General features: G+C 70.1%; 39 protein-coding genes (1 of these 39 running past the window's edge). 3 read left to right on the forward strand and 36 right to left on the reverse strand.

Annotation, left to right across the window (positions count from 1 at the left end):
- The 23 genes from atpD to ABTZ59_RS18400 all read right to left on the reverse strand — a co-directional run.
- Positions 1-1,210: the 5' portion of a F0F1 ATP synthase subunit beta gene (gene atpD / locus ABTZ59_RS18290; RefSeq protein ID WP_351399769.1), read on the reverse strand. It extends 245 nt beyond the left edge of the window; only the first 1,210 of its 1,455 coding nucleotides appear in the window; the start codon lies at positions 1,208-1,210; its stop codon lies beyond the left edge, outside the window.
- The gene (locus ABTZ59_RS18295; RefSeq protein ID WP_351399785.1) at positions 1,210-2,163 is read right to left on the reverse strand and encodes a F0F1 ATP synthase subunit gamma; all 954 of its coding nucleotides are present in this window, start codon (positions 2,161-2,163) and stop codon (positions 1,210-1,212) included. The genes atpD and ABTZ59_RS18295 overlap by 1 nt, the downstream gene beginning before the upstream one ends.
- A 20-nt stretch (positions 2,164-2,183) precedes the next feature.
- Entirely contained in the window at positions 2,184-3,779 is a 1,596-nt protein-coding gene (gene atpA, locus ABTZ59_RS18300) for a F0F1 ATP synthase subunit alpha (protein ID WP_030351995.1), read from the reverse strand.
- A gap of 177 nt (positions 3,780-3,956) precedes the next feature.
- Positions 3,957-4,772, reverse strand: a complete 816-nt coding sequence (locus tag ABTZ59_RS18305; protein WP_351399811.1) for a F0F1 ATP synthase subunit delta — start codon at positions 4,770-4,772, stop codon at positions 3,957-3,959.
- On the reverse strand, positions 4,769-5,323 hold the full coding sequence (locus tag ABTZ59_RS18310; protein ID WP_351399824.1) for a F0F1 ATP synthase subunit B: 555 nt from the start codon (positions 5,321-5,323) through the stop codon (positions 4,769-4,771). The genes ABTZ59_RS18305 and ABTZ59_RS18310 overlap by 4 nt, the downstream gene beginning before the upstream one ends.
- 41 nt (positions 5,324-5,364) lie before the next feature.
- On the reverse strand, positions 5,365-5,610 hold the full coding sequence (atpE, locus tag ABTZ59_RS18315; RefSeq protein ID WP_129771293.1) for an ATP synthase F0 subunit C: 246 nt from the start codon (positions 5,608-5,610) through the stop codon (positions 5,365-5,367).
- 73 nt (positions 5,611-5,683) lie between these two features.
- On the reverse strand, positions 5,684-6,502 hold the full coding sequence (gene atpB / locus ABTZ59_RS18320) for a F0F1 ATP synthase subunit A (protein WP_503003074.1): 819 nt from the start codon (positions 6,500-6,502) through the stop codon (positions 5,684-5,686).
- Positions 6,503-6,730: 228 nt separating this feature from the next.
- Positions 6,731-7,168, reverse strand: coding sequence for a Cg1360 family ATP-synthase-associated protein (locus ABTZ59_RS18325; protein WP_351399838.1), 438 nt, complete (start codon positions 7,166-7,168; stop codon positions 6,731-6,733).
- A 274-nt stretch (positions 7,169-7,442) separates the two neighbouring features.
- Positions 7,443-8,795, reverse strand: a complete 1,353-nt coding sequence (locus ABTZ59_RS18330) for an MraY family glycosyltransferase (RefSeq protein WP_351399859.1) — start codon at positions 8,793-8,795, stop codon at positions 7,443-7,445.
- A gap of 145 nt (positions 8,796-8,940) precedes the next feature.
- A complete protein-coding gene (glyA, locus tag ABTZ59_RS18335) occupies positions 8,941-10,197 on the reverse strand; it encodes a serine hydroxymethyltransferase (protein WP_351399877.1) in 1,257 nt (418 codons plus the stop codon).
- 320 nt (positions 10,198-10,517) lie between these two features.
- Positions 10,518-11,177: an arsenate reductase/protein-tyrosine-phosphatase family protein gene (locus ABTZ59_RS18340; RefSeq protein WP_351399891.1), complete on the reverse strand. Its 660-nt coding sequence runs from the start codon at positions 11,175-11,177 to the stop codon at positions 10,518-10,520.
- The gene (locus ABTZ59_RS18345; protein WP_351399911.1) at positions 11,174-11,821 is read right to left on the reverse strand and encodes an L-threonylcarbamoyladenylate synthase; all 648 of its coding nucleotides are present in this window, start codon (positions 11,819-11,821) and stop codon (positions 11,174-11,176) included. The genes ABTZ59_RS18340 and ABTZ59_RS18345 overlap by 4 nt, the downstream gene beginning before the upstream one ends.
- Before the next feature lie 104 nt (positions 11,822-11,925).
- Entirely contained in the window at positions 11,926-12,765 is an 840-nt protein-coding gene (gene prmC / locus ABTZ59_RS18350; RefSeq protein ID WP_351400288.1) for a peptide chain release factor N(5)-glutamine methyltransferase, read from the reverse strand.
- A gap of 96 nt (positions 12,766-12,861) precedes the next feature.
- The gene (gene prfA / locus ABTZ59_RS18355) at positions 12,862-13,941 is read right to left on the reverse strand and encodes a peptide chain release factor 1 (RefSeq protein ID WP_351399928.1); all 1,080 of its coding nucleotides are present in this window, start codon (positions 13,939-13,941) and stop codon (positions 12,862-12,864) included.
- A gap of 100 nt (positions 13,942-14,041) precedes the next feature.
- On the reverse strand, positions 14,042-14,266 hold the full coding sequence (gene rpmE / locus ABTZ59_RS18360) for a 50S ribosomal protein L31 (RefSeq protein WP_351399950.1): 225 nt from the start codon (positions 14,264-14,266) through the stop codon (positions 14,042-14,044).
- Between the two features lie 255 nt (positions 14,267-14,521).
- Positions 14,522-15,622, reverse strand: coding sequence for an LCP family protein (locus tag ABTZ59_RS18365; protein WP_351399971.1), 1,101 nt, complete (start codon positions 15,620-15,622; stop codon positions 14,522-14,524).
- A 209-nt stretch (positions 15,623-15,831) separates the two neighbouring features.
- Positions 15,832-17,907 (reverse strand): transcription termination factor Rho, encoded by a 2,076-nt coding sequence (gene rho / locus ABTZ59_RS18370; protein WP_351399988.1) that lies wholly within the window; start codon positions 17,905-17,907, stop codon positions 15,832-15,834.
- Positions 17,908-18,301: 394 nt separating this feature from the next.
- On the reverse strand, positions 18,302-19,219 hold the full coding sequence (gene thrB / locus ABTZ59_RS18375; RefSeq protein WP_351400000.1) for a homoserine kinase: 918 nt from the start codon (positions 19,217-19,219) through the stop codon (positions 18,302-18,304).
- Positions 19,220-19,516: 297 nt separating this feature from the next.
- Positions 19,517-20,599, reverse strand: a complete 1,083-nt coding sequence (gene thrC / locus ABTZ59_RS18380; RefSeq protein ID WP_351400015.1) for a threonine synthase — start codon at positions 20,597-20,599, stop codon at positions 19,517-19,519.
- A gap of 7 nt (positions 20,600-20,606) precedes the next feature.
- Entirely contained in the window at positions 20,607-21,908 is a 1,302-nt protein-coding gene (locus ABTZ59_RS18385; protein ID WP_351400036.1) for a homoserine dehydrogenase, read from the reverse strand.
- A gap of 108 nt (positions 21,909-22,016) precedes the next feature.
- A complete protein-coding gene (gene lysA, locus ABTZ59_RS18390) occupies positions 22,017-23,411 on the reverse strand; it encodes a diaminopimelate decarboxylase (protein ID WP_351400052.1) in 1,395 nt (464 codons plus the stop codon).
- A 23-nt stretch (positions 23,412-23,434) separates the two neighbouring features.
- Positions 23,435-24,607, reverse strand: coding sequence for an ArgS-related anticodon-binding protein NrtL (gene nrtL, locus ABTZ59_RS18395; RefSeq protein ID WP_351400065.1), 1,173 nt, complete (start codon positions 24,605-24,607; stop codon positions 23,435-23,437).
- A 55-nt stretch (positions 24,608-24,662) separates the two neighbouring features.
- Positions 24,663-25,145: a response regulator gene (locus ABTZ59_RS18400; protein WP_351400095.1), complete on the reverse strand. Its 483-nt coding sequence runs from the start codon at positions 25,143-25,145 to the stop codon at positions 24,663-24,665.
- 134 nt (positions 25,146-25,279) lie between these two features.
- Between ABTZ59_RS18400 and ABTZ59_RS18405 the strand changes: the two genes are divergently transcribed.
- Positions 25,280-25,714 carry a hypothetical protein gene (locus ABTZ59_RS18405; protein WP_351400100.1) on the forward strand — a complete coding sequence of 145 codons (435 nt, stop codon included), beginning with the start codon at positions 25,280-25,282 and terminating at the stop codon, positions 25,712-25,714.
- 144 nt (positions 25,715-25,858) lie between these two features.
- Positions 25,859-26,515 (forward strand): DNA-binding response regulator, encoded by a 657-nt coding sequence (locus tag ABTZ59_RS18410; protein WP_351400109.1) that lies wholly within the window; start codon positions 25,859-25,861, stop codon positions 26,513-26,515.
- 31 nt (positions 26,516-26,546) lie between these two features.
- Here the strand turns inward: ABTZ59_RS18410 and ABTZ59_RS18415 are convergent, their stop codons facing one another.
- From ABTZ59_RS18415 to ABTZ59_RS18465, 11 genes are all read right to left on the reverse strand, one after another.
- Complete coding sequence (locus ABTZ59_RS18415; RefSeq protein WP_351400114.1) at positions 26,547-27,713, reverse strand: hypothetical protein; 1,167 nt, start codon at positions 27,711-27,713, stop codon at positions 26,547-26,549.
- 193 nt (positions 27,714-27,906) lie between these two features.
- Positions 27,907-29,100, reverse strand: coding sequence for a sensor histidine kinase (locus ABTZ59_RS18420; protein WP_351400122.1), 1,194 nt, complete (start codon positions 29,098-29,100; stop codon positions 27,907-27,909).
- 217 nt (positions 29,101-29,317) lie between these two features.
- A complete protein-coding gene (locus ABTZ59_RS18425) occupies positions 29,318-31,357 on the reverse strand; it encodes an AfsR/SARP family transcriptional regulator (protein WP_351400132.1) in 2,040 nt (679 codons plus the stop codon).
- Between the two features lie 429 nt (positions 31,358-31,786).
- A complete protein-coding gene (locus tag ABTZ59_RS18430; protein WP_351400140.1) occupies positions 31,787-33,601 on the reverse strand; it encodes an ABC transporter ATP-binding protein in 1,815 nt (604 codons plus the stop codon).
- Complete coding sequence (locus ABTZ59_RS18435) at positions 33,601-35,484, reverse strand: ABC transporter ATP-binding protein (protein ID WP_351400146.1); 1,884 nt, start codon at positions 35,482-35,484, stop codon at positions 33,601-33,603. Before ABTZ59_RS18435 ends, ABTZ59_RS18430 begins: the two co-directional genes overlap by 1 nt.
- 112 nt (positions 35,485-35,596) lie before the next feature.
- Complete coding sequence (locus ABTZ59_RS18440) at positions 35,597-35,719, reverse strand: keywimysin-related RiPP (protein ID WP_249953513.1); 123 nt, start codon at positions 35,717-35,719, stop codon at positions 35,597-35,599.
- 43 nt (positions 35,720-35,762) lie between these two features.
- Entirely contained in the window at positions 35,763-35,891 is a 129-nt protein-coding gene (locus ABTZ59_RS18445) for a lasso RiPP family leader peptide-containing protein (RefSeq protein ID WP_249953553.1), read from the reverse strand.
- Positions 35,830-36,363, reverse strand: a complete 534-nt coding sequence (locus tag ABTZ59_RS18450; protein WP_351400163.1) for a lasso peptide biosynthesis B2 protein — start codon at positions 36,361-36,363, stop codon at positions 35,830-35,832. The genes ABTZ59_RS18445 and ABTZ59_RS18450 overlap by 62 nt, the downstream gene beginning before the upstream one ends.
- The gene (locus tag ABTZ59_RS18455; protein ID WP_351400179.1) at positions 36,360-36,617 is read right to left on the reverse strand and encodes a lasso peptide biosynthesis PqqD family chaperone; all 258 of its coding nucleotides are present in this window, start codon (positions 36,615-36,617) and stop codon (positions 36,360-36,362) included. Before ABTZ59_RS18455 ends, ABTZ59_RS18450 begins: the two co-directional genes overlap by 4 nt.
- On the reverse strand, positions 36,598-38,448 hold the full coding sequence (locus tag ABTZ59_RS18460; RefSeq protein WP_351400185.1) for an asparagine synthase-related protein: 1,851 nt from the start codon (positions 38,446-38,448) through the stop codon (positions 36,598-36,600). Before ABTZ59_RS18460 ends, ABTZ59_RS18455 begins: the two co-directional genes overlap by 20 nt.
- A 180-nt stretch (positions 38,449-38,628) precedes the next feature.
- Positions 38,629-39,258: a TetR/AcrR family transcriptional regulator gene (locus ABTZ59_RS18465; RefSeq protein WP_351400191.1), complete on the reverse strand. Its 630-nt coding sequence runs from the start codon at positions 39,256-39,258 to the stop codon at positions 38,629-38,631.
- Between the two features lie 121 nt (positions 39,259-39,379).
- Here ABTZ59_RS18465 and ABTZ59_RS18470 point away from each other — a divergent pair, with 121 nt between their 5' ends.
- On the forward strand, positions 39,380-40,126 hold the full coding sequence (locus tag ABTZ59_RS18470; protein WP_351400201.1) for an SDR family NAD(P)-dependent oxidoreductase: 747 nt from the start codon (positions 39,380-39,382) through the stop codon (positions 40,124-40,126).
- 173 nt (positions 40,127-40,299) lie between these two features.
- On the opposite strand, the gene ABTZ59_RS18475 is transcribed toward ABTZ59_RS18470, so the two are convergent.
- Together ABTZ59_RS18475 and ABTZ59_RS18480 are read right to left on the reverse strand one after the other, a co-directional pair.
- The gene (locus ABTZ59_RS18475; RefSeq protein ID WP_351400210.1) at positions 40,300-41,154 is read right to left on the reverse strand and encodes a polysaccharide lyase family protein; all 855 of its coding nucleotides are present in this window, start codon (positions 41,152-41,154) and stop codon (positions 40,300-40,302) included.
- A gap of 5 nt (positions 41,155-41,159) precedes the next feature.
- On the reverse strand, positions 41,160-42,737 hold the full coding sequence (locus tag ABTZ59_RS18480) for an alkaline phosphatase D family protein (protein WP_351400214.1): 1,578 nt from the start codon (positions 42,735-42,737) through the stop codon (positions 41,160-41,162).
- Positions 42,738-43,027 lie beyond the last annotated feature (290 nt).

The raw sequence follows: 43,027 nt of genomic DNA on the forward strand, positions 1-43,027 counted from the left end.
GCTCGTCGATACCGAGGATCGCGATGATGTCCTGGAGGTCCTTGTACTTCTGCAGGATTCCCTTGACGCGGCTGGCCGCGTCGTAGTGCGCCTGCGAGATGTAGCGCGGGTCCAGGATGCGGGACGTCGAGTCCAGCGGGTCCACCGCCGGGTAGATGCCCTTCTCCGAGATCGGACGCGACAGCACGGTCGTCGCGTCGAGGTGCGCGAAGGTCGTGGCGGGCGCCGGGTCGGTCAGGTCGTCCGCGGGGACGTAGATCGCCTGCATCGAGGTGATCGAGTGACCGCGGGTCGAGGTGATGCGCTCCTGGAGCACACCCATCTCGTCCGCCAGCGTCGGCTGGTAACCCACCGCGGACGGCATACGGCCGAGCAGCGTGGAGACCTCGGAACCGGCCTGCGTGAAGCGGAAGATGTTGTCGATGAAGAGCAGCACGTCCTGCTTCTGCACATCGCGGAAGTACTCCGCCATGGTCAGCGCGGAGAGCGCCACACGCAGACGCGTGCCCGGCGGCTCGTCCATCTGGCCGAAGACCAGCGCGGTCTTGTCCAGCACGCCCGACTCGGTCATCTCGTCGATGAGGTCGTTGCCCTCACGGGTGCGCTCACCGACACCGGCGAACACGGAAACACCGTCGTGCAGCTTGGCCACACGCATGATCATTTCCTGGATGAGGACGGTCTTGCCGACGCCCGCACCACCGAACAGACCGATCTTGCCGCCCTTGACGTACGGGGTCAGCAGGTCGACGACCTTCAGGCCGGTCTCGAACATCTCGGTCTTCGACTCAAGCTGGTCGAAGGCCGGAGCCTTGCGGTGGATCGGCCAGCGCTCGGTGATCTGCGACTCGGCCTCGGGCTCGTTCAGGATCTGACCGAGGGTGTTGAACACCTTGCCCTTGGTCACATCGCCGACCGGCACGGTGATGCCGTCGCCCGTGTCGGTCACCGGGGCCTGGCGCACCAGACCGTCGGTGGGCTGCATCGAGACCGCGCGGACCAGACCGTCGCCCAGGTGCTGGGCGACTTCGAGGGTCAGCGTCTTGAGCTTGCCCTCCTCGGCCGGGTCGGCGACCTCGACATGCAGCGCGTTGTAGATGTCCGGCATCGCGTCGACGGGGAACTCCACGTCGACGACCGGGCCGATGACCCGGGCGACGCGGCCCGTGGCCGTGCTTCCCGGGGTGGCCGCCTCAACTGTGGTCGTCATTAATTTTCACTCCCCGCGGTCGCGTCGGCCAGGGCGCTGGCGCCACCGACGATCTCGCTGATTTCCTGGGTGATTTCGGCCTGGCGGGCCGCGTTGGCAAGCCGGGACAGGCTCTTGATGAGGTCCCCGGCGTTGTCGGTCGCCGACTTCATCGCGCGGCGGGTGGCAGCGTGCTTGGAAGCCGCGGCCTGGAGCAGCGCGTTGTAGATACGGCTCTCGACGTAGCGCGGCAGCAGGGCGTCGAGGACGTCCTCCGCCGACGGCTCGAAGTCGAAGAGCGGAAGGATCTCGCTCTTCCCCGTGGCGGCAGCCGCTGATGTTCCGGTCGACTCCTCGGCCGCCCCCGCTGACGCCGGCGTCAGGCTGAGCGGCAGCAGCCGGTGCTGCACCGGCGTCTGCGTCAGCATCGACACGAACTCGGTGAAGACGATGTGGAGCTCGTCCACGCCGCCCTCGGCCGTGTCCTGCTGGACGGCCGCGATCAGCGGCGCCGCGACCTGCTTGGCGTCCGCGTACGTCGGGCTGTCGGTGAAGCCGCTCCACGAGTCCGTGACCTTGCGCTCACGGAAACCGTAGTAGGCGACACCCTTGCGGCCGACGATGTACGTGTCGACCTCCTTGCCCTCACCGCGAAGCCGCTCGGTGAGCCGCTCCGCCGCCTTGATGGCGTTCGAGGAGTAGCCGCCGGCCAGACCGCGGTCGCTCGTCACGAGCAGGACCGCGGCACGGGTCGGCGTCTCCGCCTCGGTGGTCAGGGGGTGCTTGGTCGTCGACCCCGTCGCCACCGCGGTGACCGCGCGGGTCAGCTCGGTCGCGTACGGAGTGGAGGCCGCCACCTGGCGCTGCGCCTTGACGATGCGCGAGGCGGCGATCATCTCCATCGCCTTGGTGATCTTCTTGGTCGCGGTGACGGATTTGATGCGACGCTTGTAGACCCGGAGCTGGGCTCCCATGAGTCAGGTCCCTTCCGTCGTCACTTGGAGACGCTGACGGCCGGCGCGTCGTCGCCGAGGAGCTTGCCGTCCGAGGTCTCGAACTGCCGCTTGAAGGCGGTGATGGCGTCCGCGATCGACTGGATCGTGTCGTCGGACATCTTGGCGCCCTCGGCGATGCTGGTCAGCAGGTCCTTGCGCTCGCGGCGCAGGTACTCCAGCAGCTCGCTCTCGAAGCGACGGATGTCGGCGACCGGTACGTCGTCCATCTTGCCGTTGGTGCCGGCCCAGACGGAGACGACCTGCTCCTCCACCGGGAACGGCGCGTACTGCGGCTGCTTCAGCAGCTCGACCATGCGCTTACCGCGCTCCAGGGACGCCTTGGAGGCCGCGTCCAGGTCGGAACCGAAGGACGCGAACGCCTCCAGCTCACGGTACTGGGCGAGGTCCACCCGCAGTCGGCCGGAGACCTGCCGCATCGCCTTGTGCTGGGCGGAGCCACCGACTCGGGAGACCGAGATACCGACGTTCAGCGCGGGCCGCTGGCCGGCGTTGAACAGGTCGGACTCCAGGAAGCACTGTCCGTCGGTGATGGAGATGACGTTGGTCGGAATGAACGCCGACACGTCGTTGGCCTTCGTCTCGACGATCGGGAGACCCGTCATCGAACCGGCGCCCATGTCGTCGGAGAGCTTGGCGCAGCGCTCCAGCAGACGCGAGTGCAGGTAGAAGACGTCGCCCGGGTAGGCCTCACGGCCCGGCGGACGGCGCAGCAGCAGGGACACGGCGCGGTAGGCGTCGGCCTGCTTCGAAAGGTCGTCGAAGATGATCAGGACGTGCTTGCCCTGGTACATCCAGTGCTGGCCGATGGCCGAGCCGGTGTACGGCGCCAGGTACTTGAAGCCGGCCGGGTCGGACGCGGGGGCGGCGACGATCGTCGTGTACTCAAGCGCGCCCGCCTCCTCCAGCGCACCGCGGACACCCGCGATGGTGGAGCCCTTCTGGCCAATGGCGACGTAGATGCAGCGGACCTGCTTGTTGGTGTCGCCCGAGCGCCAGTTGTCGCGCTGGTTGATGATCGTGTCGACGGCCAGAGCGGTCTTGCCGGTCTGCCGGTCGCCGATGATCAGCTGACGCTGGCCACGGCCGATCGGCACCATGGCGTCGACAGCCTTGTAGCCGGTCTGCATCGGCTCGTGGACCGACTTGCGGACCATGACGCCCGGGGCCTGCAGCTCCAGGGCGCGGCGGCCTTCGGTCTCGATCTCGCCGAGGCCGTCGATCGGGTTGCCGAGCGGGTCGACCACGCGACCCAGGTAGCCCTCGCCGACAGCGACGGAGAGGACCTCGCCGGTACGGGTGACCGACTGACCCTCCTCGATACCGCTGAACTCGCCGAGGATGATCGACCCGATCTCGCGCTCCTCAAGGTTGAGGGCGAGGCCAAGGGTGCCGTCCTCGAACTTCAGCAGCTCGTTCGCCATGGCCGAGGGCAGACCCTCGACCTTCGCGATGCCGTCACCGGCCACGCTGACCGTACCGACCTCCTCGCGCGAGGCCGCGTCCGGCTTGTACGACTGGACAAAGTTCTCCAGCGCGTCCCGGATCTCCTCCGGCCGGATCGTGAGCTCCGCCATCTGGGTTCCCTGCTCTCCTTGTTGGGCCCGAAGTTTCTTTGGGGGTCTGCGGGTCTGGGGGCGACCCCCAGGAATCTTCTGCAATTTCTGCACGGCCCAACCGGGCCGCTGGTGTTGCTCTGTTCTGTTGCCTGCGTCGGTGTCGCCTGCGTCGACGGACGGCCGCGCCGCCCGCCGTCAGCCCGCGAGTCGCCGTTCCGCCTCTTCGAGACGGTTCGCGACGGTGCCGTTGATGACCTCGTCGCCCACCCGCACCGAGATCCCGCCGAGGACCTCGGGGTCCACGTCCAGGTTCAGATGCATCGGGTGGCCGTACAGTCCGGCCAGAGCGGCGCCGAGACGCTGCTTCTGCCCGTCACTGAGCGGCACGGCCGAGGTGACGATGGCGACCATCCGGTCCCGGCGCGCCGCGGCGAGCCGGGACAGGGTCTGGAGACCCGCTTCCAGGCTACGTCCCCGCGGCCGGGTGACGAGACGCACTACCAGACGCTCGGTGGCCGGATTGGCCCGGCCGCCCAGCAGACTGTTGAGAAGGCCGGTCCTGGCGGTGGTCGTCGCCGACCGGTCGGTCAGCGCGGCCCGCAGCGCGGGGCTGGACTCGACGATCCGGCCGAACCGGAACAGCTCGTCCTCCACGTCGTCCAGCGAACCCGCCTGCTGAGCGGAGGTGAGCTCGGCGGTCGCCGAAAGCTCCTCCACCGAGTCCACCAGGTCACGCGGCTGCGACCAGCGGGAGCGGACCATACCGGCGACCAGATCGGCGGCCGGACCGCCCACCTGTCCGCTCAGCAGCCGTCCGGCCAGCTCCGCCTTGGCCTCGCCTGCCTGCGCCGGGTCGGTCAGGACCCGACGCAGCGAGACCTCACGGTCGAGCAGCGCGGTCACGGCGGCCAGCTCCTCGGCGAGCTTCGCCGCGTCGACCGACGTGGAGTCGGTCAGCGCGTCAAGACGCTCACGCGCGGCGGCCAGCGCCTCGCGGCTCGCTCCGTTCATCGCGTGGCCTCGGCCTTCGAAGCGCCGTCCTCAAGCTCGTCGAGGAAGCGGTCGATGGTGCGGCTCTGCCGGGCGTGGTCCTCAAGGGACTCCCCGACCAGCTTGCCGGCCAGTTCGGTGGCGAGCTTGCCCACGTCCTGACGCAGCGCGCTGGCCGCGGACTTGCGGTCGGCCTCGATCTGGGCGTGACCGGCGGCGACGATCTCTTCACGCTGCCGCTGACCTTCCGCCCTCATCTCCTGGATGATGACGGTGCCCTGCTCAGTCGCCTCCTGGCGGAGACGGGCGGCCTCGTGCCGGGCCTCGGCGAGCTGAGCCTTGTACTGCTCCAGGACGCTTTGCGCCTCGGTCTTGGCCTCCTCCGCCTTCTCGATGCCACCCTCGATGGCCTCGCGGCGCTCTTCCAGAACCTTGTTGATGTTCGGGAGGAGCTTCTTGGCGAGGAAGAAGAAGACGATGGCGAAGGCGATCAGCCCGACGAGGAGCTCCGGTCCGGGCGGGATGAGCGGGTTCTGCTGCTCCTCCGCCGCCAGGGATACCAGCGCGTTCACATCAGTGCCTTTCGTCGTAATGGGCTATTCGTCCCAGAACGTCAGCTGCCGTAGACGAACGGCATGACGATGCCGATCAGGGCGAGCGCCTCACAGAAGGCGAAACCGAGGATCTGGTTGGTACGGATCAGGCCGGCGGCCTCGGGCTGACGGGCCAGCGCCTGGGTGCCGTTACCGAAGATGATGCCGACGCCGACGCCGGGGCCGATGGCCGAGAGACCGTAACCGATGGAGCCGAGGGCCTTGAGGTCACCGGTGACGGCGGCGAGGTTCGAGAGAGCGGACATGCCGGTTCTTCCTTCTCTTTCACGGACCGGTGGGGGTTGGCCACCGGACGACAGGGGTGAGTGTGGAGCGGGCTCAGTGGCTCTCGGCGACTGCGCCCTGCAGGTAGGTGCAGGCCAGGAGTACGAACACGTAGGCCTGGATGGCCTGGACGAACAGCTCGAAGACGATCATGCCCATGGTCATCACGAACGAGACGCCGGCGGCCGGGATCAGGAAGCCGTTCAGCAGGTACCAGCTGGCGACGGTGAACATCACGAGCAGCAGGTGACCGGCGAACATGTTGGCGAAGAGCCGGACCATGTGCGTGAACGGCCGGACGAGGACGTTCGAGAAGAACTCGATGAGCACGACGAGCGGCAGGACCGGGCCGAGCGACTTGTCGTAGCCGGTGACGTTCTTCAGTCCGCCGACGAATCCATGGCGCTTGAACGTCACGGACATCCACATCAGGTACACGATGATCGCGAGACCCGCGGGGTAGGCGATGACGGAGGCGACCGGGAACTGGGCGAGCGGGACGACCGACCAGATGTTCATGATCCAGACGAAGAAGAACAGCGAGACCATGAACGGTACGTACTTCTCGCCCTCGCGCTTGCCCAGCGTCTCGTAGACGATGCCGCGGCGGACGAAGTCGTAACCGGCCTCACCGATCATCTGGACCTTGCCGGGGATCAGCTTCGGCTTGTTGAAAGCCATCCAGAAGAAGCCGACCACGATCACCGAGGCGAGCAGCGCCAGCAGCATCGTCTTGTTGAAGTAGAAGCCGCCGACCTCGACGATCGGCTTGAAGAGGAAGGAGTGCAGGCCCGGAGCCGGAAAGCCGCAGCCGTTGTCGGCCAAAATGCGGCAACTCCAGTCGAAGGCGAGCGTCGTCTGGTCAGCACTCACCGCGGGCTCCTTCAGAGTGGCGCATAGGTACGGCAACCTCGTTGTGTCGGTGCGGCGCAGGGCCGCGGTTCGGCACCGGACAGGTCTTACAGGTGTGGGAGCGGCAGCTCTCGGGCTTCAAGCCTCGCGTGAGAACAGGCGTCAGCTCGGATGCCCGCGCCCGCAATGCCGCAGTTGGCACCGGACGATAGCAGGGTTCCGAACGGGTACTTATCCCGGCCCTACTCCTCACGCCGACGACCCCGTCTTCTCGGCCTTACCGGCGGTCGAAGACTCGGGTTCGACGTAGAGGATCTTGGCCTTCATGTGTGCGCGCGCCTGAGCGGAAACCCAAGCGACGGTCGCCACGATCAATGTGATGGCGAACGCCTTCGGGTGGAACAGGGTGGTGTCCTTGAACAGGGCCACGAAGAGGAACAGCAACAGCAGCTGGGCCGTGTAGAGCATCAGCCCCATCGCCTGGAACAACTGCGGGAGCGACGCGGCCGTCCGCTGGAGGACCACCAGCCCGATCCCCATGAAGAGAATGACCACCAGCGTGCCGACGGCGGCTCCCAGAGCCCCCTTGCCGCCCGCGACCACACCGCTGACCACAGCGGCGACAACGCCGACGGCAGCAGTGGGCACGGCGGTGTGAAGGAGGTTCCGGACGTCGTTGGACGGCATGGCGGCAGCTCCGCTGAATGGGTGGGGCAGATGGTGTCGTCATGGACGAGCGTAGGCCCGGTCCGAGAGAGGGTTTCTCGGGCCAACGGACCGTCGCACTACGGTCCTTCGGCTCTGTCGCCGGGTCTCGTGAACAGTATCACAAACTATTTGATGAGGTCTTTACCATGGTGGTGTGCTGACTGTCACACATGAGAGTTAACCCGCGCGTGTGCGCACGACAGCGGTGTGTTGTGTCTGGTATTGGGCACCGACGAGCGTAATGGCCCCAGGGTCAGCGCCTGGAATCGGCCTTTCTTCTGTCGGAAAAACGCGATCGGGCGCCGAGGGCGGTCGCCCCGTTGACGCCGGCGGGAACAGGCGTACGCTCCGCCGCGATCTCCTGCGCCCCCAGCGGCTCGGGGACCGGCTCGGGAACGATCTCCTCGTGCGATCCGTCCGGCTCGGCGGCGGCCCGCTTGCGGCGCCGGTAGCGCGGCGGTACGAAGGCCTGCGCCCAGAGCGGGGCCCGCGGCGTGAAGCGCGGCAGCAGCAGGAGCACCAGCCCCACCGCGCTCAGGACGACGACGACCGGCAGGATCCACATCGACGCCGAGTGCACCGAGTACAGAACCACACCGAACGCGATCAGCGCCGACCAGAAGTACATGATCAGGACGGACCTGCTGTGCGAGTGACCGATCTCCAGCAGTCGGTGATGGAGATGCCCACGGTCCGCGGCGAACGGTGACTGACCGTTCCAGGCACGGCGTACGACCGCCAGCACCAAGTCCGCGAACGGGATCGCGATGATCGTCAGCGGCAGCAGCAGGGGGATGAAGACCGGCAGTGCCGCGTGGGTGGCCGCGCGTCCCGAACCCTCGAAGACCTTCAGGACATCCAGGTCGACCTGGCCCGTCACGGAGATCGCGCCCGCCGAGAGCACCAGCCCGATGAGCATCGAACCCGAGTCGCCCATGAAGATGCGGGCCGGATGCATGTTGTGGGGCAGGAAGCCCACGCACATGCCCATCAGGATGACGGCGAAGAGCGTGGCGGGGGCGGCGGCCTCGATGCCGTACCCGTACCAGAGCCGGTAGGTGTACAGGAAGAAGGCGGTGGCGGCGATACAGACCATGCCGGCCGCGAGCCCGTCGAGCCCGTCCACGAAGTTGACCGCGTTGATGGTGATCACCACCAGCGCGACGGTGAGCAGCGTGCCCTGCCAGGAGGTCAGCGAGACCATGCCGATACCGGGCACCGGGATCCACAGGATCGTCAGACCCTGCATCACCATCACACCGGCGGCGATCATCTGGGCACCCAGCTTGATCAGCGCGTCGATCTCGAACTTGTCGTCGAGGACACCGATCAGCCAGATCAGGGCGGCGCCGGAGAGCAGCGCGCGCGGTTCGTTGGAGAGCTCGAAGACCCCGTTGAGGTTCTGCAGGTTGTCGGCGACGAGCAGTCCGGCGCACAGGCCGAAGAACATGGCGATGCCGCCGAGCCTCGGCGTCGGTTCGCGGTGCACGTCGCGGGCGCGGATCTCCGGCATCGCGCCGGTCGCGATGGCGAACTTCCGCACCGGGCCGGTCAGCAGATAGGTCACCGCAGCCGTCACACAGAGCGTCAGCAGGTAATCACGCACGGGCTGCCCCACAGGAATCGCTGGCCATCTCAGCCCCACACACTAGCCCGCTCCGGATCCACCGATGGAAACCGAGTCGCCTTATGAGCAAGGACAACGCACCGGGCGAGATGGTTGCACGGCTTCCCGCCCCCGGATGTTCCATTCAGGAAAGGGTCCCATACGGCGGAAAACGCCCGGTCAGGCTCCGTACTTCACCGCGGATCCCCCGCGCCTTCGCGACATCCTCACGCAGCGCCGCGGCGAACAGGGCCGCGATCCGGCGCATTTCCGCCTCTCCCATGCCCTGTGTGGTCACGGCGGCGGTACCCAGCCGGAGACCGCGTCCGTCCGGGTGGGGCAGCGCGCAGGTGTCCAGCACCACCCCGGCGGCGGCCAGCCGGCCGCGGGCCGTCCTGCCCTCCACCCCCAGGGGCGACGGGTCGGCGGTGATCAGATGCGTATCGGTACCACCCGTGGTGATGAGCAGACCCTCCGCGGCCAACGCCTCGGCCAGCGCGCGGGCGTTGGCGACGACCCGGTGCGCGTACGCCGTGAACGCCGGGGTCGCCGCCTCCCCGAAGGCGACCCCCTTGGCCGCGATCGTATGCATCTGCGCGCCGCCCTGTGTGAACGGGAACACCGCCCGGTCGACACGCTCCGCGTACTCCTCGTCGCACAGGATCATCCCGCCGCGCGGTCCGCGCAGCACCTTGTGTGTCGTCGCGCACACGACATCGGCGTACGGGACGGGATTGGGCGCCGCTCCCCCGGCGACCAGCCCGATCGGATGCGCGGCGTCCGCGATCAGATACGCGCCGACGTCGTCGGCGATCTCCCGGAACGTCTCGTAGTCGATGTGCCGGGGATAGGAGATCGAACCGCAGACGATCGCTTTGGGCCGGTGCGTCCGCGCCAGCTGGTGCACCTGCGCGTAGTCGATGATCCCGCTCTCCGCGTCGACCCCGTACCCGACGAAGTCGAACCAGCGCCCCGAGAAGTTGACAGGCGCGCCATGGGTGAGATGCCCGCCATACGGCAGCCCCATGGCCAGCACGGTGTCTCCCGGCCGCAGCAGGGCGGCGTACGTGGCCAGGACGGCGGAGGAGCCGGAGTGCGGCTGTACGTTGGCGTGCTCGGCCCCGAACAGCGCCTTCGCCCGCGCGATCGCGATCCGCTCGGCCGCGTCGACCAGCTCGCAGCCGCCGTGGTGGCGGGCGCCGGGATAGCCCTCGGCGTACTTGTTGGCGAGCGGGGAACCGAGCGCGGCGAGGACGGCGGGCGACGTGAAGTTCTCGGCGGCGATCAGTTGAAGACTGTCCGCCTGCCGACGTGCCTCTCCGAGGATGACCTCGGCCATCTCGGGATCCTGCCGCCGCAGGGCGTCCGACGCTGTCGTATGGGGTGCGGTGACAACGGACATGGCGGACTCCGGACCTCGGAGGGGTGCGTGCCTTCCAATGTAGGCGGGCGGGCACGCCGGTGCGCGATGGACGACATGGGTTTCCCGGGCGCCCGGACGTTCCGGGTGCCCACGACCGCCGGCGAGTGAGCCGAAGGGCGCGCCGCTGTCGAAAGGGAGAGCGCGCGGAGGTTCCCGAGGTACGAGGGAATCGAGCACGGTCGACCGTCGACAGTGGCATAAGGCGCCCGGAGGCGAACCGAGCCCTCAAAAGGAGGGGCCGCGCGGCGGTGCGGAAACGCAGGCGCTCACGTCTGTCTGTGCCCCGATCCCCGGCCCGTCTAAGGCAACCCCGGCCGCGCCGGGACACCCGTCAGCGCCGTGACGACCGGGTCCAGCGCCTGGTGGATCTCCTCGCCGATGGAGCGGAAGAACGTGATGGGCGCCCCGTACGGGTCGTAGACCTCGTCCGCGTCCGCCGTGGGCGCCAGCAACCAGCCGCGGAGCGCCGCCGCCGCGCGGACCAGGGCGCGGGCGCGCTCGACCACGCCCTCGTCGAGGGGGTCGGGCAGCGTCGCCGGGTCTATGGCGCGCACCAGCCGGGTGAACTCCTTGAGCGTGAAGGTACGCAGCCCCGCCGAGTGGCCCATGGAGATCACCTGGGCGCGGTGGTCGCGGGTCGCGGTGAGGACCAGGTCGGCACGGATGACATGTTCGTCGAGCAGCTCACGGCCGACGAAGCCGGAGGCGTCCGCGCCGAAGTCGGCCAGCACGGCTTCGGCGTTGGCCTCCATGGCGGCGCCCTCGTGCCCCCAGGTGCCCGCGCTCTCCACGATCAGGCCGCCGGTGAGCCGCTCGCCGAGGCGGACGGTCAGGGCATGCCGGTTCAGCCGCTCGGTGATGGGCGAGCGGCACACGTTGCCGGTGCTGACGTGGAGGATGCGGAAGGTGTTGCCGGTGAATACGTTCTCCGCTATGCCACGCCCCTCAGGGGCGGTCAATTGGCCACCTCAAGGTCGGGTACCACCTTGCGGAGCTCGTCCGCGTCCAGGGCGCCGGCCCGCAGCAGCACCGGGACCCCGCCGGTGACGTCGACGATCGAGGAGGGGACGATCCCGGGCGTCGGGCCGCCGTCCAGATAGACGGAGACGGCGTCCCCGAGCATCTCCTGCGCGGCATCGCAGTCCTCGGGGGCCGGGTGTCCCGTGAGATTGGCGCTGGAGACGGCCATCGGGCCGACCTCGGTGAGCAGTTCGATGGCGACGGGGTGCAGCGGCATCCGGATGGCGACGGTGCCGCGGGTGTCCCCGAGGTCCCACTGGAGGGACGGCTGGTGCTTGGCGACGAGGGTGAGGGCGCCGGGCCAGAACGCGTCGACCAGTTCCCAGGCCTGCTCGGAGAAGTCGGTGACAAGGCCGTGCAGGGTGTTCGGGGAACCGATCAGGACAGGGGTGGGCATATTGCGGCCACGCCCCTTGGCCGCCAGCAGATCGGAGACGGCCTCGGAGCTGAAGGCGTCCGCACCGATCCCGTAGACGGTGTCGGTGGGCAGCACGACCAGCTCACTACGGCGGACGGCCGACGCGGCCTCGCGCAGACCCGTCGTACGGTCGGTCGCGTCGTTGCAGTCGTATCGCCGTGCCATTTAGCCGGCCCTCCTGTGGTGTGATGCCCGGTTCGCCGCCGGTGCGGCTGTCTGTGCGGCGCTCGAAACGGCGCCCGGTGCTGCGCTCCGTGCGGCCGGCGCGGTCACGGCATGGCCTTACGGGCTGTCGCGAAGCGCGGTCGCTTGTTCAGGTCGGGGTGGTCGGCGGCGTCGGCCCAGCCGGATTCCTCGCTGAAGATCCATGGCACCTGGCCGCCCTGGGTGTCCGCGTGCTCGACGACGACCAGACCGCCGGGCCGCAGCAGCCGGTGCGCGGTGCGTTCGATGCCACGGATCGTGTCGAGGCCGTCCTCGCCGGAGAAGAGGGCCATCTCCGGATCGTGGTCACGGGCCTCGGGCGCGACGTACTCCCACTCGGTCAGCGGGATGTACGGCGGATTGGAGATGACCAGGTCGACCTGGCCGTCGAGCTCCGTGAGGGCGCTCAGGGCGTCTCCCTGGTGGACGGTGACCCTGGACCCCTCCGCGTTCTTCCGCGTCCAGGCGAGGGCCTGCTCGGACAGCTCCACGGCGTGTACGCGCGAGCGCGGCACCTCCTGTGCCATCGCGAGCGCGATCGCGCCGGAGCCCGCGCACAGGTCGACGATCAGCGGCTCCACGACGTCCATGGCGCGTACGGCGTCTATCGCCCAGCCGACGACCGACTCGGTCTCCGGGCGCGGCACGAACACGCCGGGGCCCACCTGGAGTTCCAGATAGCGGAAGAAGGCACGTCCGGTGATGTGCTGGAGCGGCTCGCGGGCCTCGCGGCGGGCCACGGCCTCCCAGTAGCGGGCGTCGAAGTCCGCGTCCTTGACGTTGTGCAGCTCTCCCCGCTTGACCCCGTGCACATACGCGGCGAGCTCCTCCGCGTCGAAGCGCGGCGAGGGCACGCCCGCGTCCGCCAGCCGCTGAGTGGCCTGGGCCACCTCGGCGAGCAGCAGGCTGCCGCGGCCGGCGGGCCCGCGACGGAGCCGCTGAGGGTCGCTGTGCCCACCGGGAAGTGGCTGCACGCTGGTTCCTCCGGACTGCGAGAGTGGTTACTGGGCGGCGGCGAGCTTCGCCGCGGAGTCGGCGTCGACGCAGGCCTGGATGACCGCGTCCAGCTCTCCGTCGAGCACCTGGTCCAAGTTGTACGCCTTGAAGCCGACGCGGTGGTCGGAGATCCGGTTTTCCGGGAAGTTGTACGTCCGGATCTTCTCGGACCTGTCGACCGTCCGCACCTGGCTGCGCCGGGCGTCCGCGGCGTTCTTCTCCGCCTCCTCCTGCGCCGCCGCGAGAAGCCGCGAGCGAAGGATACGCATGGCCTGCTCCTTGTTCTGGAGCTGGCTCTTCTCGTTCTGGCAGGAGGCGACGACGCCGGTCGGCAGATGGGTGATGCGGACAGCGGAGTCGGTGGTGTTGACGGACTGGCCGCCGGGTCCCGAGGAGCGGTAGACGTCGATCCGCAGATCGTTCGCGTGGATCTCGACGTCGACCTCCTCCGCCTCGGGCGTGACGAGCACACCGGCGGCGGAGGTGTGGATACGGCCCTGCGACTCGGTGGACGGCACGCGCTGTACGCGGTGCACCCCGCCCTCGTACTTCAGCCGGGCCCAGACGCCCTGTCCTGGCTCGGTGGCGCCGTTGCCGCCCTTGGTCTTCACGGCGACCTGGACGTCCTTGTAGCCGCCCAGCTCGGATTCGGTGGCGTCGATGATCTCGGTCTTCCAGCCGACGCGCTCCGCATACCGCAGATACATGCGCAGCAGGTCGCCCGCGAAGAGCGCCGACTCGTCGCCGCCCGCGCCGGCCTTGACCTCCAGGATGACGTCCTTGTCGTCGCTGGGGTCGCGCGGTACGAGCAGCAGGCGGAGCTTCTCGGTCAGCTCCTCGCGCCGCTTCTCCAGTTCCTTGACCTCGGCGGCGAAATCGGGATCGTCGGCCGCGAACTCGCGGGCGGTGACGATGTCCTCACCGGTCTGCTTCCAGGAGCGGTAGGTGCCGATGATCGGGGTGAGTTCGGCGTAACGCTTGTTGAGCTTGCGCGCGTGTCCCTGGTCCGCGTGGACCGACGGGTCGGCGAGCTTCTTCTCCAGATCGGCGTGCTCGCCGATCAGTTCCTCGACCGCCTCGAACATCGGGGGCTCCTGGTTTCCGTACGAAAGGTGCTTCGGGACGCCAAAGCGCCGGTCTCGGCGCCCCGGTCAACGGGGCACCGAGAACCGGCGCGGTTGCTCGCTACTTGTTGGCGGAGGCGGCGGCCTTGCCGAAGCGGGCCTCGAAGCGGGCCACGCGGCCACCGGTGTCGAGGATCTTCTGCTTGCCCGTGTAGAACGGGTGGCACTCGGAGCAGAGGTCGGCACGGATGGTGCCGGACTCGATGGTGCTCCGGGTGGTGAACGACGCACCGCAGGTGCAGCTGACCTGGGTCTCGACGTACGCGGGGTGGATGTCGCGCTTCAAGGGGTTCTCCTAGGGAACTTCCCCGCGCGGAGGCGGGGAGGGTGCCGGGTCGCACGTGCGGAGTGCGCGTGCGTGAACCGGGACCGACGTACCAGTCTGCCAGGACCGGCCGTATCTCCCAAAACCGGGGTGCGGCGGAAAGTATTCCGGATTCCGCCCCACAACCCATGGAAAGCCGGTGCCTCGGCGGGCGGATCGCGGGGGCGGGCGGGCGAGGTACGGGGGACGGCGCGCGGATCGCGGGGTGCGGGCCGGTCAGCCGCCCTCCACCACGCCATTCGCGTCGCCCTGGTCGCCCGCGGAGTCCCTGGTCGCGGAGGCGGGGATGGGCCTGTCCTGCCTGAGAGCCGTCCAGACCTGCTCGGATTCGGCCTGGAGGGGCAGCACGCGGTTCCGGTCGGCGGGGTCGTACCGGACCGGGAGCGTGATCATCTGGACGTCCTTGGCCCCGAGGTTCTTGAGGCTGTCGGCGAATCCGACCAGTTCGGGGATCGAATCGAGCTCGGAGTCGGGGGTGATCGCGCGGGTGGCGGTGTCGGCGAGGTCGTACAGCTTCTTCGGGCTGCTGAACAGGCCAATGCTCCTGACCTGGTCGATCAGCGCCTTGACGAAGGCCTGCTGGAGCTCTATCCGGCCCAGGTCGCTGCCGTCGCCGACGCTGTGGCGGGTGCGTACGAGACCGAGGGACTGCTCACCGTCGAGCGTGTGGGTGCCGGGCGCGAGCCTCAGATGGCTCTTGGGGTCGTCGATGGCCCGCGTGGTGGTGATCCGGACGCCGCCGAGCTGGTCGACGAGCTTCTTGAAGCCGGTGAAATCGACCTCGATGTAGTGATCCATGCGGACACCGGACATCGTCTCGACGGTCTTCACGGCGCAGGCGGCGCCACCGACCTCGTACGCCGTGTTGAACATGGCGAGCCGCGCGCCGGGCACGGTGGCGCCCTTGGAGTCGGTGCACTCGGGACGGTCGATCAGGGTGTCCCGGGGTATCGAGACGACGCTGGCCGTCTTGTGGCCCTTGTGGACATGGACGACCATCGCGGTGTCGGAGCGGGCGCCGCCGCCGTCCTGGCCGTACACGGCGTTCGCGCCGGACCTGGAGTCGGAGCCGAGGACGAGGATGTCCTCGGAGCCGTTGTCGGCGTCGGGCGGGCGGTCGCGGCCCAGCAGGGCGTTGATGTCGATGCCCGAGAGATTGCCGTCGAGCTTGACATAGACGTAACCGAGCCCGGAGCCGCCGAGGAGCACCAGAGCCGCGGCGAACCACGCCAGGAAGGTGGTCGCGCGCCGGCGCTTGCCCGAGGTCTTGCGGCGCCTGTCGCCGCCACGTATTCGGCTGTCGCTCCGGTCGGTCATGGTCTCCCTCATCCGTCGCGCCGGTTCCGCTGCCTCCCGCCGGGTGATGTGGGGCGTTCTGTCGCCACTCGTCCCCACAGTGAAGCACCGAGAAGGGTGGGACGGCACGCTGTGGCAGGTCCGCGGGCGCGGGCCCGGAGACGGAAAACCGCCCCCTCGCCGGAGCGAGAAGGCGGATGTCCGTGAGCGTCGGACCTGGTCAGTCCCGGTCAGTCGGTGCCGTTGCCGTTGCCGGGGCCGGGCGTCGTCTTCTGGATCTGGAGCAGGAACTCCGCGTTCGACTTCGTCTGCTTCATCTTGTCCAGCAGCAGCTCGATCGCCTGCTGCTGGTCGAGGGCGTGCAGCACGCGGCGCAGCTTCCAGACGACAGCGAGCTCGTCGCTGCCGAGCAGGATCTCTTCCTTACGGGTGCTGGACGCGTCCACGTCCACCGCCGGGAAGATGCGCTTGTCGGAGAGCTTCCGGTCGAGCTTGAGCTCCATGTTGCCGGTGCCCTTGAACTCCTCGAAGATCACCTCGTCCATCCGCGAGCCGGTCTCGACCAGCGCGGTGGCCAGGATGGTCAGCGAGCCGCCGTCCTCGATGTTGCGCGCCGCGCCGAAGAAGCGCTTCGGCGGGTAGAGCGCGGTCGAGTCGACACCACCGGACAGGATGCGCCCGGAGGCGGGAGCCGCGAGGTTGTACGCACGGCCCAGACGGGTGATGGAGTCCAGCAGGACGACCACGTCGTGACCCAGCTCCACCAGGCGCTTGGCGCGCTCGATGGCCAGTTCGGCGACGGTGGTGTGGTCCTCGGCCGGGCGGTCGAAGGTCGAGGAGATGACCTCGCCCTTGACCGACCGCTGCATGTCGGTGACCTCTTCCGGGCGCTCGTCGACGAGGACGACCATCAGATGGCACTCGGGGCTGTTGACCGTGATCGCGTTGGCGATGGCCTGGAGGATCATGGTCTTACCGGTCTTCGGCGGGGCCACGATCAGACCGCGCTGGCCCTTGCCGATGGGGGCGACCAGGTCGATGATCCGCGTCGTCAGCACACCCGGGTCGGTCTCCAGCCGGAGCCGGTCCTGCGGGTAGAGCGGCGTCAACTTCTGGAACTCCGGTCGGCCGCGGCCGGTTTCGGGCGCCATGCCGTTGACGGAGTCGAGGCGGACCAGCGCGTTGAACTTCTCGCGGCGCTCGCCTTCCTTGGGCTGGCGGACCGCGCCGGTGACATGGTCACCCTTGCGCAGGCCGTTCTTGCGGACCTGGGCGAGCGAGACGTACACGTCGTTGGGCCCCGGCAGGTAGCCGGACGTCCTGATGAACGCGTAGTTGTCGAGGATGTCGAGGATGCCCGCGACGGGGATCAGCACATCGTCGTCGGCGACCTGCGGCTCGCCGGGCCCGAACTCGTCACGGCCGCGGCGGCCACGGCGGTCGCGGTAGCGCCCGCGCCGGCCGCGCCGGCCGCCCGCCTCGTCGTCGAAGTCGTCCTGCGGGCCGGTGTTCTGGCCGCCGCCCTGGCCCTGGCCCTGGCCGCCGCCGCGGTTGTCGCGCTGCTGGCGGCTGCCGCCGCCCTGCTGCTGACCGCCCTGGCCGCCCTGCTGCTCCTCGCCCTTGCCCCGGCGGTCGCGCTGGCGGTCACGGCGGTCGCCGCGCTCGCCGCGGTCACGGTCGCCGCGCTGACCGCGGTCCTGGCGCTCGCCGCGCCGGCCGTCGGCCTCGGCCTGCGCCGAGCCGTTGGCGGACGCGGAGACGGCCGCCTCGGCCTTGGCGTCGGGCTGAGCCTCGACCTTGACATCGGCCGGGGCTTCGGCCCTGGCGTCCGCGGCGGTCTCGGGGCTGCCCGCCTGCGCGGTGGCCCTGCGACGGCGGCGCTCGCCCGTGGGCTGATCGTCACTGGCGGGCTGGCCGGGGATGTCGATCTGCTGCTGGGCCACGGCCGTCTCGGCCTTGCCGGACGTGTCCTCGGCGGCATCGCCCGTGCGTGCCTTGGAGGTCGCGCGCCGCTTCGGCTTGGTCTCGGCGTCGGCGCTGCCGGAGTCGGCGCTCTTGGCGGCGGACGAACCCCCGGCCTGCGCCTCCTTGATGACCTCGATCAGCTGGCTCTTGCGCATCCGCGCGGTGCCCCTGATGCCGAGGCCTGACGCGACCTGCTGCAGCTCGGCCAGGACCATGCCGTCGAGGCCGGTGCCGGAGCGGCGGCGCCGTGCGGTGGTGCCAGTGGCAGCACCTTCGGCGGGCGCGGTCGTGTCGACAGTGCTGTCGGCAGTCACGCCCATCAGATCGGTGGTGTCGCTCACGAAGGGTCCTTCCCTGGAGCGGACGTCGGCCTTCTGGCTCGGCGACCGGTTGTGCTGTCCGACTGCGGTCCTGTCTTGTGGACCGTGCCGGGGCGGTGGTCCCGCCGGGTATGGCGGAGAAATCTGCAAACGTGCATACGTGCGATGGGTCCGGCCCGAGGTCCCCCTGCTCGGCCCACCACTGGGAAAAGCGGGGGGTGTCGTGCCGGTTCCGGTGCGTGCTCAAAACTGCTCAGGCAGGCTGCTCAGGCAGTTGGGGAGGCTCCCGGAAGAAGGGTGGTCCCGAAGCGGGACACGAAGCACCGCGCCTCAAAGACGTCGGTTGCAGACTTGAGGTTAACACTACCGGCTCCAACAAACATTCCCCCTCTCACTCACCGGCAATCTCCTGTGGCTACGAGCCGAGCGGCAGAACGCTCGTCCCGGCGTCGTCGAGGGAGAGCCGATTGGCCGCCCATCCCTCGCCCGCGAGCCGTGCGACCTTGTCGGCCGCACCGTCCTCGACCAGCGCGAGGACCGTGGGGCCCGCGCCGGAGATGACCGCGGGGACGCCGTCCGCGCGCAGTCGGTTGACAAGTGCGATGCTCTGCGGCATCGCCGGGGTCCGATAGTCCTGGTGGAGCCGGTCCTCGGTGGCCGCGAGCAGCAGCTCGGGGCGCCTGGTCAGGGCCTCTACGAGCAGGGCCGCACGGCCTGCGTTGACCGCCGCGTCCACATGCGGGACGTTACGCGGCAGCAGACCGCGGGCGGTCTCGGTGAGAACCGGGCTCCCGGGCACGAAAACCACCGGAACGATGGAATCGGCGGGCTTCATCCTGATGGCGCGCGCCGCCCCGCCGTCCATCCAGGCCACCGTGAATCCGCCGAGCAGACAGGCGGCGACATTGTCGGGGTGCCCCTCGATCTCGGTGGCCAGTTCGAGCAGGGCCACGTCGTCCAGCCGGACGTCGCCGCCTATGGTCACCGCGCGCGCGGCGACGATCCCGGCGCAGATCGCGGCCGACGAGGAGCCCAGACCGCGACCGTGCGGGATGCGGTTGGCGCAGACGACCTCCAGGCCGCGCGGCTGCCCGCCGAGCAGTTCGAAGGCCGTGCGCAGGGACCGTACGAGCAGGTGGTTCTCGTCACGGGGAAGCGTTTCCGCGCCCTCACCCGCGATGTCGACATGCAGGCCGGAATCGGCGACGCGGACGACCACGTCGTCGTAGAGCCCCAGCGACAGGCCGAAGGCGTCGAAGCCCGGACCGAGATTGGCGCTGGTGGCGGGGGTGCGCACCCGTACGGCGGCGGCGCGGAACGCGGGACCGGCCATCGCTCTGACGACTCTCCTTGTGGCTGCGGGACTACCGGGGTGGTGACTGCGGGATTCGGCTGCGAGACAGGGGCTGCTGCGAGATGTTCGAGGACATACGGAACACCCGAGGGCCACAGGGGCAACACCGCGGCATATGCGGCGGGGCGGGTTGAGTACAGCTTATCGAAGGAAGGTTCCATGGCGACATAGGGCGCACAGGAGGCGCACGATGCGTGTCGCACGGCTCCTGTGCGCCGAAGGCCGGGCCGGTGGCGCTGGACGTTCCTGTGGCCGGTTTCTACGCCTGGCCGGTTTCTACGCCAGGCCCAGGCGCTGGGCCGCCGCGACCGCGTCCACCGGTACGGTGACCGGCTGGGGCGCCCCCGCGACCGCCCAGTCCGGGTCCTTGAGGCCGTTTCCCGTGACGGTGCAGACGATGCGCTGGCCGGGGTCGACCTTGCCCTCTTCCGCGGCCTTGAGCAGTCCGGCGACCGAGGCGGCCGAGGCGGGCTCGACGAAGACGCCCTCCTGAGAGGCCAACAGCCGGTAGGCGGCCAGGATCTGCCGGTCGGTCACCTCGTCGATGAAGCCGCCGGACTCGTCACGGGCCGCCAGCGCGAACTGCCAGGACGCCGGGTTGCCGATCCGGATCGCGGTGGCGACGGTGTGGGGGTCCTTGACGATCTCGCCGCGCACGATCGGCGCGGAGCCGGACGCCTGGTAGCCCCACATCCGCGGGGTGCTCGCGGCGGGGCCGTCGGCGGCGTACTGGGTGTAGCCCTTCCAGTACGCCGTGATGTTGCCGGCGTTCCCGACGGGCAGCACATGGATGTCGGGGGCGTCGCCCAGCGCGTCCACGATTTCGAAGGCGGCGGTCTTCTGGCCTTCGATACGGACCGGATTGACCGAATTGACCAGCGCCACCGGGTAGTTGTCGGACAGTGAGCGCGCCAGCGTCAGACAGTCGTCGAAGTTGCCCTCGACCTGGAGGATGCGCGCGCCGTGGACGAGCGCCTGGCCCATCTTGCCCAGCGCGATCTTTCCCTGGGGTACGAGCACGGCGCAGACCATTCCGGCGCGCACCGCGTAGGCGGCGGCCGAGGCCGAGGTGTTGCCGGTGGAGGCGCAGATGACCGCCTGGGCGCCCTCCTCCTTGGCCCGGGTGATGGCCATGGTCATGCCACGGTCCTTGAAGGATCCGGTGGGGTTGGCGCCCTCGACCTTGAGATGAACGTCACATCCCGTGCGCTCGGACAGCACCTGCGCCGGGACGAGTGGCGTACCACCCTCACGGAGCGTGACGACCTGCGTCCCGTCCGTCACCGGGAGGCGGTCCCGGTACTCCTCGATGATGCCTCGCCACTGGTGGGTGCCCTGGTGGGTACCGATGCTGGTCATGGGTCCCTTACTCCCCTTCTACGCGCATGATGCTGGCGACACCGCGCACGGTGTCGAGCTTGCGCAGCGCTTCGACCGTCCCGGAGAGGGCGGCGTCCGGCGCGCGGTGGGTGACGACGACGAGGGCGGCTTCACCGCCACCGTCCTGCCGGCCTTGCTGACGTACCGTATCGATCGATACACCATGCTCGGCGAAGACCGTGGCGACCTGGGCGAGTACGCCCGGTTTGTCGGCCACGTCGAGACTGATGTGGTAGCGCGTCACGACCTCGCCCATGGGGCTCACGGGCAGCTGGGTGTACGCCGACTCGCCGGGGCCCGTGGCCTCGTTGAGCTTGTTGCGACAGACGGCGACGAGGTCGCCGAGCACGGCGGAGGCGGTCGGGGAGCCGCCGGCGCCGGGGCCGTAGAACATCAGCTGTCCGGCCGCCTCGGCCTCGACGAAGACGGCGTTGTACGCCTCGCGCACGGAGGCGAGCGGATGGCTGAGCGGGATCATCGCCGGGTGGACCCGCGCGGTGACGGACCGGCCGTCGGCGGCGCGCTCACAGATGGCGAGGAGTTTGACGGTGCAGCCCATCCGTTTCGCCGAGGCGAGGTCGGCGGAGGTGACCTCCGTGATGCCCTCGCGGTGCACATCGTCGAGCCGTACCCGGGTGTGGAAGGCGATCCCGGCGAGGATCGCGGCCTTGGCGGCGGCGTCGAAGCCCTCGACGTCGGCGGTCGGGTCGGCCTCCGCGTAGCCGAGGGCGGTGGCCTCGTCGAGCGCTTCGGAGTAGCCGGAGCCCGCGGTGTCCATCCGGTCGAGGATGAAGTTGGTGGTGCCGTTGACGATGCCGAGGACCCTGTTCACCTTGTCACCGGCGAGGGACTCGCGCAGCGGCCTGATCAGCGGGATGGCGCCGGCGACGGCCGCCTCGAAATACAGATCCCGGCCGTGCCGCTCGGCCGCCGCGTAGAGCGTCGCGCCGTCCTCGGCGAGCAGGGCCTTGTTGGCGGAGACCACGGAGGCGCCGTGCTCGAACGCGGTGGTGATCAGCGCCCGGGCGGGTTCGATCCCGCCGATGACCTCGACGACCACGTCGATGTCGCCGCGCTTGACCAGCGCGGTGGCGTCGGTGGTGATCAGCGCGGGATCGATGCCCTCACGCACCTTGGAGGGGCGCCGGACGGCCACCCCGGCCAGCTCGACCGGGGCCCCGATCCGGGCCGCGAGGTCGTCGGCGTGCGTCGTCATGATGCGCGCCACCTCTGAGCCGACCACTCCACAGCCCAGCAGCGCCACCTTCAGCGGACGCGTACGCATCATCCGACCTACGCCTTTCATCCATCACAGCTGTTTAAAGCAGGAATCCGAACCAGTCTCACTCACTGGACGGGGCTTTCTGTCCCTCGTCCAGATCGCGAGACATGTATGTCAGTGACCGACATCGAGACGCAGAAGATCTTCCTCCGTCTCACGCCGGACGATCACCCGTGCCTCACCGTCCCTGACGGCGACGACGGGCGGCCGGAGCGCGTGGTTGTAGTTGCTCGCCATCGAGCGGCAGTACGCGCCGGTGGCGGGGACGGCGATCAGATCACCGGGCGCCAGATCGGCGGGCAGGAACGCGTCACGTACGACGATGTCGCCGCTCTCGCAGTGCTTGCCGACGACGCGCGTCAGCATCGCCTCGGCGTCGGACCTGCGGGAGACGAGCGCCACGCTGTACTCGGCGTCGTACAGGGCCGTACGGATGTTGTCGGACATGCCACCGTCCACACTGACATACGTTCGCAGCCCTTCGAGCGGCTTGATCGTGCCGACCTCGTACAGGGTGAAGGCCGTCGGCCCCACGATCGCGCGCCCCGGCTCGACGGAGATCCGCGGGGTGCGCAGCCCGGCGGACTCACACTCACGGGTGACGATGTCGCGGAGGGCCTTCGCGATGTCGTTCGGCTCGCGCGGATCGTCCTCGGAGGTGTACGCGATCCCGAGGCCGCCACCGAGGTCGATCTCGGGAAGTTCCACGCCGTGCTCGTCGCGCACCTGGGCGAGGAGTTGCACGACGCGGCGGGCGGAGACCTCGAAACCGGCCATGTCGAAGATCTGCGAGCCGATGTGGGAGTGGATACCGATCAGTTCGAGCCCGTCGAGCTTGAGGGCCCGCCTGACGGCCTCCGCCGCCTGCCCGCCGGCGAGGGCGACCCCGAACTTCTGGTCCTCGTGCGCGGTGGCGATGAACTCGTGGGTATGCGCCTCGACGCCGACCGTAACCCGGATCTGGACGGGCTGGCGCCTGCCGAGGCGCTGGGCGACATGCGCGACCTGGACGATCTCCTGGAAGGAGTCGAGGACGATACGGCCGACGCCGGCGGAGACGGCCCGTTCGATCTCCTGGACGGACTTGTTGTTGCCGTGGAAGGCGATCCGCTCGGCGGGCATACCGGCCGCGAGCGCGGTGGCGAGCTCACCGCCGGAGCAGACGTCGAGGTTGAGGCCCTCTTCATCGAGCCAGCGGACCACGGCCCGGGAGAGGAACGCCTTGCCCGCGTAGAACACATCGGCGTCCTTGCCGAAGGCGTCGGCCCAGGCGCGGCAGCGGGCGCGGAAGTCCGCCTCGTCGAGGATGTACGCGGGGGTGCCGAACTCCTCGGCCAGCCGGGTCACTTCGATCCCCGCGACGGTCGCCACCCCGTCCTCGTTCCGGCGGACCGTGCGTGACCAGACCTTCTCGTCAAGGACGTTGAGGTCGGCGGCGGGCGCGGTGTAGTGGCCCTCGGGGAGGACATCCGCGTGGCGGGGGCCTGCGGGGTGTGCGGAACGGCTCATGTTCTTGGCTCTCTTGGTTCTTTTCAGAGGTATGCGGGGGCATCGATGCCGAGCAGGGACAGGCCGCCGGCCAGCACGGTCCCGGTGGCGTCGGCGAGCGCGAGCCGGGAGCGGTGGGCGGCCGAGGGTTTCTCGTCACCGAGCGGCAGCGGGCGGCAGGTCTCCTGGAAGCGCAGGAACGCGTCCGCGGTCTGTTCGAGATGGCGGGCGAGCCGATCGGGCGCGCGCAGCCGGGCGGCGGCTTCGAGGACGGTGGGGTGGTCGCCGAGGGCGGTGAGGAGAAGCGCGGTGGCGCCGCCGGGATCGGTGGTGATCTCCGGGACGGGGTCCGTGATCTCCGTGATCCCGGAGATCTCGGATATCTCGGGGATCGGGGGGGCATCGGGGGTGGGGGCGGGGATCGGCGCGCGGGCTCGATCGGGGGTGATGCCCAGGTGCGCCGCGTTGCGCGCGAGTGCGCGCGTACGGGCATACGCGTACCGCACCCGGAACAGGGGATTGCTCTCGCGCTGCGCGAGAAGGTCGGCGCCGGTGAGCGGGCGGTCGTGGACGGCGGGCCGCAGCAGCCCCCAGCGGGCCGCGTCGGGGCCGAGCCGGACGAAGAGGTCGTCGTCGGCGGGGGCGGGAACCGGGCGGAGCCTCTCCACGGCTCCGGCTCCGGGCACGATCTCCGCTCGCGCGCCCTGAGTACGGAGCAGTTCCACGACCGTGCGGGTCCAGAGGGCGGCCCGGGGCTCGTCGGAGGGGGCGAGCAGCACGCTCGTACCGGCGAGCGCGTCGCCGTGTCCGTAGCGCGGTCCCGCGCGCAGGATCGTACGGACCAGCTCGACGCGGCTGTCGCGGGCCAGGGTGAAGTTCAGGAAGCCGGGACCGGTGATCTCGATGCGGTCGATACCGGGAGCCATGCAGGGGCTCGTCGCGGGAGCCGCGTCGGCCGCGGAACGGTGGTCGCCCGCGTCGGCAGCGTCGGCCGCGGAGCGGAGGATGCTCGCGCGCACGATCTCGGCGACCTCACGGGGTGGCCGTCCGGCCGGGCCCGCCAGCCGCAGCGCGATATTGGTGGCGTAGTCCCCCCGGCCGCCGGGACGGGGCCGCTCGACCATGACCCGTTCGGGCACGGGCCCGGGGAGGGCGTCGTCCTCGACCGCACGGCACACGGCGCGCCGTACGGTTCGGGAGAGCTCGGCGGGGGTCACGGGACAAGCGTATGGGAGGAGGGGGGCCTCTTCGCGAACCGGTTTCGCGATGCGGTCAGCCGCGGGCGCTTCCGGCCCGCCCGACACCGTGCCTGCCGTCCCGCGAGGACGGGCCGTCCCGGTGCGTCAGCCGCCGTACGAGCCGGATCAGCTCGGCCGGCTCGAAGGGCTTGGCGAGGAAGGCGTCCACCCCGGCGGCGGTGCCGGAGTCCACCTCGTACTGCGTACAGGCACTGATGATCGCGACCGGCAGATCGCTGGTGCGGGGGTCGGCGCGCAGCCGCTGGGCGGTGCGGACCCCGTCGAGGCGCGGCATCACCACATCGAGGGTGATGACATCGGGCATGACGTCGTGTACCACTTCCAGGCACTCGGCACCATCGGCCGCGGTCACGACCTCGAACCCCTCTAGTTCGAGATTGACCCTGATCAGCTGCCTGATGACCCTGTTGTCGTCGACAACGAGCACCCGGCCGGACTCGCCCGACACCACTTGAGGGTAGGTCCGAACCCGGTGCCGCGTCCGGGTTTTGCCCACTTCCACCTCGCGCGGGCGACACGGGCGCGGCGCCCGAGCGGGCACCGTGCCCGCGTCGCGGCCATGTCGTGACCTCGCCATGAACAGCGACGGACCGGCCCACGGATCGTGGTGACCCGCCATAGGCTCTGGGTATGGAGCAGAGCGAAGTCGTTCTCAGGGCCATCGGCATTCTCACGCAGTCCGCTGAGTGGATCAGGACCGCCAACCGGGACTCGGACGGGGACGTCGGAGCGGAAGGCGGCGCGGGGGACGGCGAGCGGGCCTCCGGCGCGGGAGGCACCGGCGAACGGGCCTCCGGCGAGGGGGGCTCCGGCGAGGGGCAGATCGGATCGCTGCTCGCCGAGGTCTTCCCGTCGTTCACGGTCTCCCCGGAGTCCACCCCGCTCGAAGCGGCGCACGCGGTGACCGCCGCCGCGCTGCCCCCGATGATGCAGCTGATCGGAGCGTTCACCTACGTCTTCGCGCAGCTGGCCGAGGTCCATGACAGCGGCCGTACGGACATCACCTCGGAGGAGCTGCTGCGGGAGCTCGCACTGCGGATGTCCCGTTCGAACGACGCGGTGTAGCGACGGGTGAGACGGACGGACAGGACGGGCTGGACGGACGAGATGGCGTGAATGGACGGGGGACTCTACGCATCAAGGCGTAGACGACGTAGACGCATTCGGCCGGGCATGGCGGGACGCCCGCGGTTGGGGGGAGGATGAGGCATGCCGGAAAACGAAACCGTGAGCGTGGCGTTGATCGACGATCATCCCGTGGTGCTCGCCGGGATCGAATCCTGGTACGCCGCGTCGGAACGGCCGATCACCGTCACGGCCAAGGGCCCCGACCTCTCCGTAGCCATGAGCGGGCCCGGCCTGGCGGCGGATGTGGTGGTGCTCGACCTCCAGCTCTCCCAGGGAGTGCCCGCGTACCCCGAGCTGAAGCAACTGGTCGCGCGGGAGCGCCAGGTGATCATCTACACCATGCAGGAGAGCCAGGAGACGGCCCTCACCTGCCTGGATCTGGGCGCGTTCACCTATCTGACGAAGGCCGAGGGCGAGCGGCATCTCATGGCCGCCACCCTGGCCGCCGCCGACTGCCGGCCCTATACGCCGCCCGCGCTGGCCGGTGCTTTCGGCAGCGACGCCAGAAAGGGGCGCCCCGCGCTGACCCCGCGTGAGGTGGAGGTGCTGCTTGAGTGGTTCCAGTCGGAGTCGAAGGCCATGGTCGGCGAGAGCCTGGGCATCTCCGTACGTACGGTGAACACCTATCTGGAACGGGTACGGATCAAGTACGCCAACGCGGGACGGCCCGCGACGACCAAGGCGAATCTGGTCGCCAGGGCCATTCAGGACGGGCTGACCTCGCTGGACGAGCTCTGAACGCTGTGGGTGCTGTGGGTGCTTGGGCGCTCTAGGTGCTGTGGGCGCTCTGGGCGCCTTGTCCGGTCTGGGTGCCCTGGGCGTTCGGGACGGTGAGCGTACGGGTGTCCCCGGCAGGAGACGGCGCGAGCAGTGTGTACGAGGCCTCGACGAGAAGCCGGCCCTCGCTGTGCACCGTCCGTACGCGCACACCGCGCTCGGTCGGTTCCGGGATGTCCGTCTCGGGCGCGTCCGTCACCACGCTGACCCGTACCTGCCCGCCGCCGCGCACGACGGTGGCCCGCGCGCTGCGCTCGGCGGTCGCGAGCGCGGCGAGTACGGGCTCGGTCAGCGCGCGGCGCAGATGCCGGGGCACCGGAGCGGACACGCCCCGTACAGCGAGTTGCACATCGACCCCATGGCGTTCCGCCACCCCGATACCGGCCCGTAGTTCATGGAGCAGCGGGTCCGACGCGTGGTCCCGTTCGGCGAAGAGGCGTCGCAGCCGGGCGGCCTCGAACGCGCATCGGCGGCGTACCCGTTCGTCCCCGGGGTCGAGCGTGCCGTCCGCCAGCCCGGTCAGCAGCGGCAGTACCGAGCGGCCGAGATCGCGGTAGCGCGACCGCTGGTCGGCGTGGACCTGGGCGGAGACCGCCGCCTCGGTACGTACTCGCTCCTGCTCCCGTGCCGTGGCACCTGCGGCCGTCGCGCAGCCCCGCAGCAGCTTGGCCATCACCGCGGCGGCGATCTGGAACGCGCAGATGGCCACGGCGCTGACGGCCATACCGGCCGCGGCCTGCCGGGACGGGATCCCGGCGAGCGTCAACTGCCCGAGTGTCACGACGACATGGATCCCGAGGAAGAGCAGTGTCGCGTTCAGACCGGCGTCGAACAGCAGCAGGACACCGAACCAGCCGATCTCCAGAAACGTCCAGTGCGGAGTGGCGAGGTAGGCGTCGCCCGGCAGTTGGCTGGTGGCGACGACAGCCGCCACCAGCGCGCACACCAGCCCCGCCGCGACCCACGGGCGCGGTCTGCGCCGGCCGGCCACTCCGAGAAGCGCGTCGACCACGATGATGAGCGTCAGCAGTCCGAACGCGGTGAGCTGCACCCAGGCGTGCCGGTAACCGTCGAGGTTGGCCAGCAGGGCGGGGAGCGCCAGCCCGAAGTGGACCGCGGAGAGAATGGCGAGCCCCGCCAGCCGCAGCGCGCCGAGCATGCCCGCGGCGATACGGTCCGTCAGTGGATCGGACGCCGCTGGTTCGCTGTCGAGGGGATCGGGCGGCGGCCGCGAGGCGAGCGACCGCGGACCGGAAGACTGCGAACCGGAAGACCGGGGACCGGGCTGGGGACCGGAAGACTCCGGACTGGGCTGGGGACCGGGAAACTGGGGACCCGGAGACCGACGGTCGTCAGACATGGGGCCACTCCAGGCGTACGGCGGTGCCGTGGCCCGGCCGGGAGTCGACCGTCGCCCTGCCCCCGACAGCGGCCATGCGCTCGACCACCGAGCGGGCCAGCCCCTGGCAGTGCGGCGGAACCCGCGTCACATCGAATCCGGCGCCGTCGTCGCTGATGACGACCGTGACGGTGTCACCCTCCCGGCTCGCGGTCACCGTCGCGGAGTTGACGCCCGCGTGGCGCGAGACGTTGCGCAGCGCCTCGCCGAGGCTGCCGCGCAGCGCCGCGACGGCCGGCCGCCACATCAGGTCGAGGGTGCCGTCGAACTCGGTGCGTACGACGAGCCGGTGGTCGCCGATCTCCGCGACCAGTTCCCGCGCCACCTCCGTCTCACCGGACGTGGCCCGCTCCGACGCGAGACGCCGCAGGTCCTTGGCCGCCTGGGTGCGCAGTATTTCGGGCCGGAGGGACTGGCCGTGGGCCGAGACCATCAGCATGGTCGCGCACGCGGTGTCGTGCAGGGTGGCGAGATGTTCGCGCTCCGCCGAGCGCTGCGCCTGCGCCACTTCGTGCCGGCGCCGGGCGGCGGCGGCCTTCGTACCGACCGCGTCGGCGGCTCTGCTCGCGCGCAGCACCAGCCGGTAGAGGCCCTGGGCGAGCAGGCTCTGCACCAGCAGCCAGCTGACATTGGGCACCGCGTAGTCCCAGCCGTCGGGACGATCGAGCATGGCACCCGCCAGATCCACGGCGGACAGCAGCAGCGCCGTCGCCAGCGCGAGCCCCGCCGGGTACATCATCTGGTACCCGACCGCCACGATGCTGACGACCACCAGCAGCCAGGTATTGCCGTACCTGGTCTGGCTGTCCGGAATCGTCAGGTCCTGGGTGAGGCAGAGAGCGGTCAGCACCACCACGTCGGCGGCGAGCAGCCGCCGGGGGTGGGCCCCCGCCATCCCCAGCCGGTAGTGCAGAACGCTCCAGCCGAGCACGACGCAGGAGATGGCCGAGGCGACGGCCATACGGTCGGCGGGCATCGCCGGAACGGCCAGCACCGCGCAGGAGCAGACCACGACCATTCGGATGCGGTACGCGTAGCGGTACGCGAACCGTACGAACTCCCGCTCCGCGGGCCCAGGGCGCCGGGCGGCGTCCGTTCTCCCGGCGCGTTCGGGCGGGTCCTGAGAGTCGTCCGGCTCATGTGCCACTCGGTGCCCACCTGTCGCTGTTCCCCGTCGGTTTGTCGGTCGATTGACCGTCACACGTCGAGGTGCTCCAGCGATAGCGTTTCTTTGGTCACTGTGCGGACGCTTCCAGTCGGGGCGGAAGCAGTCCCACTGACCGTGCGCACACCTGCCTCATGGGGGTGGGCAGGGGCGCGCGGGAGATGTCCGGCGGGGCCGGGGGCCCCGCCGGACACTGGTGTCAGGGCACGGGGACGGCGACAGAAGCGGGTACGCGAACAGCCCCTGGACCGGGCAGGCCCGGTACGGTCAGGGCCGATACGGGCAACACGCGGGCAAGCGTCCTCGGGACGCGGATCAGACAGCCCGCCGGAAGCCGGAAGCGATCGGATCCGTACCTCTCCACCAGATGAACCTGCACGAGTTCATCGAGCAGACGCAGGGCCTCTTCCCGGGAGACGCCGAGCAGCCCCGCCGCCTCAGCCGGTCCGATCCCCTGCTCCGCCGCGTCCGGGGCCACGTCCGGGGCCGCGGCCGTGGTCGGGGCCGTACTCGTGGTCGCGAGGGGCCGCGCGCTCTCGACCACCGCTAACACCCCGTACAACCCGGCCGCCGCCTCGGTCAGCCCCTTCAGCGACCAGGAGAGCACGGTGTCCAGATCGGTGCCGTCCTCGCTCAGCCGGAACGCGTTGAGCGGCTCCTCACCCCGGATCTCCGTCACCAGCCGCCGCAGACTCACCTCCGGCTGGCGCGCGGCCCGCTCGGCGAGAATGCGCAGGGCGAGCGGCAGCCCCCCGCAGAGCGCGGCGAGCTCGTCCAGCGCGGCGCGTTCGTCCAGCACGGCGCGTTCTGCCGGTCCGGGGCGTTCCGCGGGGCGCCGGGCGCCCAGCAGCCGGTTGAGCAGATCGGCGGATCGTTCGTGGTCGAACGGGGCGAGCGTCAGACGCCGGGCGCCGTTCCTGACGACCAGACCACGCAGTTGGTTGCGGCTGGTGACCAGTGCGGTGCCCGCCGGTCCTGGCAGCAGTGGTCTGATCTGCTCGGGGCACATCACATTGTCCAGGAGCAGCAGCGTACGGCGGCCGGCCAGTTCGCTGCGCAACAGCGCGCTGCGCTCACCAACGCTGCCTGGCACCTCGTTGTCGGCCACCCCGAGCCCGATCAGCAGGGCGCGCAGGGCATCCGCCGGGCTCAGCGGATCGCGGGTGCTGAACCCTTCGAGATCCAGATAGATCTGACCGCCGGGATAGCGCTCCTGCCGCCCGTTGGCCCAGTGGATCGCGAGCGCCGTCTTGCCGACCCCGGCGGGGCCGTCGAGCAGCAGCACATTGCCCGTACAGCCCGGTACGTCGCGCCGCATGTCCGGGAGCTGCCGGTCGAGCGCGGCGAGTTCCTCCACCCGGCCGGTGAACGGAACGTCGCCCGCCGGAAGCTGGCGCGGCACGTACCTGCTCGGCCCGCCCGTCCGCATCCCGACCGGGACCCGGGTCCTGACCCCGGCGCGGCCCGCCGAGGCGATGAGCCCGGGGCTCGCGACCAGCATCTGCTGGTGGAGTTCGCGTAGTTCGGGGCCGGGGTCGACACCGAGCCGATCGCCGAGCAGGCGCCGGCAGCGCTCGTACTCGCGCAACGCCTCGGCCGAACGCCCGGTCCGGTAGAGCGCCAGCATCAGCTGTGCCCAGAACCTCTCCTGAAGCGGATCCAGGGCCAGCGTCTGCCGCAGCAGCGGAATGTGGTCGCCCGGGTCCTCCAGCTCCAGCCCGATGGCGATCCTGCGGTGTACGGCCCGGAGCCTCGACTCCTCCAGGGAGGGGAGAACGTCGCGGTGCAGCGAAGGGCCGTGGATCCCGGAGAGAGCCGGGCCGCGCCAGAGGGCGAGCGCGCTGTCGAGCGCCGCCGCCTCGGCGTCCGGCCCTGCCGTGACGGCCACCGCCGCCGCGTGTTCGGTCCGTTCGCGGAACTCGGTGCTGTCCACGGAAACCAGCTCACGGCTCAGCCGGTATCCGCCCCGCTGCGCTTCGATGACGGACTCTTCGGTGCCGCGGGCCCCGTCCAGCACGCGGCGCAGGCGTTTGATGTAGCTGCGGATGGTTGTCCGCGCGGATGCCGGAGGGTCGATCCCCCAGAGGCATTCGGCGATGTGGTCCACCGGCACGATCTGCCCGTGGTGCAGTGCCAGCGCGGCCAGCAGCGTCTGCTGCCGGCCGGCCGAGACGGTGAGTCGTGCGGTCCCGTGCGTCACTTCAAATGCGCCGAGCAGGCGCACATCGATCCTGTGCACTCGGTATTCCCCCTTGTGTGTGCGCCCGGCATGTGCCGCCGTCCGCACGTCGTCGGCCTGACGGCCGAGCCGGAGTCAGCGGCACCGCCATCCAGGACTCAACGAAATTTACCGTTTGCGATCCGGAGAGTGTGACGGCCATTCGACCCACATGGCGCATAGTGGCCATACCCGCATGGAAGCGGCTCCTTGGGAAAGCCGTCCCGGATGGCATGTCACGTCCCGTATCCCGAGCGACATCCCGTATCCCGGGCAACGCCCCACGCCGGCCCCGCCGCACCCGTCGGGCGCCCAACCGCGGATGCCGTGCCCACCGCCCCGGAGCCTTCCGACGGGTCGGACGCGGGCCCTTCAGATGCAGGCGCTTCCGACGCGGGCTCTTCATCTGCGGGAGCTCTCAGATGCGGCAGCTCTCAGATGCGGGAGCTCTCAGATGAGCGGGCGGGGGATGGCGGTGGGCTCCACACTCTCTCCGGCGAAGGACCAGTAGCCGATCAGCTCGGCGTACTCGGCCGACATCCCGAGGAGTTCATCATGGCTGCCCACGGTCAGTGAGTCCTGCCCGACGACGCCGATCCGCTCGGCGCGCAGAGCCGAGGTGATGCGGTGGGCCACCACGATCAGCGTGCCGGGCCGGGCTATGAACGCGTCCTCGACCCGTTCCTCTCCCACCCGGTCCAGATGACAGGTCGCCTCGTCCAGGATCACGACCCGCGCCTCGCTGACGTACACCCGTGCCAGCGTGATCAGTTGACGCTCCCCCTGGGAGAGCAGCCCGGGTGAGCCGATCACCGCGTCGTAACCGCCCAGTCGGCGCACCGTCTCCGCCAGCCCCAGCGCCACGGCCGCCGCGTCCAGCTCGCTCTCCGGCACGTCGGGGCGCAGAAGAGCGAGGTTCTCACGGAGCGTGCCGGCGAAGACGTACGACTCCTGAGGTACGAGGGCGACCCGTCGGCGCAGTTCCTCCTCGGCCAGCTCCGCCACCGGTATCCCGCCGATCGTCACTTCTCCGCTCCGCGCCTGTTCCAAGCCGCCGGCCAGACAGGCCAGGGTGGACTTGCCGATACCGCTCGGCCCGACGATCGCCAGATGCGAGCCATCAGGGATATCCAGGCTGATACGGGAGAAAAGCGGCTCGGCGTGCGGCCCATAGGCGAAGTGGACATCCCGCAGCGCGATATCGGTGCCCGTGCACGTGCCCGTGCCGGTGCCGGCTCCGGCGCCCGCCCCTGGGAACGAGCCGGTGCCGGAGGGCGGGCGGGGCGGGACGTCGATGAAGTCGCTGAGCCTGCGCAGCGTGACGGAGAGTTGAAGCCCCATGTTCGACACCGTCTGCACCATGGCGCGCAGCGCCGGCTCAATTCCCTGGAGCAAATAGAACATGGCCCCGACCAGCGCGCCGGGGGTCAGTACGGCCGAGGAAACGAGCCAGGACGAGGAGAGAAGGATGATCGCGAACGGCAGCCGCGTGCCCACCGCGACCACGGCGATACGCCCCGCGCCCGCTCGGGCACTGGCCACGGCCGCCGCGGCTTCGGCGTCCACCCCACCGCCCACTGTCCGCCCCGCCGTCTCCCAGGCACCGCATGTCACGACGTCCCGGATTCCGGTCAGTTGAGGACCGGCCCGCCCCGCCAGTTCCTCCTGCGCCCGGAGCAGGGCGACATGGCGTCTCCGGAGCACCCGGGAGAGCAGGGCCGTCAACACGACGGCGATGACCACCGCACCGCCCGTGATCAGCGCGAGCAGCGGATCCAGGGCGAACAGCCCGATCACGGCCGCCCCCATGGCCAGCGCGACCCCGCGCAGGGAGAGCAGCAGCCCGCCGGAGATCTGACGGACCGTCTCCACCTGGCGCGTGAGCCGGGCGACGGTGGAGACATCGGCCGTCGCCCCGCCGGAGTAGCCCGCCCCGCTCGCCGGGTAGACGGCGCGGTGCAGTCCGGCGTGGACCACCCGGCTGATGAGCGTGTCCCGGAACGACTCGACTATGGCCGCCGCGTGCGGCATGGCCTGTCTGGTCCCAAGCGTCCCGATCACCATCGTGACGCCGTACGCGAGCAGCAACACCAGTCCGTACGGGGCCCGGCCGGCCAGGAAGCCGCGGTCAAGGGCCGCCGCCACCAGCGTCCCGGAGAGCAGCACCGGCAGCGTCTCGACGAGCGACCATGCGGCGAGCACGCCGAGATTCCGGCGATGGGCTCGCAGAACGGGCCGTACGAGCCGCACGGTCTCCGACGCCATCACATCGCCCCCGAACGTTCTCGGCCGGTGTCACGCGCCGCGCCGCGCGCCGGGCCGCCCGCGGAGCCACCTGCCACACCGTCTGCCCCGTCCGACCCGTCTGACCGACCCGCCCCGTCCGACCCGAACGCCCCGTCCGCCCCGTACGTCGCCCTGTCCGACCCGGGCTGGTCCGGTCCTGCCCGGTCCTTCTCCCCCTGGTCCCCGCCGGCGCCGAAGACGGCCCGGTAGGCGGGGTCGGTCAACAACTTCCGGTGCGGGCCAACAGCGCGAACACGGCCCCGGTCCAGCCACGCGACCAGGTCGGCGTTGGCGGCGGTGGTGATCCGATGGGCCACCACGACGCGGGTGGTGCCGCGCAGGGACTCGTCCATGGCCCGGCCGATCTCGTTCTCGGTCGCCGTGTCCACGCTGGACATCGCGTCATCGAAGATCACAACCCGGGCGCTCCCGCAGACCGCGCGTGCCAGCCCGAGCCGCTGCAACTCTCCTCCCGACAGCCGCAGTTCGGCGAGAGGTGTCTGATAGGCGAGGGGCAGTCGACTGATGAAACCGTCGGCGTGGGCTGCCCGAGCCGCTTCCCGTACGGCGGTCGCGCTCACCGGCCGGTCGCCGTATCCGATCAGATCGGCCACGGTCTCGCCCAGCGGGTGGGGGCGCTCGAATGCGTACGCGATGGCGTCGCGGACCTCGCCCCGGTCCGTTACGGCCAGGTCGGCGCCGTCGAGTCGCACCTCTCCCTCGTCCGGTGGCAGCGCCGCCCCGGCGACCAGCGCCAGCGTGGTCTTGCCCGACCCCGATGCCCCGACCACCGCCAGGGTGGAGCCGGCGGGGATGTCGAGCGTCAGCCGGTCGAGTACGAGCCTGTCGTCCGCCCGTACGGTGATGTCGCGCAGCGTGAGCGCGCCTTCTCCCGGCGGCAGCGGCCGATCTCCTCTGCGGGGCAGCGGCGCGGCGAACACCTCCCAGAGCCGCTCGGCCGAACCACGCGCCCTGCCCAACTCGGCGAAGATGCCGACCTGGGACAGCAGCCGCATCGCGTACGTCAAGTAGAGCTGCGCCGCCAGCATCTGGCCGGGGGTCAGCCGCCCGGCCACCACCCCGTATCCGGCCGTGGCCAGCACACCGATCTGTAGCCCGGGTGAGAGCAGTGAGAGATACCAGCCGGCTCGGCGCTGCGCCTCCCAAAAGCCTGTTCCGGCGGCGTGGAGCCGGGGCACCGGGCGGAGCACGCGCTCCACCTCCCGGTCGAGGGTGGCGGACGCACGGATGGTGCGGGCTCCACCGACGGCGTCGACAAAGCGGTCGGACAACTCCCCGAGGGCTTGCTGGTACTGGCCGGTGAGCGTGGTGCTCCTGCGAATGAGCATCCGGGCGAGCAACCAGACGGCGGGCACACCGAGGGCGAAGACGAGCACGAGTCGCCAGTCGATGAGGAAGAGCGCGACCAGCCCGCCAAAGGCGGTCAGCGCGGCGAAGACCGCGTTGAGCAGATTCAGCCCCGCGCCGCCGGCTTCCGCCGTGCTCTCCAGCGAGCGGCTGAGCAGATCACCCGGCGTGAACCGGCTCCGTGCGGACAGTCCAAGGCGGAAGATCCGGGAGAACGTGTCATGCCGCAGCCGTGCGGTGGCCGTGGCCCTCATCCTGGCCTCGGCGATCTGCCCGGCGATCTCGGCGACCGTCATCGTCACGAGCAGGGCGCACACCAGGAGAAACGGGACCCTGTCGCCGGTCTGCCCGAGGACCACGTCGATCGCGTCGGACAGTGCGAGCGGCAGCAGCAGACCGGCGGCGCCCTGGAACAGGTGCAGCACCGCCACCACGGCGAACAGTCCCTTGTTCCGCCCTGCCGTTCCGGCCAGCAGTCGGTCACTCTCGCGCATCTGTCCCTCCCTCCCGTCTTTCTGTGCTGTCCGTCGTCGCCACCAGGCGCGGCGAGTTGCCCGCGTGAACGCTCGCCGCACCTGGTGATCCGTTGACGCCGACGACTGGTGATCAGTCGTTCTGGTTCTGGAAGAAGAAGTAGGCCTCGTTCGCTCCGTTACGGAAGAAGCCCGTCTCCTCGGTGAATTCCCCGAGCTCGATCAGCGCGGGAACCTCGTACATTTCCTTCTCCATGGTGGTCACCTCCCTCCCCCGTTTCCTGGTCACGCACGTGCGATTACTGCCAGGTGTCGAAGAACCAGGCGATCTCGTCCCCGTTGCGGATACCGAAAACCCCGGTCTCCTCACCGAACGAACCGAGCTCCATCACGACCGGAGCCTCGTAGCTCTCCTTCTCCATCTCCATGGTTGTCACCCCCTCCCCGATTTCCGTGTTCCGTTCCTGGCGAGGGAAGTTCGCCAGAAGCCTCGATGGTGATGAGCCGGGTGTAGTAACCGGCTTCTGTGGCCTCGTCGACCATGCGGCCCTCCGCCTCCACCCAGGCATGCGCGGCGAAGGGGGGCGCCTTGAGGACGCCTACGCACCAGGTCGGCCAGACCGAGCGGGTACGGCACAGGAGGGCCGTGGCGATCGACCGCACCAGACAGGCGCGGGCACCGCAGCAGCGCGGACTGACCGTGAGAACCGTGTCGCGTGCGAGTCCGGCCTCCGCCACCGTCGCCGGCCGCGCTCCCCGTCGTACCCGTATCAGCACGGCCCTGATGTGTCGGGGCTGCCGACGGGCGAGAACTCGGGCCGCGCCGACCACCGCGCGAGTCACCAGCCGCTGCCCAAGGGACACCGTCACCGCGTCGGCCGGCAGTACGGGGATGCTCATCGCTTCACCAGCCCGGCGGAACGCAGCGAGTCCAACAGAGCGTCGATGTCCTTACGCGCACGCGCCTCGCCGACGTCGTATCTGCCCGTGAGCGCGGTGACCGCCTCATCGACCGAGGCTCCCCGCGCGAGGGTGGAGAGCACGAGCCCCGCGGAGGAACTGAGCTGCCAGTAACGGCCGGTGCGCTCGTCCAGTACGACCACTCCGTATTCGGTCTCTGTCGTGGAGACATGGTCATGCAGCCGCAGTCCCATGAACCGGCTCCTCCCTGTCATGGCGGCGGTCGCCCGCCGGCTGATTCCTGGCGAACACCGCGCAATTGACGGTGGCGTCGAGGAACGCGTCCCGCGTCCCCATGTGCTGTGGTGACTCACCGGCGGCGAGTGCGTCGAAGTCGATGACGCCACGAGTGGTCAGCGGCGACTGCTCACAGAGTTCGAGAAGGGTGGGCCAGTGATCCCGCAACCCGCGCGCCGCTTGGACGCTCCCGCCCATCTTCGAGCCGCGCCGAAGAAACTCGTCGGGCAGCAATCCGCGCATCGCCGCCTTGATCAGAGGCTTGAATTCCATAGGAGAGTCGCGTTCCTCGTGGCGTACCGCGAAACACGCCTCCACCACTCGGTCATCGAAGAACGGGGCCTCGAAGGGCATTTCGAGGGTGGCCGCGTACTGCTGTGTGCCACGGATGATCCTGCTGCCGTCCCGCACCATGGCCAGCTCGGCGTGCAGCGCCCGGTCGGCCCCGAGCGGTTCTGCCGTCGCGGCCAGCTCCCCCAGCCTGGCCAGCAGCGCCGCCGCGGCGTCCCGGCTCAGCCAGCGCGGCAGCGCGACGGGCTGGTCCCACTCCATGCGCAGGTCCGACTTCACCTCGCGGACGCGCCGGGCCTCCCGCACGGTGCGCCGTAGCCAGGCGCGATAGCTCTCGGAGTCGAGCAGCTCGCGCAGGACGGGGATCAGCGGACGGTCATCGAGCGCTCGGGTGGTTCTGACCCGCCGTAGGGCCGCCAACGGACGTCGACGAAAGAGCGCGTGGTCCCACACCGGCAGACCGTGCAGCAGATGGTCGCCGCCCAGACCATTGAGGTAGGTCGTCGCACCTCTCGCGATCGCCGCCTCGATGCTGTAGCGGATACGGGGCGCGGTCAGATACGCCTGCGACGGCTCGTCCAGCCGCTCCCTCACATCGCCCATGCCCTCGAAGAACTGCGGCATGTCATCGAGACGGCCCACGTCGTGCCGGACGTTCGGCATGCTCGGCAGCGCACGACGCGCCCAGATCAGGTCTTCCATGCCGCCCGGGTCGTCGTTGTACATCGTCGTCGCGACGATCTCGGCCGGTCCCCTCGCCGCGAGACGGCAGAGCGGCGTCGAATCGAGACCTCCGGACAGATCGCAGTGCACCGTCCCGCCTGCCCGCGTCCTGACGTCCACAGCGGCTTCGAGCGCCCCCCGCAACCGCTCGGCGCCCTCCCGCCTGGACAACTCGGGCGCGGGCCTGCGCCACCAGACGACCGTACGTACCCGCCGTCCCCCCTCCTCCACGAGCAGCGCCGACCCGGGCGGTACTGCCTCGACCTCCCGCCACATCGGCTCCTCGGCCAGCGGATGCGGCAGCACCCGCAAGAGCCTGATGGCCAACGCGGTGTCGTCGAGGACGAACCCGCCGAGCCCGGCCAGGACATCCGCCCGGTCGGACACCACGCGCACCCCGTCGATCACCGCGTGGAACACCCGTCGCAGCCCGCTCGCGGACCCCTGCACCCGCAGCCGCTCCCCCTCGGCGGCCACCAGATGGAAGCTGCCGGCCAGGGAGTGCCCGAGGTCATCGAGCAACCGGACACCCCCCGGCCGCCCCAACTGCCCCCGCAGCCCCTCCTCCGTGGCGGAAGATCCCCCGACGACGGCGACCCGTACGGCCCCCGCCTCCGCCACCACCCGCTGCCGCTCCGGCCCACGAGCCAGTAGCAGCGGTCGGCCCGACGCATGACGACAGATCAGCTGAGCATCCGAACCCACCCGCCGGGCCACGCGCTCGCCCCCCGCGCAGTCCGGAAGCGCGATGAAGTACCAGCCATCACTGTTCACTTGCCCTCCTGCCGTCCAAGTCGCCGTTTTGCCGATGACTTCATGTTGGACGGCGGCCGTGGCAATGGGGTGGCACTCCCGTGGCAGATCAGTGCCACCCCCCTGACCTGCAAAAACGCCCGCCACCCGCGACCCGGTGTTCAGGCGGGTACAGGCAGACGGGCGTACAAGCAGGAAGCTTCAGCGGGCGGGCTCATGCGAAGACCGCTGGGCGGTCACGGCCTCCCATGCCCACATCGCACGTTCCGCGAGCATCTCCAGGTCCTCGCGCGAGGCGCCGTCGCGTGCCTGGACGGACATGCCCTGGAGTACGGCGGTATAGAAGGAGGCGACGGCGTAGGTGTCGGTGCCGGGGGCCAGATCCCCGTCCCGCACGCCCTGTTCCAGTCGTTCGGCCAGTTCCTCGATGCCGGCCTTGCGCAACCGGGCGAGATGGTCACGGACCGGTGCGTTGGACTCCGAGCAGTTCGTGGCGGCCAGCACGATCATGCAGCCGCCGGGCGTGTCCGCCCCGGTGTACTCGTACGCCCTCGCGCGGAGCACGGCGTTCACGGCGGCGCGCGCGGTGGGCTCCTCGGTGAGCGCACCGGCCACGGCTTGGCCGGCATTGGTCGTGTACAGCGCCACCGCCTCGCGGAACAGTTCCTCCTTGGAGCCGAACGCCGCGTACAGGCTGGGTGAAGCGATCCCCATGGCCGAGGTGAGATCTGCCATGGACGTCGCCTCGTAACCGGTGGCCCAGAACACCTTCATCGCCTGTTCCAGAGCCGTGTCCCGGTCGAACCCTCTGGGGCGTCCACGCGTGGTCACCTTCCCCACCTCTCCTCTCCCCCTGCATTTCTGTGTCGTTCGTTCAATATATGCCTTGACCCGCGCGGTGCCGCCCTGAGATCCTTTCTGTGCCGATCGACACAGAAATCAGGGGGATGGCATGAGCGAGTTGGCGGGGAAGGCTGCGCTGATCACGGGCGGCAGCAGGGGCATCGGAGCGGCAATCGCCCGACGGCTGGCCCGTGAGGGTGCGGATGTGGCATTCACGTACGTCAGCGCCGCCGGAGAGGCGAAAGCCGCCGATGTGGTGGCCGACATCAAGGAAATCGGCCGACGCGCGCTGGCGATCCGTGCCGACGCGGCGGACGACGGCGCTGCCGCGGACGCGGTGCGGCGGACGGCGGACGAATTCGGCCGACTGGACATCCTCGTCAACAACGCGGGGATATTCGCCAACGGGCCGATCGAGGACGTCACTCCGGAAGAGCTCGACCGCACCCTGGCCATCCATGTCCGCTCGGTGTTTCTCGCCTCGCAGGCCGCCGTAGGGTTCCTGCCGCGGGGCGGACGCATCATCAGCATTGGCAGCAACCTCGCCGACCACGCGCCTTTTCCGGGCATCACGCTGTACGCCATGAGCAAGGCGGCGCTGAGCGGCTTCACCAGAGGACTGGCACGCGAACTCGGCCCACGCGGCATCACGGCCAACGTCGTGCACCCCGGATCGACCGACACGGACATGAACCCGGCCGACGGCCCGGGCGCCAACACCCGAAGGGACCTGACCGCATTGGGCCGCTACCTCGACCCGGATGACGTCGCGGCCACGGTCGCGTTCCTCGCCGGCCCCGGCGGCCACAACATCACGGGCACGGCTCTGACCGTAGACGCGGGCACCAACGCGTAACGACACCGCGCGGGGGGCCGGGAGACGAAGAGACTGGGGCCGGGAGACGAAGAGACTGGGGGCGGGAGACGAAGAGTCTGGGGGCGGGAGACGACGGCCACCGGTCCGGACCACTCCATGAGGGGCGGACCGGACCGGTGTCATCGCCGTGCGGTTCAGTTCAGGAGGAAGGTTCAGGAGGACTGGAACAGTCCCAGTGCGTCGTAGGCGATCCAGGACCCCGCGGTCTTGGTCAGGGTCAGGGTGTTCTCGCCCGCGGTGAACAGGGCCGCGTCGAGGGCCAGTTCGTAGAAGGACGGCTTGAGCGGGCTGCCGGGCCGGGTGGCGTCGCCCTCCAGGGAGCCCTTGGTGGCGCCGCCGGTGAAGGTGAGCCGGGTGGCCGTGGCGCCGTTGACCGCCAGGTCGGCGGTGCCGGCCAGGGTCGCGTGCGCGTCGGTCAGCCAGAGGGCGAACCCGACCGGCCGGGTGGGCGCGGCGTCGAGGGTGAAGCGGAGGGTGAAGGTGTGCTGCCTGCGGCCGGCCCAGCTGTCGCTGGGACCGGGGTGCAGGTAGGACCAGTCCCTGGCAGCCGTGCTGCTGCCGTAGGTGAAGTCGACGTCGTGCGGGAACGTCGTCAGGTACTTGGAGCTGAGGTTGGGGGAAAGGGCGAACTCCAGCCCCTTGTGGTCGAAGGTGCCGACCTGGGCCAGTGGCGTGCCCGTGGACACCGAGGGGGTCGTGGTCGCGGAGACGGCGCGGCTCGCGCGGGAGCGGGCGCCGGAGGCGACCACCGTGACGATGGAGTAGTACCAGGTGACGGCTTGCGGGCCGAGGGTGGCGTGGGCAAGGTGCGGGTAGAGCGTGCGGGTCAGCAGGGTCGCCTCGGACGGCCGGGCAGCCGGGTCCTGGGAGGCGTACACCTCGTAGTGGTCGACGAGTCCGCCGTCGTACGGCTTCCAGGTCAGGTCGATCGCGGCGAGTCGGCCGGTCGCGGTCAGGCCGGTGACCGGGGACGGGGCACGGTCGCTGGTGAGGTGGTGGGTGGTCATTGCGGTCAGCTCGCCTTCTGCAGGCCGGGGTTCGCGGCCTCGGTCGTGAAGCGCACGAGGGTGATGGCCTCGGCGTCGGCATCGGCCTCGACGTAGGGAACGGCCCGGTAGTCGGCGGTCAGTTCGGTGTCGGTGACCCGGCCGAGTACGTAACCGCGGCGGCCGTCGTAGAACTTGGCCCATGGGTGCTGCAACCAGTCGGGCGCGTAGGTGTCCGTGGCAGAGCCGTCCCCGTCCGAGGCGATGGAGGTGCCGACGAGTTCCGAGCCGACGATCTTCGAGTCCGGGCGGGCGAAGTCGGCGAGCAGGTCTCCGGCGATGGAGCGGTGTGTGTCGCCGGTGAGCACCACGGCGGGGGAGGTGCCGGGTTCCGCCAGGACGTCGAGCAGCCGCTGGCGCGCGGCGGGATAGCCGTCCCACTGGTCGATACGGGAGTCGGTGACCTTCATGACGGCGACCTGCTGGGCCAGCAGGTTCCAGCGGGCGCGGGAGCGGCGCAGCCCGGAGTACAGCCAGCGTTCCTGGCTCGTGCCGAGCAGCGTACGCGCCGGGTCGGCCTGTGCGGCGGCGTTCGCGGGCTTGGAGTCCCGGTACTGGCGGCTGTCCAGGACATGCACCTCGGCCAGCGGACCGTACGTCAGGCGGCGGTAGAAGCGGGCATCGGGGCCGTGGGCCAGCGCGGACAGCGGCAGCGGGGTGTTCTCGTAGTACGCGCGGTAGCCGACCGCCCGGCGCAGCCGGAAATCGGCGGCGCCCAGACCGTAGTACGACGTCTCGTCGGCGTAGTCGTTCTGCACCTCGTGGTCGTCCGGGGTCAGTACCCACGCCGCCGCCGCGTGCGCCGCCTGCAGATCGGGGTCGGACTTCGTCAGGCCGTAGCGCACCCGGTACTGGGCCAGGGTGTTGGTCTCCGTGTCGTGGCCCGTGCCGAGCGCGGCGTTCTTGCGCCACAGGTTCGCGGAGGTGATCCCGTACTCGTAGACGTAGTCCCCGAGGAAGAAGACCACGTCGGGATCGTCGGCGACCATGCCCCGGTAGGCGGAGAAGTAACCGTGGTACCACGCCTGGCAGGAGGCGGTCGCGAAGCTGAAGGCGCCGCCCCCGGAGCGCGCCGACGGCGCCGTGCGCACCCGGCCGGCCGGGCTGAGGTGACCGGCCGCCCGGAACCGGTAGAAGTACTGGCGGCCGGGGCGCAGCCCGTTCACCTGCGGGTGCACCGCGTGGGCGAGTTCGGGTACCGCGACCGACCGGCCGCGCCGGACCACCCGGCGGAACCCTTCGTCCTCGGCCACCTCCCACTCCACGTCGTACGCGGCACGCGGCATGCCGCCGTGCCCATCGAGCGCCAGGGGCTGGGGCGCGAGCCGGGTCCACAGGACGAAACCGTCCTCGGTGGGCTCGCCGGAGGCGACACCCAGCCGGAAGGGGTCCTCCGTCAGGCGAGGGGCGGGTCCGGCGGCCTCCGCCGGCCCGGCCAGCCCGGCACCGGCGAGCAGGGCGCCGGCAGTGACCGCGGACAGTTGAAGCACCGTGCGGCGGCTCGGACCGCCGGGTCCGAAACGGCCGGACGTCGGTGATGACATGACGTACTCCCTGATCGATCTGGCGAACAAGGGGACGATCGTGTCGAAAGACCACGAAGCCGCGACCGAGGGGAAACCGGGGCACCAACAGTTCCTGTACGGTACACAAGTTGGCTTGCGGAACGGCCGCGCCTCGCATAGGCCGCGGAGCGGGTCTGCGGCGGCCGCGACCGCTCGTCGTACCGGTCGGCGGATCGCCTAGGTCCTGTCCGGTCGATCTTCGCGGATAAGCCCGCGGCGTCTGGTGCCGTGCATCGCAAGGCGGAGGATCGCCCATGTACTGGACGTAC

Origin of the sequence: Streptomyces sp. NPDC094034 (assembly GCF_040303865.1) — a bacterium.
GTDB lineage: Bacteria > Actinomycetota > Actinomycetes > Streptomycetales > Streptomycetaceae > Streptomyces.

Coding starts and splice junctions, on each gene's coding strand:
- atpE (WP_129771293.1), bottom strand. CDS start 5,610: ATGTCCGCTCTCTCGAACCTCGCCGCCGTCACCGGTGACCTCAAGGCC.
- ABTZ59_RS18365 (WP_351399971.1), bottom strand. CDS start 15,622: ATGACCGACCGGAGCGACAGCCGAATACGTGGCGGCGACAGGCGCCGC.
- prfA (WP_351399928.1), bottom strand. CDS start 13,941: ATGTTCGAGGCGGTCGAGGAACTGATCGGCGAGCACGCCGATCTGGAG.
- ABTZ59_RS18410 (WP_351400109.1), top strand. CDS start 25,859: ATGCCGGAAAACGAAACCGTGAGCGTGGCGTTGATCGACGATCATCCC.
- ABTZ59_RS18435 (WP_351400146.1), bottom strand. CDS start 35,484: ATGCGCGAGAGTGACCGACTGCTGGCCGGAACGGCAGGGCGGAACAAG.
- ABTZ59_RS18455 (WP_351400179.1), bottom strand. CDS start 36,617: ATGGGACTGCGGCTGCATGACCATGTCTCCACGACAGAGACCGAATAC.
- ABTZ59_RS18345 (WP_351399911.1), bottom strand. CDS start 11,821: ATGGCACGGCGATACGACTGCAACGACGCGACCGACCGTACGACGGGT.
- thrC (WP_351400015.1), bottom strand. CDS start 20,599: ATGACCAGCATCGGTACCCACCAGGGCACCCACCAGTGGCGAGGCATC.
- glyA (WP_351399877.1), bottom strand. CDS start 10,197: ATGTCCGTTGTCACCGCACCCCATACGACAGCGTCGGACGCCCTGCGG.
- ABTZ59_RS18305 (WP_351399811.1), bottom strand. CDS start 4,772: ATGAACGGAGCGAGCCGCGAGGCGCTGGCCGCCGCGCGTGAGCGTCTT.
- ABTZ59_RS18450 (WP_351400163.1), bottom strand. CDS start 36,363: ATGAGCATCCCCGTACTGCCGGCCGACGCGGTGACGGTGTCCCTTGGG.
- ABTZ59_RS18405 (WP_351400100.1), top strand. CDS start 25,280: ATGGAGCAGAGCGAAGTCGTTCTCAGGGCCATCGGCATTCTCACGCAG.
- atpA (WP_030351995.1), bottom strand. CDS start 3,779: ATGGCGGAGCTCACGATCCGGCCGGAGGAGATCCGGGACGCGCTGGAG.
- ABTZ59_RS18470 (WP_351400201.1), top strand. CDS start 39,380: ATGAGCGAGTTGGCGGGGAAGGCTGCGCTGATCACGGGCGGCAGCAGG.
- thrB (WP_351400000.1), bottom strand. CDS start 19,219: ATGGCCGGTCCCGCGTTCCGCGCCGCCGCCGTACGGGTGCGCACCCCC.
- ABTZ59_RS18415 (WP_351400114.1), bottom strand. CDS start 27,713: ATGCTCGGCGCGCTGCGGCTGGCGGGGCTCGCCATTCTCTCCGCGGTC.
- ABTZ59_RS18325 (WP_351399838.1), bottom strand. CDS start 7,168: ATGCCGTCCAACGACGTCCGGAACCTCCTTCACACCGCCGTGCCCACT.
- ABTZ59_RS18480 (WP_351400214.1), bottom strand. CDS start 42,737: ATGTCATCACCGACGTCCGGCCGTTTCGGACCCGGCGGTCCGAGCCGC.
- lysA (WP_351400052.1), bottom strand. CDS start 23,411: ATGAGCCGTTCCGCACACCCCGCAGGCCCCCGCCACGCGGATGTCCTC.
- ABTZ59_RS18440 (WP_249953513.1), bottom strand. CDS start 35,719: ATGGAGAAGGAAATGTACGAGGTTCCCGCGCTGATCGAGCTCGGGGAA.
- ABTZ59_RS18385 (WP_351400036.1), bottom strand. CDS start 21,908: ATGATGCGTACGCGTCCGCTGAAGGTGGCGCTGCTGGGCTGTGGAGTG.
- ABTZ59_RS18430 (WP_351400140.1), bottom strand. CDS start 33,601: ATGGCGTCGGAGACCGTGCGGCTCGTACGGCCCGTTCTGCGAGCCCAT.
- ABTZ59_RS18475 (WP_351400210.1), bottom strand. CDS start 41,154: ATGACCACCCACCACCTCACCAGCGACCGTGCCCCGTCCCCGGTCACC.
- ABTZ59_RS18445 (WP_249953553.1), bottom strand. CDS start 35,891: ATGGAGATGGAGAAGGAGAGCTACGAGGCTCCGGTCGTGATGGAGCTC.
- ABTZ59_RS18295 (WP_351399785.1), bottom strand. CDS start 2,163: ATGGGAGCCCAGCTCCGGGTCTACAAGCGTCGCATCAAATCCGTCACC.